This window comes from Xanthomarina arctica, from assembly GCF_014638915.1.
GTDB lineage: Bacteria > Bacteroidota > Bacteroidia > Flavobacteriales > Flavobacteriaceae > Xanthomarina > Xanthomarina arctica.
Genome location: NZ_BMFQ01000003.1, coordinates 403,700 through 461,370, shown reverse-complemented (window position 1 = coordinate 461,370; position 57,671 = coordinate 403,700). Strand labels below are relative to the sequence as shown.

At 32.7% G+C, this 57,671-nt stretch carries 57 protein-coding genes (2 of these 57 running past the window's edge); 30 read left to right on the top strand and 27 right to left on the bottom strand.

Annotation, left to right across the window (positions count from 1 at the left end; translation table 11 throughout):
• From IEV77_RS13290 to IEV77_RS13280, 3 genes are all read right to left on the bottom strand, one after another.
• On the bottom strand, positions 1-823 hold the 5' portion of the coding sequence (locus tag IEV77_RS13290; RefSeq protein WP_188465627.1) for an SPFH domain-containing protein. Its footprint begins 38 nt before the window's first position; 823 of the gene's 861 nt are visible here — the first part of the coding sequence; its start codon is at positions 821-823; its stop codon lies beyond the left edge, outside the window.
• 252 nt (positions 824-1,075) lie between these two features.
• A complete protein-coding gene (locus IEV77_RS13285; protein WP_188465625.1) occupies positions 1,076-2,002 on the bottom strand; it encodes an alpha/beta hydrolase in 927 nt (308 codons plus the stop codon).
• 463 nt (positions 2,003-2,465) lie between these two features.
• Positions 2,466-3,068: an alpha-ketoglutarate-dependent dioxygenase AlkB family protein gene (locus tag IEV77_RS13280; protein WP_188465623.1), complete on the bottom strand. Its 603-nt coding sequence runs from the start codon at positions 3,066-3,068 to the stop codon at positions 2,466-2,468.
• Positions 3,069-3,098: 30 nt separating this feature from the next.
• On the opposite strand from IEV77_RS13280, the gene IEV77_RS13275 reads away from it, so the two are divergent.
• Positions 3,099-3,779 (top strand): M15 family metallopeptidase, encoded by a 681-nt coding sequence (locus IEV77_RS13275; RefSeq protein ID WP_188465621.1) that lies wholly within the window; start codon positions 3,099-3,101, stop codon positions 3,777-3,779.
• On the opposite strand, the gene IEV77_RS13270 is transcribed toward IEV77_RS13275, so the two are convergent.
• The 5 genes from IEV77_RS13270 to IEV77_RS13250 all read right to left on the bottom strand — a co-directional run bounded on the left by IEV77_RS13270 (position 3,755) and on the right by IEV77_RS13250 (position 10,520).
• A complete protein-coding gene (locus IEV77_RS13270; RefSeq protein WP_188465619.1) occupies positions 3,755-4,450 on the bottom strand; it encodes an N-formylglutamate amidohydrolase in 696 nt (231 codons plus the stop codon). The genes IEV77_RS13275 and IEV77_RS13270 overlap by 25 nt on opposite strands.
• Complete coding sequence (locus tag IEV77_RS13265) at positions 4,447-5,673, bottom strand: glutamate-cysteine ligase family protein (RefSeq protein WP_188465617.1); 1,227 nt, start codon at positions 5,671-5,673, stop codon at positions 4,447-4,449. Before IEV77_RS13265 ends, IEV77_RS13270 begins: the two co-directional genes overlap by 4 nt.
• A gap of 1 nt (position 5,674) precedes the next feature.
• Positions 5,675-7,120 (bottom strand): RimK family ATP-grasp domain-containing protein, encoded by a 1,446-nt coding sequence (locus tag IEV77_RS13260; protein ID WP_188465615.1) that lies wholly within the window; start codon positions 7,118-7,120, stop codon positions 5,675-5,677.
• 71 nt (positions 7,121-7,191) lie between these two features.
• Positions 7,192-8,721: a carbon-nitrogen hydrolase family protein gene (locus tag IEV77_RS13255; RefSeq protein ID WP_188465613.1), complete on the bottom strand. Its 1,530-nt coding sequence runs from the start codon at positions 8,719-8,721 to the stop codon at positions 7,192-7,194.
• A 65-nt stretch (positions 8,722-8,786) separates the two neighbouring features.
• Positions 8,787-10,520: a M14 family metallopeptidase gene (locus IEV77_RS13250; protein ID WP_188465611.1), complete on the bottom strand. Its 1,734-nt coding sequence runs from the start codon at positions 10,518-10,520 to the stop codon at positions 8,787-8,789.
• Between the two features lie 97 nt (positions 10,521-10,617).
• On the opposite strand from IEV77_RS13250, the gene IEV77_RS13245 reads away from it, so the two are divergent.
• Together IEV77_RS13245 and IEV77_RS13240 are read left to right on the top strand one after the other, a co-directional pair.
• The gene (locus tag IEV77_RS13245) at positions 10,618-12,279 is read left to right on the top strand and encodes a SulP family inorganic anion transporter (protein ID WP_188465609.1); all 1,662 of its coding nucleotides are present in this window, start codon (positions 10,618-10,620) and stop codon (positions 12,277-12,279) included.
• Between the two features lie 183 nt (positions 12,280-12,462).
• Positions 12,463-14,316: a T9SS type A sorting domain-containing protein gene (locus tag IEV77_RS13240; protein ID WP_188465607.1), complete on the top strand. Its 1,854-nt coding sequence runs from the start codon at positions 12,463-12,465 to the stop codon at positions 14,314-14,316.
• A gap of 160 nt (positions 14,317-14,476) precedes the next feature.
• Here IEV77_RS13240 and coaD read toward each other — a convergent pair whose 3' ends face one another.
• Both coaD and IEV77_RS13230 read right to left on the bottom strand, forming a co-directional pair.
• Positions 14,477-14,932 carry a pantetheine-phosphate adenylyltransferase gene (coaD, locus tag IEV77_RS13235; protein ID WP_188465605.1) on the bottom strand — a complete coding sequence of 152 codons (456 nt, stop codon included), beginning with the start codon at positions 14,930-14,932 and terminating at the stop codon, positions 14,477-14,479.
• Positions 14,933-15,015: 83 nt separating this feature from the next.
• On the bottom strand, positions 15,016-15,990 hold the full coding sequence (locus IEV77_RS13230) for a D-alanine--D-alanine ligase (RefSeq protein ID WP_188465602.1): 975 nt from the start codon (positions 15,988-15,990) through the stop codon (positions 15,016-15,018).
• A gap of 150 nt (positions 15,991-16,140) precedes the next feature.
• Between IEV77_RS13230 and IEV77_RS13225 the strand changes: the two genes are divergently transcribed.
• The 6 genes from IEV77_RS13225 to IEV77_RS13200 all read left to right on the top strand — a co-directional run bounded on the left by IEV77_RS13225 (position 16,141) and on the right by IEV77_RS13200 (position 20,526).
• A complete protein-coding gene (locus IEV77_RS13225; protein ID WP_188465600.1) occupies positions 16,141-16,704 on the top strand; it encodes a PASTA domain-containing protein in 564 nt (187 codons plus the stop codon).
• A 2-nt stretch (positions 16,705-16,706) separates the two neighbouring features.
• Positions 16,707-17,741 (top strand): RluA family pseudouridine synthase, encoded by a 1,035-nt coding sequence (locus IEV77_RS13220; protein ID WP_188465598.1) that lies wholly within the window; start codon positions 16,707-16,709, stop codon positions 17,739-17,741.
• Positions 17,742-17,897: 156 nt separating this feature from the next.
• Positions 17,898-18,806 (top strand): hypothetical protein, encoded by a 909-nt coding sequence (locus IEV77_RS13215; RefSeq protein ID WP_188465596.1) that lies wholly within the window; start codon positions 17,898-17,900, stop codon positions 18,804-18,806.
• Between the two features lie 41 nt (positions 18,807-18,847).
• Positions 18,848-19,282, top strand: coding sequence for a hypothetical protein (locus tag IEV77_RS13210; protein WP_188465594.1), 435 nt, complete (start codon positions 18,848-18,850; stop codon positions 19,280-19,282).
• A 190-nt stretch (positions 19,283-19,472) separates the two neighbouring features.
• Positions 19,473-20,231 (top strand): peroxide stress protein YaaA, encoded by a 759-nt coding sequence (gene yaaA / locus IEV77_RS13205; RefSeq protein ID WP_188465592.1) that lies wholly within the window; start codon positions 19,473-19,475, stop codon positions 20,229-20,231.
• On the top strand, positions 20,188-20,526 hold the full coding sequence (locus IEV77_RS13200) for a hypothetical protein (protein ID WP_188465589.1): 339 nt from the start codon (positions 20,188-20,190) through the stop codon (positions 20,524-20,526). The genes yaaA and IEV77_RS13200 overlap by 44 nt, the downstream gene beginning before the upstream one ends.
• Here IEV77_RS13200 and IEV77_RS13195 read toward each other — a convergent pair.
• Entirely contained in the window at positions 20,516-20,653 is a 138-nt protein-coding gene (locus IEV77_RS13195; protein WP_188466248.1) for a 30S ribosomal protein THX, read from the bottom strand. The genes IEV77_RS13200 and IEV77_RS13195 overlap by 11 nt on opposite strands.
• A gap of 93 nt (positions 20,654-20,746) precedes the next feature.
• Here IEV77_RS13195 and IEV77_RS13190 point away from each other — a divergent pair, with 93 nt between their 5' ends.
• The gene (locus tag IEV77_RS13190; protein ID WP_188465588.1) at positions 20,747-21,514 is read left to right on the top strand and encodes a uracil-DNA glycosylase family protein; all 768 of its coding nucleotides are present in this window, start codon (positions 20,747-20,749) and stop codon (positions 21,512-21,514) included.
• On the opposite strand, the gene IEV77_RS13185 is transcribed toward IEV77_RS13190, so the two are convergent.
• The 4 genes from IEV77_RS13185 to IEV77_RS13170 form a co-directional block, all read right to left on the bottom strand.
• On the bottom strand, positions 21,511-23,292 hold the full coding sequence (locus IEV77_RS13185) for a Xaa-Pro dipeptidyl-peptidase (RefSeq protein WP_229736672.1): 1,782 nt from the start codon (positions 23,290-23,292) through the stop codon (positions 21,511-21,513). The genes IEV77_RS13190 and IEV77_RS13185 overlap by 4 nt on opposite strands.
• Positions 23,293-23,417: 125 nt before the next feature.
• Positions 23,418-23,771 (bottom strand): DoxX family protein, encoded by a 354-nt coding sequence (locus IEV77_RS13180; protein ID WP_188465584.1) that lies wholly within the window; start codon positions 23,769-23,771, stop codon positions 23,418-23,420.
• Complete coding sequence (locus tag IEV77_RS13175; protein WP_188465582.1) at positions 23,764-24,744, bottom strand: peptidase associated/transthyretin-like domain-containing protein; 981 nt, start codon at positions 24,742-24,744, stop codon at positions 23,764-23,766. The genes IEV77_RS13180 and IEV77_RS13175 overlap by 8 nt, the downstream gene beginning before the upstream one ends.
• A gap of 124 nt (positions 24,745-24,868) precedes the next feature.
• Positions 24,869-25,216: a DUF6249 domain-containing protein gene (locus IEV77_RS13170; RefSeq protein WP_188465580.1), complete on the bottom strand. Its 348-nt coding sequence runs from the start codon at positions 25,214-25,216 to the stop codon at positions 24,869-24,871.
• Between the two features lie 154 nt (positions 25,217-25,370).
• Between IEV77_RS13170 and IEV77_RS13165 the strand changes: the two genes are divergently transcribed.
• Positions 25,371-25,961 carry an RNA polymerase sigma factor gene (locus IEV77_RS13165; protein ID WP_188465578.1) on the top strand — a complete coding sequence of 197 codons (591 nt, stop codon included), beginning with the start codon at positions 25,371-25,373 and terminating at the stop codon, positions 25,959-25,961.
• Complete coding sequence (locus IEV77_RS13160; protein WP_188465576.1) at positions 25,942-26,352, top strand: hypothetical protein; 411 nt, start codon at positions 25,942-25,944, stop codon at positions 26,350-26,352. The genes IEV77_RS13165 and IEV77_RS13160 overlap by 20 nt, the downstream gene beginning before the upstream one ends.
• A 54-nt stretch (positions 26,353-26,406) precedes the next feature.
• Here the strand turns inward: IEV77_RS13160 and IEV77_RS13155 are convergent, their stop codons facing one another.
• Entirely contained in the window at positions 26,407-27,648 is a 1,242-nt protein-coding gene (locus IEV77_RS13155; protein ID WP_188465573.1) for a DEAD/DEAH box helicase, read from the bottom strand.
• 476 nt (positions 27,649-28,124) lie between these two features.
• Between IEV77_RS13155 and IEV77_RS13150 the strand changes: the two genes are divergently transcribed.
• Positions 28,125-28,982, top strand: a complete 858-nt coding sequence (locus IEV77_RS13150) for a YitT family protein (RefSeq protein ID WP_188465571.1) — start codon at positions 28,125-28,127, stop codon at positions 28,980-28,982.
• A gap of 142 nt (positions 28,983-29,124) precedes the next feature.
• Positions 29,125-29,532 (top strand): hypothetical protein, encoded by a 408-nt coding sequence (locus IEV77_RS13145; protein ID WP_188465569.1) that lies wholly within the window; start codon positions 29,125-29,127, stop codon positions 29,530-29,532.
• 103 nt (positions 29,533-29,635) lie between these two features.
• Here the strand turns inward: IEV77_RS13145 and IEV77_RS13140 are convergent, their stop codons facing one another.
• Positions 29,636-30,613: an endonuclease/exonuclease/phosphatase family protein gene (locus tag IEV77_RS13140; RefSeq protein ID WP_188465567.1), complete on the bottom strand. Its 978-nt coding sequence runs from the start codon at positions 30,611-30,613 to the stop codon at positions 29,636-29,638.
• A gap of 134 nt (positions 30,614-30,747) precedes the next feature.
• Positions 30,748-32,658, bottom strand: coding sequence for a molecular chaperone HtpG (htpG, locus tag IEV77_RS13135; protein WP_188465564.1), 1,911 nt, complete (start codon positions 32,656-32,658; stop codon positions 30,748-30,750).
• A 226-nt stretch (positions 32,659-32,884) separates the two neighbouring features.
• Between htpG and IEV77_RS13130 the strand changes: the two genes are divergently transcribed.
• Positions 32,885-34,456 (top strand): GMC oxidoreductase, encoded by a 1,572-nt coding sequence (locus tag IEV77_RS13130; protein WP_188465562.1) that lies wholly within the window; start codon positions 32,885-32,887, stop codon positions 34,454-34,456.
• A 244-nt stretch (positions 34,457-34,700) separates the two neighbouring features.
• On the opposite strand, the gene IEV77_RS13125 is transcribed toward IEV77_RS13130, so the two are convergent.
• On the bottom strand, positions 34,701-37,133 hold the full coding sequence (locus IEV77_RS13125; protein ID WP_188465560.1) for an alpha/beta hydrolase family protein: 2,433 nt from the start codon (positions 37,131-37,133) through the stop codon (positions 34,701-34,703).
• A 295-nt stretch (positions 37,134-37,428) separates the two neighbouring features.
• On the opposite strand from IEV77_RS13125, the gene IEV77_RS13120 reads away from it, so the two are divergent.
• From IEV77_RS13120 to IEV77_RS13110, 3 genes are all read left to right on the top strand, one after another.
• Entirely contained in the window at positions 37,429-38,031 is a 603-nt protein-coding gene (locus tag IEV77_RS13120; RefSeq protein WP_188465558.1) for an OmpA/MotB family protein, read from the top strand.
• Positions 38,032-38,219: 188 nt separating this feature from the next.
• Complete coding sequence (locus IEV77_RS13115; protein WP_188465556.1) at positions 38,220-39,230, top strand: 3-oxoacyl-ACP synthase III family protein; 1,011 nt, start codon at positions 38,220-38,222, stop codon at positions 39,228-39,230.
• Between the two features lie 419 nt (positions 39,231-39,649).
• Positions 39,650-40,012: a CoA-binding protein gene (locus IEV77_RS13110; RefSeq protein ID WP_188465554.1), complete on the top strand. Its 363-nt coding sequence runs from the start codon at positions 39,650-39,652 to the stop codon at positions 40,010-40,012.
• A gap of 89 nt (positions 40,013-40,101) precedes the next feature.
• Here the strand turns inward: IEV77_RS13110 and IEV77_RS13105 are convergent, their stop codons facing one another.
• Positions 40,102-41,541: a sodium:solute symporter gene (locus IEV77_RS13105; RefSeq protein WP_188465552.1), complete on the bottom strand. Its 1,440-nt coding sequence runs from the start codon at positions 41,539-41,541 to the stop codon at positions 40,102-40,104.
• Positions 41,542-41,675: 134 nt separating this feature from the next.
• Between IEV77_RS13105 and recR the strand changes: the two genes are divergently transcribed.
• The 3 genes from recR (at position 41,676) to IEV77_RS13090 (ending at position 44,802) form a co-directional block, all read left to right on the top strand.
• A complete protein-coding gene (gene recR, locus IEV77_RS13100; protein ID WP_188465550.1) occupies positions 41,676-42,293 on the top strand; it encodes a recombination mediator RecR in 618 nt (205 codons plus the stop codon).
• An 8-nt stretch (positions 42,294-42,301) separates the two neighbouring features.
• The gene (locus IEV77_RS13095) at positions 42,302-43,408 is read left to right on the top strand and encodes a glycosyltransferase family 2 protein (RefSeq protein ID WP_188465548.1); all 1,107 of its coding nucleotides are present in this window, start codon (positions 42,302-42,304) and stop codon (positions 43,406-43,408) included.
• An 80-nt stretch (positions 43,409-43,488) separates the two neighbouring features.
• Complete coding sequence (locus IEV77_RS13090) at positions 43,489-44,802, top strand: dihydrolipoamide acetyltransferase family protein (RefSeq protein WP_188465546.1); 1,314 nt, start codon at positions 43,489-43,491, stop codon at positions 44,800-44,802.
• 108 nt (positions 44,803-44,910) lie between these two features.
• Here the strand turns inward: IEV77_RS13090 and IEV77_RS13085 are convergent, their stop codons facing one another.
• The 3 genes from IEV77_RS13085 to IEV77_RS13075 form a co-directional block, all read right to left on the bottom strand.
• Complete coding sequence (locus IEV77_RS13085; RefSeq protein WP_188465544.1) at positions 44,911-45,522, bottom strand: class I SAM-dependent methyltransferase; 612 nt, start codon at positions 45,520-45,522, stop codon at positions 44,911-44,913.
• Between the two features lie 335 nt (positions 45,523-45,857).
• Positions 45,858-46,511 carry an SdpI family protein gene (locus IEV77_RS13080; RefSeq protein ID WP_188465542.1) on the bottom strand — a complete coding sequence of 218 codons (654 nt, stop codon included), beginning with the start codon at positions 46,509-46,511 and terminating at the stop codon, positions 45,858-45,860.
• Between the two features lie 4 nt (positions 46,512-46,515).
• Complete coding sequence (locus IEV77_RS13075; RefSeq protein ID WP_188465540.1) at positions 46,516-46,770, bottom strand: autorepressor SdpR family transcription factor; 255 nt, start codon at positions 46,768-46,770, stop codon at positions 46,516-46,518.
• A 244-nt stretch (positions 46,771-47,014) separates the two neighbouring features.
• Here IEV77_RS13075 and IEV77_RS13070 point away from each other — a divergent pair, with 244 nt between their 5' ends.
• The 8 genes from IEV77_RS13070 (at position 47,015) to ftsY (ending at position 52,053) form a co-directional block, all read left to right on the top strand.
• A complete protein-coding gene (locus IEV77_RS13070) occupies positions 47,015-47,791 on the top strand; it encodes a 3'-5' exonuclease (protein WP_188465539.1) in 777 nt (258 codons plus the stop codon).
• Between the two features lie 55 nt (positions 47,792-47,846).
• The gene (locus IEV77_RS13065; RefSeq protein WP_188465537.1) at positions 47,847-48,458 is read left to right on the top strand and encodes a fumarylacetoacetate hydrolase family protein; all 612 of its coding nucleotides are present in this window, start codon (positions 47,847-47,849) and stop codon (positions 48,456-48,458) included.
• Between the two features lies 1 nt (position 48,459).
• Complete coding sequence (locus IEV77_RS13060; protein ID WP_188465535.1) at positions 48,460-48,801, top strand: Hpt domain-containing protein; 342 nt, start codon at positions 48,460-48,462, stop codon at positions 48,799-48,801.
• Positions 48,801-50,048: a competence/damage-inducible protein A gene (locus IEV77_RS13055; RefSeq protein WP_188465533.1), complete on the top strand. Its 1,248-nt coding sequence runs from the start codon at positions 48,801-48,803 to the stop codon at positions 50,046-50,048. The genes IEV77_RS13060 and IEV77_RS13055 overlap by 1 nt, the downstream gene beginning before the upstream one ends.
• Before the next feature lie 114 nt (positions 50,049-50,162).
• Positions 50,163-50,399, top strand: coding sequence for a 50S ribosomal protein L28 (gene rpmB / locus IEV77_RS13050; RefSeq protein WP_188466246.1), 237 nt, complete (start codon positions 50,163-50,165; stop codon positions 50,397-50,399).
• A gap of 24 nt (positions 50,400-50,423) precedes the next feature.
• Positions 50,424-50,606, top strand: a complete 183-nt coding sequence (rpmG, locus tag IEV77_RS13045; RefSeq protein ID WP_109307876.1) for a 50S ribosomal protein L33 — start codon at positions 50,424-50,426, stop codon at positions 50,604-50,606.
• A gap of 108 nt (positions 50,607-50,714) precedes the next feature.
• The gene (locus IEV77_RS13040; RefSeq protein ID WP_109682495.1) at positions 50,715-50,867 is read left to right on the top strand and encodes a DUF4295 domain-containing protein; all 153 of its coding nucleotides are present in this window, start codon (positions 50,715-50,717) and stop codon (positions 50,865-50,867) included.
• A gap of 211 nt (positions 50,868-51,078) precedes the next feature.
• On the top strand, positions 51,079-52,053 hold the full coding sequence (ftsY, locus tag IEV77_RS13035; protein ID WP_188465531.1) for a signal recognition particle-docking protein FtsY: 975 nt from the start codon (positions 51,079-51,081) through the stop codon (positions 52,051-52,053).
• Positions 52,054-52,056: 3 nt separating this feature from the next.
• On the opposite strand, the gene IEV77_RS13030 is transcribed toward ftsY, so the two are convergent.
• Positions 52,057-53,022 carry a fibronectin type III domain-containing protein gene (locus IEV77_RS13030; protein WP_188465529.1) on the bottom strand — a complete coding sequence of 322 codons (966 nt, stop codon included), beginning with the start codon at positions 53,020-53,022 and terminating at the stop codon, positions 52,057-52,059.
• 172 nt (positions 53,023-53,194) lie between these two features.
• Between IEV77_RS13030 and rimO the strand changes: the two genes are divergently transcribed.
• Positions 53,195-54,502, top strand: a complete 1,308-nt coding sequence (rimO, locus tag IEV77_RS13025; RefSeq protein WP_188465527.1) for a 30S ribosomal protein S12 methylthiotransferase RimO — start codon at positions 53,195-53,197, stop codon at positions 54,500-54,502.
• Between the two features lie 258 nt (positions 54,503-54,760).
• On the opposite strand, the gene IEV77_RS13020 is transcribed toward rimO, so the two are convergent.
• The 3 genes from IEV77_RS13020 to IEV77_RS13010 form a co-directional block, all read right to left on the bottom strand.
• Entirely contained in the window at positions 54,761-55,063 is a 303-nt protein-coding gene (locus IEV77_RS13020; protein ID WP_188465525.1) for a HigA family addiction module antitoxin, read from the bottom strand.
• Positions 55,064-55,074: 11 nt separating this feature from the next.
• Positions 55,075-55,356 (bottom strand): type II toxin-antitoxin system RelE/ParE family toxin, encoded by a 282-nt coding sequence (locus tag IEV77_RS13015; RefSeq protein WP_188465523.1) that lies wholly within the window; start codon positions 55,354-55,356, stop codon positions 55,075-55,077.
• 309 nt (positions 55,357-55,665) lie between these two features.
• On the bottom strand, positions 55,666-57,671 hold the 3' portion of the coding sequence (locus IEV77_RS13010) for a M14 family metallopeptidase (protein ID WP_188465522.1). The gene runs 487 nt beyond the window's last position; the window shows 2,006 of its 2,493 coding nt (coding positions 488-2,493); its start codon lies off the right edge, out of view; it ends in the stop codon at positions 55,666-55,668.

Below are 57,671 nucleotides of genomic sequence, written 5' to 3'. Positions count from 1 at the left end.
CATCTTTATCGCTACACAAAATAACCATTAAGTTGCTTACCATAGCTGCTTTTCGTTCCTCATCTAAATCTATAATTTGTTTTTTACTTAATTCATCTAAAGCCATTTCAACCATGCTCACGGCACCTTCAACAATTTTATGTCTTGCGGCTACAATGGCAGTTGCTTGTTGACGTTTTAACATGGCATTTGCAATTTCTTGAGCATAAGCTAAATATCCAATTCTAGCTTCAAGAACTTCAATTCCTGCAATGGATAGACGCTCTTCAATTTCTTTTTCTAAAGCTTCGCTTACTTCGTTTACGCTGGAACGAAGTGTGATGTCTTCAGTAAGACCCTCGTCAGCAAAATTGTCATATGGGTACATGCTAGCTAATTTTCTAACCGCGGCATCTGTCTGGACACGCACAAAATTCTCAAAATTATCAACATCAAAAGCCGCTTTGTAAGTATCTTGAACTCTCCAAACTAGAATGGTGCTAATCATTATTGGGTTTCCTAATTTGTCATTTACTTTTAAACGCTCGCTATCAAAATTACTAGCTCTAAGTGAAATTTTCTTTTTAGTGTAAAACGGATTTGTCCAATAAAAACCATTTTTTTTGATACTTCCTACATATTTCCCAAAAAGTAAAAGGACCCTAGAATTATTTGGTTGAACCATTATAAATCCCAATGCAACGAATAAACCTGCTACAATGGCGAATATAAACCAAGGGCTTTTTGCAACTACTGCAGCTGTAATTCCTCCAAATATTAATACAAGGCATACAAATAGCATAAGGTATCCATTCGCTGGAACGATTATTTTTTCTTCTTTCATGTGAATAAATTTAGTTAGTTGGTTAAAATGATATCAATTTGATATCATAAAGATATATATAAATTAGTTAACCACAAAATTAAGTTTGGCACGATGATTGAAATAACTATAATACAAAATGATGCTACACAAAAACTTTTTACAGAGTGTGGTTACTTTATAAAAAGGTAGTATTTCATATTTTTGGTTGGTTAGTTAAGAAAAGCGTCCTTTTAGGATGCTTTTCTTTTTTTAGGTCAAAATTGGAAAGGTTTATTTTATAAATGCAACAATGGCTGTTACCAACTCAGGACTTATTTTTCTAAAGGACTCATTATAAGATTTGGAGTTTTCAAGATCATCTCCAAGAATAGGAAACATAACATGGTTCATGTCTTTAATAAGTAATAAGGTACCATTTTTTGAAGCATTACTTAAAAGTTGCGCTTCTTCGGCAGAAACTTGTAAATCTTTGGTACCATTAATAATCAATGTTGGAGCGTTAAGTTCGCTAATCATTTCTTCAGGATTATACTGTATCCAACTACTCATAAAAGCTTGATTTTCTATACTAAATATAGATTCTAGAGCAGGAGGATAGTTGGTTGTAGTTTTTCCTTCCTTTAAAATTTGAAATGCCACTTCAGATTCTTCTGTAAGTCCTGGGACAGTTAGATTAATTTGTTCTAAGATAACTTGATCAATGGATTTTCCAGATCCAGCTATAGAAATAAATCCAGCAACATGTTCTTTAGAAGCGAGCATGCCAACCAAACTACCTTGACCATGACCTATTATATAGATGTTTTTAAAAGTACCTTTTTCGTTGAAATAATTTACAATAGAGACCGCATCTGTAACAAAATTGTCGAAACTGATGTTTTTATCTACCTTACCTTTTCTAATTTGTTTCACAATGCGTTTGTCGTATCTAAAGGTTGCAACACCATTACTAGTCAAGTCTTCAGCAAGTTTTTTTAAAACATTGTTTTTTTGAAAATTCTGATTCCCATTTCTATCCGTAGGACCAGAATCTCCAATAAGGATAGCTAAAGATGGTTTTTCCGTAGCAGATGGAGTTAGTAAAGTACCATCAATGATACTATTTATAGAAATATCCTCAGCTATAACTACAATTTCTTGTGAAAAAATAGTACTAGTTAATCCAAGAAAAAGAAATGTTAGAAACTGTAGTCTCATATAATTAGATTTAATGTTTTTAGTATATCCAGGCACTTTCATAATATCAATTTCTTTAGCTCAGGAGAGAGTAATCATAAAAATCTCATGATAAGTCAATTTTAAACTTTGATAATTATGATTTAAACGAATCCTATTTAACGTAAAATTAGTCTAAAATTATATGTTATCTGACATATAATTATTGAATTTTCTGAGTTTCTATTTGTGTATTTGGACGGATATATGTGTTATTTTACCTTCAAATGTTAAATTTATGTGTATTTCATCGAAATTAATGACTTTTAAACGTTGATATTCAAATATAATTTTACATTTGAAGTGTACTAGAATATTACTTTTTAGTTCAATGGATTAATTAATTAATATTTGCATTATGTTGTTGATACTAGAGACCCTAAATCTAACTACATAATAAAGATGCAAATTAAACTAAACCGAGGTTGAGGGACCTCGGTTTTTTTTATGCAATATATCGAAAGGTGAGATTGATACGTTTTTCAGTGGGTTTTAAAGTCTTAGGGATTTGATGTAACCAGTACTTTTGCATCTCTCCTTTCATTAGTAATAAACTACCATGTTTTAATTCCAACTTGTGATTTTCCTGTTTTAAAGTACGATGTTTAAATTTAAAATTACGAGTTGCTCCAAAACTCACAGATGCAATTACGGGATTACTGCCTAATTCCTTTTCATTATCTGCATGCCAGCCATTACTATCGTTGCCATCTCTATATAAGTTGAGTAGTACCGAATTAAAAGTATGCTTTGAAATAGCTTCAACATCTTGTTTTATTTTTAATAGTATGTCATTAAAAGGATGAGGTGTCATCGTGATACCAGAATAAGAGTAAGGTCTATTGGTTTCAGCATATAAAGCTGTTAATCGTGGTTGCTTATGTGTTTTTCCAAATAATGTAATTTGGTCTTGCTGCCATAAAGTTTGCTCCATCAAGGTGTGAAAAAACGAACTAGCTTCCATCTGAGTATAAAACTGAGGAAAGTAAATAAGTTCGGCCTGTGGGAGATTAAAAATGGTTTTTTCTGTAGAAAACAAATCCATCATTTATTTTTTTTCTAAATTAGCCATAAGTCTATGAAAATAAAAATTGCCATAATAATTTCGCTTATTTTTTCTTTTGTTCTAAGCAAACAGGAGACTAAAAATCTGCCTGATGGATTTGTTTATGCAAATTCTGTTATTCCAGATTTAGAAGTAGAATTGCGTTATTATTCTACTCATAATTTTGTAGGAGATACGATCGACGGTTATTATGCTAATAAGTTAATTATAACGAAGGCAACTGCTGAAGCGTTAAAGTTGGTCCAAGAAGAACTATTGGAACAAAATCTTTGCTTAGAAATTTATGATGGCTATAGACCGCAACAAGCCGTGAACCAATTCATGAGATGGGCAAAAAACTTAAACGATACCATAAATAAACAAGAATTCTACCCAGAGGTTCAGAAAAGATATTTATTTCGTGATGGTTATATTGCGTCAAAATCTGGACACAGTAGAGGTAGTACCTTAGATTTAACCATTATTGATGCAGATACTCATAAGCCTTTAGATATGGGCAGTCCTTACGATTTTTTTGGAGAAGCATCTTGGGTTAATTATCAGGGCATTTGTAAAGAACAAAAGGCGAATAGACAGCTTTTGCAAACCGTTATGTTAAAACATGGCTTTAGAAATTATTCAAAAGAATGGTGGCATTTTACCCTAAGACATGAAGCTTTTCCTAACACTTATTTCGATTTTCCTGTAAAATAATATTTTAAAGCAGTGGAAACATCTTGTTTTAAATTTAAATCCATGACATTATCAGTTGAAAATTTTTGATTAATTTCCAGCTCAATTCCTAAATAATTTTCTGGGATTTGTTTTCTTAAATAGGTGGTGAAACCATCAGCTTTTCCAAGATATGGATAATTAAATCGGAGGCGATATCCAGATTTTAGGTTATTTAAATTCTCTTTAAAGATTTTACAAAATTGCTTTTCTAAGGTTTTTCTAGAATCAAAGAGCAAACCAATATCCGCATCTCTTACTTCATCATTTAAAACAGGCGTAAAGGAATGAACAGAAAGATGTAAAACCGTTTCTCCAGTATTTATAAATTCTTTGATTTGATTTTCTACTTTATTCCTATAAACTAAATAATAAGATTCTATAAGCTGTTTTTTTTCTTCTTTTGAAAGTGTCTTAGAAAATTCTGAAAATAATTTCGAATGATGTAAAGATCTGTTAAGCTCAATCAACAAACGACTTGTTGTGCTTGAAATTGAAAAGTCTGAAAGTGGTTTTAAATAATGAAATAAGTCCAACGCACCTAAATCGTAACCTCTATGTGTTTCTAAAATAGCTTGTTGGTTTGTAAAAAGAGGGTCATATATTTTAGGGATATCATGGCCTCCGTGTTCACATGTTAAAACAAGTTTCATGGTATAAAAAGGGTGTTCTCTTGTAAGCAATTAGCTAATTTTGAATAAACTTTTTTAATATGTCCTTCAGAATAATCATCTCCAACCGATTTTAAAATTCGGGTTGCTAAAGTGCCTTCATTCAAAATAGTTTCAAGAGTACCATGATGCGATTCATGAATGTTTTCTTTAGCCAAACTATATAGATGTTTCCATAAATCTTTTACCGAAATAGAGTCTTCTACTTGAAATAGACTTAAATATTCTATGTTAGAAATGGTATAAATTTCAGCATCTTTTATTATTGGGTTTAAAATATCAAAAAGCTCCTGTTTTAACCATTTTTTTTGCTGTTGAATAGGTGCTAATTTTTTGTAAACCAACAGTTTTAAAACCTCAATTATAAGCACACAAATAGCAATATCTGCTTTTGGGCATTCTTGAATATCCACCAATCTAATTTCTATGGCATTTCTATCAAAACGCGCAATAGCTCCACGAGAATTTAAAAAATGATGATCTAATATTTTCTTGGTGTCATGCGGCTTAATGGCTTTTTTTATAGGCTCAAAAATGGTAGCATAATAATCTACTTTCGTGAAAACCCGTTCAGGAATAACCAAGCCTGTTAATTCTGGAATTTCTTTTTGATTGGTTTTATAGTATTCTAAACGCGCATCTTTAAAGCCCGTATTTTTACCTTCTAGAATAGGGGAGCTGGCACACAAACCTGGAATTAAGGGTAAAATAATTCGTATGGCGGCATGAAGTTTTTCAAATTCTTTATCGTCGAAAAAAGGTAAATTGATGTGAGTACTTTGTACGTTGCTCCAACCATGACCTTTACAGTCAAAAATTCGGTTGTAGAGTTCGTAAACCTCACTATAACTATGTTTCCAAAGCTCAGTATCTTTCAGCGGATTTAATAATGGATGTGCAGCAGTTGGTAATAAATGGGATTCTAATGGTTTTAGAAGGGTATTTATTTCCAGTACATTTTTATGAAATAACTCTGATAAATCGTTTAAATTATTTGTTGGTCCGTTGGTTTTTAACTCCACGACATGAGCAACCAATTCATTACTCCAAGCAATCTCACCATTTTCTACATCAGCTGTAAGATTTCCAACTTTGCTAATCATCAATTTATCAACAATTGGAGCGGCTTTAAAAGATTTATTAAAAACCAGCATGTATTCCAATTCAATGCCATAAACTTCAAATAAATGATATTTTTTACCCATGTTAATCTAATCTATTTTTTAAAGCCGTAAGAATTTCGGTGTAAATAAGGTCTCCATAATATCTGTCTTCGACACCAAGATCAATGTTAGGGTTGTCGTTAATTTCAATAACCATAGGTTTGTTATCCACCACTTTTATATCGATGCCATAAAGTCCTTTCCCCATTAATCTGGCCGATTTTAAAGCCATATCTAATACTTTCTGTGGCACATCTTCTATTGGCAAACAATCGGCATTTCCATCCTGATCGTCTTTTTTCTTAGCATCCCAATTATAGATTTGCCAATGTCCTTTTGCCATGTAATACTTGCATGCAAAGAAGGGTTTGTCGTCTAAAATCCCAATGCGCCAATCGTAATCCGAAGGACAAAATTCTTGTGCTATAATTAAATCTGATTCTTTTAGCATACTTGATACCAAACTGTTGTATTCTTCTTCAGTTTTAGCTTTTTTAACACCAAAAGAAAAGGTAGAATCTGGTGCTTTTAAAACACATGGCAAACCAACTTGTTTTATAACATCGTTTCTATTGTCTTTATGTACAATAACTGTTTTTGGCGTATCTATGTTGGCATTGTTTAAGGCTTCTGCCATATAAACCTTGTTGCAACATTTTAAAATGGCATCTGGATAATCTATTATAGCAATACCATCTTGCTGCGCTTTTCTGGCAAAGGCATAGGCTTCATTATTGACTTCTGTACTCTGACGAATAAATAAAGCATCAAACGATGACAATCGCGATAAATCTTTTGGTTCTATAATTTCCGCATAGATATTCATCTTTTCAGCAACTTCGATAAACTTTTTTAAGGCTTTTTGATTGCTTGGAGGAGCTGGATCGTTAGGATTTACTAGAATAGCTAAATCGAAATCAGATTTTGTTAGCTTTGGCGTGTCATAACGTTTTTTAGAAAAATATTGATTGGCAAATACCATCACGCTTTCCATGTGTTCCACAGGGATTTCAGATTCTGATATTGCGCGAATACTTTGAACGTTCCATTTGGTGGTATGGTTAAATTTTACACGTAAAAATGGCACCTGAAAATGCTTGTAAAACAAAGCACTCAACTCTTTGTATTTGTGAGCCACATTCTGACCGAAATAAATACTTAAAGTGAATTCTTGCGACTTGATGTTTTTTAAACTTTGTTGAATGACATCGTCAAATTCGTCGGAAACAATTCGGACTAATTTTAAGGCTTTTAAATCGACAAGATTCATAACTGTAGGGATGGCCAAATGCCCTCTAGCTTCAGCTAAAAGTGACACATAATACCCCTTAGACTGATAAGAGTAGTCTTTGCATAGGTTGAAAATTCTAGCCTTTTTAAGTAAAGAATACTTCGGATTTGTAAGATATTCTTGCGAAGAAATTACGGTAATATTCTCAATCGAAAAATGCCATTTTTCAGGTTGATTGACAACAATGTATTTATTCATTTATAGCGAAATCGCGATTTATAATAATTAAAATTAAAGTATTTTTCAATAGCTTTTACACGTTATGAATATTATTTTTTACGCAGTTCAAATAAATCTTTACGTCTGTCTTTTAGGTTTCTTACACTACCAAATTGGTTTAATTCTCGAAGTAAATCGATGTCTACATCAGCAATTAAAATCATTTCCGTATTGGTAGTTGCTTCAGCCTTTATTCCGTTTGCAGGAAATGAAAAATCGCAAGGTGTAAAAACCATAGATTGCGCAAATTGAATATCCATGTTATGTACATTTGGTAAGTTTCCAACGCTTCCTGCAATTGCTACGTAACATTCGTTTTCAATGGCTCTGGCTTGTGCACAATGTCTCACTCTGGAATACCCGTTTTGAGTATCTGTTAAAAAAGGAACGAATAAAATATCCATACCTTCGTCTGCCAATAATCTGCTTAATTCTGGGAATTCAGAATCATAACAAATTAAAATTCCAATTTTCCCACAATCAGTATCGAAAGCTTTTAATTGCGTACCACCTTGCATACCCCAAATTTTGGCTTCGTCTGGAGTAACATGAAGTTTTTCGTAGCGTTCCACAGAACCGTCTCTCTTACATAAATAACCTGCATTGTAAAGTAAGCCATCTTTAATTTCTGGCATACTTCCAGTAATGATATTGATGTTATACGATATGGCAAATTCAGAAAATTTCTGAACAATAACAGGTGTGAATTTCGCTAATTCTCTAATAGCCTCAGACTCTGATAAATGATTGTTTTCTGCCATTAAAGGCGCATTAAAAAACTCTGGGAATAATGCGAAATCTGAACGATACCCAGAAACAGCATTGATAAAATATTCCGCCTGATGCATCAATTCTTCTAAGTCTTTATACAATCGCATTTGCCATTGAATTAAACCTAAACGAACAATTTTCTTTTTGGTAGCCGCTTTTTTTGAGGCTTTTTCATAATAAATATTATCCCATTCTAATAAAACGGCATATTCTCCAGAAGCCTCATCACCTTCTAAATAACCTTTTAAAATTCTTACAGGATGAAAATCGTTTGAAATTTGAAAGTTTAAAACAGGATCATGAATTTCTTTTCTTCTTACCTTGTCTATATATTCTTTTGGAGTCATTTCTTTCGAATATTTATGGAAGTTTGGTATTCTCCCACCAAAAGCAATGCCTCGTAAATTTAATTTTTCACAAACCTCTTTTCTATAATCATATAAACGTCTCCCTAAACGCAGACCACGAAATTCAGGTTTTATAAACACATCGATACCATATAATGCGTCTCCCAAGGCGGCATCGTGTGTGTCGAAGGTGTAATTGCCTGTTATGTCTTCGTATGTGTGGATATCATCAATACTATCGTAATCCACAATAATTGATAGAGCACATCCAGCAATTTGGTTATTAATTTTAATAACTACCTGGCCTTCAGGGAACTTGTCAATAAGTGTTTTTATTTGATTTTCTCTCCAATACAAATTAGGCATCGAACTATATGCTAGTTGCATGGCGCCTTTAAGCTCTTGATAATCGTCTAAAGTAAGATATTGTAATTCAATATTTTCAATGTCTTGTGGTTTCATATAATATGAGTAATTTTTATGTAAATGTAATCGAATTTATATTCCAAAATTAAAAATTATTTTAATTAATTTAAGCGATAAATGGGATATTGCATATAGGCGTTTTCTGCATGATTAGAACGTTCATACAACCAGTTTAGTTGTGCGTACCAATTGGAAGCAAAACTTTTATCGCTTGCTTTTTTCTTTTCAAATTCGGTTTTAAGTTGTACATTATTATCTAACAAATCTTTGGCAGTATCTTCAAAAACATAGGGTGAAAAACCTTCTTTTTGTTGTAAAATCGTGTCGAAGAAATTCCAGTTAAAAAAGGAATCTGGTGCTTGTGGTTCTAAAGTTTCTAATAAATAACGTTTTGCTTTTTGATTTGTTATAACATAATAATCTCCTTTTCTAAAGCTGACTTGTTCTTCAAAAATATGAACGGTTGTATTGTCATGTTTATAATGTCCTTCATAAGCACTTTTTCGGGTTTCAAATTCTGCAATTTTATAGGAAGCAACCGTTAGAGTGGTGTCATTCTTAAAACGTGTCATTTCTACCTTATTCAATTTTAGTAAGCCAATAACATCATGCCAACCTTGAGGAATAATATATGCTTTTGGAACTGAGATTTCAACACTAGGCTTAAAGTAATTCTGATAAATGACTTCTTTAGTAAACGGTTTTCTTCTGTCGTATTTTAAACGATCTAAACCCGTAACCTCACTTGTAATCATATTGGCTTCAAAGCCTTTAAAATTTAAAGTTGTTGTTTCTGTTGTGTCAATAACCCATTCTAAAGGATAGGTGTTCTTTAATTCAAACTCTTGAAACGCTTTTTTTCTTAATTCCGAAATGGTTTCACCTTGTTCTTCGGTAATTTCAATCATGCTAATCATCAATTCATAGGTGCCTTCCACACGTTGCTTATAAGGTTTTAGCATGTGTGTTTCAACCATCATGCCTAAAACATTCCATAAAGCCGCATATCCTGTGGAGTATCTTGGATAATCCATAAACTGACTGAAGCCAATTTCGGGAACTTGATTGAAGACATTGACATAAGGCGTAATATCCCAATCTTTTTTAGCAAGTTTTTCTTCCAAATCAGGCATCATTTCAGTATTTATATAGTCGCCTAAAGTGTTACCTAGTTTATTGTGTTGTGTAAATAAATGAGTTAATGCATATTGGTAATCTGCACCATTGCTTACATGATTATCAATAAAGACATCTGGTTGTACCAAGTGAAAAATCTCTGCAAAGCTTTTGGCATTGTCCGTATCACTTTTTATAAAATCCCGATTTAAATCGTAATCTCTAGCATTACCTCTAAAACCATATGCTTTTGGACCATTTTGATTGGCTCTAGATCCCGTGTTTCTGTTTAAACTACCACCAATATTGTAAATTGGAATAGTTACTAAAACGGTGTTTTTGGGAGCTTTTATTTTTCCTTGAGCTAAATCTCGATACAACATCATGGTGGCATCAATACCATCACTTTCTCCTGGATGAATTCCATTATTAATTAATAAAACCCGTTTGTTTTTTCTTATTTCTGAAAAATTAAAATCCGAATTCTTACTAAAAATAACAATATGTAAAGGTTCTCCAGAATCGGTTTTACCCATTTCCTGCATTGAAATTTCAGGATAGATTTTTGCTAAATTTTCATAAAAACGAATGACTTCTTGATAAGTTGCCGTTTCTATTCCACCACTTTTTTCAAAGGTTGTAATAAATTGTTCTGAGGTTTGAGACATTAAAAAGCTGAATGTCAAAGAGGTAATAATTAAGACAATAATTTTTTTCATAATAAGAATTTAAAGTATAAAACTAAACAATTTAAAAGAATATAACCTTGTGTTTAACCATATTAAGTCTATTTTTGCACCCTCAAAAAAAAGAATGATGACCCAGTTTTTTCGAAAATTCACAAGTAATCCTAAAAATGATATATTAAGTGGTATTACCGTATCATTAGCAATGATTCCAGAAGTGGTTGCTTTTGCTTTTGTTGCGCAAATAGATCCACTAATGGCACTATCAGGTGCGTTTATCATCGGATTAATTGCTGCGATTTTTGGTGGAAGACCAGGGCTTATTTCTGGTGCTGCTGGTGCTGTTGCTGTTATTTTTGTAACCATGATTGCAGATGGACATACCAAAGGGATGCTTTTCGATCAACCAATAGAAAACATGGGTTTCTTCTATTTAATGGCCTGTGTAATCTTAATGGGAATTATTCAAATTCTGGCGGGTGTCTTTAAATTAGGACGCTTTGTACGATTAATTCCTCACCCAGTAATGCTTGGATTTGTTAACGGACTTGCCATTGTTATTTTTTGGGCACAAGTAAAAATGTTTTCACATAAAACCCTTGAGATTTCAGGTGATGGCGTAAAACAATATGTCAACACCTTTATGCAAGGAACGGAACTTTATGTCATGTTAGGCTTGGTATTATTAACCATGGGAATTATCTGGGGTTTACCAAAAATCACTAAAAAAGTACCTGCCGCATTAACGGCAATTTTAATTACAAGCTTAATAGCTATAGGTTTTAATTTAGATGTAACTACAGTTGGGTCTTATATAATTGAAGGTGGTGGAACAGGGTTGAAAGGAGAATTTCCAACACCAAATTTAGAACTTTGGCAAAACCTTCCTTTTAATTTAGATACTTTGAAATTTATTTTACCATATGCCTTTTTAGCAGCATCTGTAGGTTTAATTGAGTCGCTAATGACTATGAATTTAGTGGATGAATTAACAGACACTAGAGGAAATGGCGATAAAGAATGTATTGCACAAGGAACTGGAAATATTATGTCTGGTCTTTTTGGCGGAACCGGTGGTTGTGGTATGATTGGTCAAACGGTTATCAATATCAATGCTGGCGGACGTGGCCGATTGTCTGGAATCATGATGGCAGTAACTCTGCTATCATTTATTTTATTTACAGATAAGTTAATCGAGCAAGTGCCAATAGCAGCTTTGGTAGGGGTTATGTTTATGATGGTTATTGAAACTTTTGCCTGGTCAAGTTTTAGAATTATCAAAAAAATTCCTTTATCTGATGCTTTTGTTTTAGTTATTGTTTCTGCAGTAACTGTTATTTTCGATTTAGCTATTGCAGTATTTGTTGGTGTTATTATATCTGCATTGTCATTTGCTTGGGAAAACGCCAAACGCATTCGCGCTCGTAGACGCATAAAAGAAGATGGTACCAAAGTGTATGAAATTTGGGGCCCATTATTCTTCGGAAGTATTACAGCATTTAATGAGAAGTTTGATGTGAAAAACGACCCTCAAAATGTTGAAATTGATTTTGTGGAATCCCGCATTAGCGATCATTCAGCTTTAGAGGCTATTTTTAATATTGTAGAAAAATATGAAGCTGAAGGTAAGGTTATTAAGCTTAAGCATTTAAGTGAAGATTGTAAAATTTTAATGTATAAAGCTAGTCCCAAATTCAAGGAGGTTATTGTTGAAGATATAGACGATCCAAGATATCATTTGGCAGCCAATCCTGAAGATTTCCCAAAACCTCTTTCTGAGTATAAGTTTTAAGCTGGTAAGAAAGTCGTAATTACTGTTTTATGTCAACTATTTTACGCGTATTTGATGACTCTCAACGTTTAATTAGACAGTAATTTCCTTTTGGTCGATTTTAAATGTGATTTACACGATTAATTTTTGTAAGACAATACAACTTTTGAATATTTGTATTCTATTAATTAATCTAAAAACCTCATGAAAAGATTTACTAAATTTATTTTTCCGAGTTTGTGTGCGATAGCCGCATCTCTTTCGGTAAATGCATCAAGCAATTTCGATGCTGTTAATTCCCCTGAAACTACTTATTTTCCAACGGAAGAATGTTATGCATCTGAAGTTGTTTCTTTCCAACAAGGAACAATGACAAATGGTAGCCCAATTGGAGCTGATCGTTCAAATCCATTAATGGCACTTTATCAACCAGATGCATCTAATGCTGCGGGAGGTTTTGTTTCTCTTGGAGTTGATGGTTACATCATTCTTGGTTTTGATGGTGTCGTTTATGACGCTGCCGGAAATGATTTTATGATTTATGAAACATCTTTTGGAGGTGATACTTGTAATTCTTCTGCAGAAAGAGCTTTAATTGAATTGTCTCAAGATGGATCTACATGGGTTACTTATGGTGAGATTTGTTTAGATGAAGCTATAGATTTTTCTGGTCTAGGACTTGAATATGTTTCTCAAATTAAAATTACAAATACAGCTACTTCTCCTGATGGTTATGATGTAGATGGTGTAATTGCTATAAATGGATGTCAAGAACTTATAGAAGAATGTTATGGAGCAGAAGTAATGGCTTATTACCCTGGTTTAAAGAATGATGGTTCAGCTATGACTAATCCATTAAGAATTGATCCTTCTAAAGCTTTAGGACAACCACAAGATGATAATACTGAAAACTTTGTGTCACTTGGTTATGGTGGGAAAGTATATATTGAATTTGATGGAGTAGTAATGAATGAAGTTGGAAATGACTTAATCGTTGTTGAAACTACTTTTGGAAATGGAACATTTAGTTCTTATCCTGAATCTGCTGATGTTTATGTATCTCAAAACGGTGTTGATTTTTACTATGTAGGTACTGCTTACACTAATGAATCTGCAATGTTTGACATTGATAATGCGTTAACACCTCATTTATTATCTTATATCACACATGTGAAAATTGAAGATACTACGCCTACAGGATCAATATCAGTAGATGGTTATGATCTAGATGGTGTTATTGCTATTAATGGATGTAGTGAGCCAGCAGATGTTGTTTTTGCTCGTTGTTCAGCTTCTCAAGTTTTAAGTTATACTGAAGGTACAACACTTTCTGGTGGAACTATTGATGCTATCAGAACTGAGAACCCAAGTAATGTTCTTGGATATCCTGAAGGAACTGATGAATATGGTGTGTTTACAACTCTTGGTTACGGTGGAAAAATAAAATTATCGTTTGATGGTGCAGTACAAAACGTTCCTGGAGATGATTTACAGTTTATCGAAACTTCATTTAATCAAAATGGTAGTTGTGGGTCTTACCCAGAATATGCCGATGTGTATGTTTCTTTTGATAGCTTTAGCTGGCATTTTGCAGGTACTGTTTGTAAAGCAGATAATACGATTGATATTTCTGACGCAGGAGACTTCGAGTATATTAATTACGTAAAAGTTGTTAATAATAACGAAATGTCAACTACAAATGACGGATATGATTTAGATGGTGTTATCATTATTGGTACTTGTGAATCTTATGTAACCTTAGAAAATCCTACTGAAAATATTGTAGAAGTTGAGCCAACTATGGAGACTAAAGTTTATCCTAATCCTGTAAGTAATTCTGCTACTGTTAATTTTGTAGCTACTCAAAATGGGAATGCAAGTATTGAATTATATAACTATTTCGGTAAAAATGTTACGACACTTTTCAGTCAACAAGTAGTTGCTGGAAATAAATATAAAGCTAACTTTAGTGTTGAGAATTTACCAGCAGGTATTTATATCTGTAAGATAACTAACAACAATGTTACTGAAACTAAGAAAATTGTAGTTTCAAACTAAGTACACTAACATTTAGTAAAATAGAAAAGCTGCCTTATAATTAAGGCAGCTTTTTTTATACATTTAATTTGCAACTAGCTATTAGATTTGATTTTAATATATTCTAAATTAGACCATAATTAGTCTCGATTTAGATCCTAGAAGTAATTTAAAATAGCAGTTATTTTATTTTTACACTTTTAGGAACCAAAACGGTATAATCACCTTGATTTCTTATAACATCACGAACAATACTAGAGCTGATATAAGATGTTCTTGCAGCAGTAAGTAGAAATACAGTTTCAATTTTAGAAAGTTTTCTGTTGGTATGTGCAATGGCTTTTTCGAATTCGAAATCGGCAGGGTTTCTTAAACCACGAAGTATAAAACCGGCTTGTATTTCTTTACAGAAATCGATAGTCATTCCTTTATAGGTAACCACCTTCACTTTAGGTTCATCTTTAAAAGCTTCTTCAATAAATTTTTGACGCTCTTCTAAGGTAAACATGTAGTTTTTATCAGCATTGATACCAATGGCAACCACAACTTCATCGAATAGGTGGACCCCACGACTAATAATATCAAAATGTCCTAATGTTAATGGATCGAAAGATCCTGGAAATAGTGCTCTTTTCATCGAAAATTCATTTTCATTCCCATGAAGATGGGAATCTCAATTCTCAAATATAATATTTATTTACTGATTACTGCCACTGTAGATTATTTTAGGCTTTCTTCAATGGCATTCTCAAACAATTCGGATAAACTTATTCCTGCAACAGCGGCTTGTTGAGGTAAAATACTGGCTTTGGTCAATCCCGGAACCGTATTAACTTCTAATAGATGAGGTTCTCCATCTTTAAAAATATATTCACTTCGGCTAAAACCTGTCATTTTTAGAATATCGTAAACCTGCTTGGCAACTTTAATAACTTTTTCTTCTTGCTCTTTTGAAATTCTAGCTGGCGTAATTTCTTTAGATTCACCTAAATACTTCGCTTTATAATCAAAAAAATCATTGTCGCTTACAATTTCAGTAATAGGTAAAACTTTGGTTTCTCCTTTGTATTTAATAACGCCAACAGATACTTCTGTACCATCTAAATAAGATTCTATAATAATTTCATCATCTTCTTTAAAGGCAAATTCTATGGCTTCATTTAAAAGTTCTTTTTTATACACTTTACTAATTCCAAAGCTACTTCCAGCTTTATTGGCTTTAACGAAGCATGGTAAACCCACCTTTTTTACAATGGCATCTTCATCAATTTTGTCTCCTAAATTCACATAAAAACTTGCAGCAGTTTTAATACCATAAGGCTTCAACACACTTAAACAATCGCGTTTGTTAAAAGTAAGTGCGGCTTGGTACATCTCGCAACTGGTTTGTGGAATGCTTAAAAGTTTTAAATAAGCTTGCATGTGGCCATCTTCGCCTGGAGTTCCATGAATGGCATTAAAAACACAATGAAAAGTGATTTTTTTATTGTCAACTATAATGGAGAAATCGTTTTTGTCTACAGGAAATTCGTCATCATTTTCATTGACATAAACCCATTTATTTTTAAAAATATGAATTCTGTAAATGTCATATTTTTTCGTGTTAAGTGTTTGGTAAACAACGTTGCCGCTATTTAATGAGATTTCATATTCGCTGGAGAAACCTCCCATGATGATGGCAATATTTTTTTTCATATGCTATGTCCCAAAACTCTGGGGATCTCTTTAATTAGTAACTAAAATTACAATAAAACAAGTGGTTTATTAGTTAAGCTAAAATATCATATTAAAAGCAAAAGAAAAAACAGTTCTGTTTTTATATCTTTGCATCACAAATAAATTTAAATGGGTCTTATAAATTTTCTTAAAAGTAAAACGTTTTTTAAACAATTGGCTTTGGCTATTGTGGCTATTATCGTTTTGGTATTCATCTTATTAAAATGGTTGAAGGTTTCTACTAACCATGGTGAGTTTGAAAACGTTCCCGAATTAAAAGGGAAATCCATACAAGTAGCAGAAATTGAATTGAGAGAAAATAACCTGGTTATGGAAATCTTAGATTCTTCAAATTATAATCCAGATTACCCAAAATTTTCGGTTATTGAACAAGATCCAATTGCGGGCGAAAAAGTAAAGGAAAGTCGTAAGATTTATTTAACACTAAATCCTTCTGGCTATAGAAAAGTTTTGGTGCCAGACTTAAAAGAACGAACTTTTAGACAAGCAAAACCAACCTTGGAAGCCTTAGGGTTTACAATTGGTAAGCTTACTTATATAGATAATATTGCTAAAGATATGGTTTTGGATATGAGCTTTGGTGGCCACCCTATAAAACCTGGCGAAATGTTGCCGAAAACCTCTAAAATCGATTTGGTTTTAGGTAATGGAACCAGACCAACTTCAGAATAAATATGACAGATTTTACTCCCGAGCAGGAAGGTGATGACGAATTATACGAGCATTACTCTTTTACTGCCGTTAAAGGACAACAACCCCTTAGAATAGACAAATATTTAATGAATTTTATTGAAAACGCAACGCGTAATAAAATTCAAGCAGCAGCAAAAAGTGGCAACATTTATGTGAATGATGTTCCTGTAAAATCCAATTATAAGGTGAAGCCAACGGACGTGATTCGTGTGCTTTTCGAACATCCACCTTATGAGAATTTACTAACGCCAGAGAATATTCCTTTAAACATTGTTTATGAGGATGATGATTTGCTTGTTGTTAATAAAGAAGCAGGCATGGTTGTGCATCCAGGACATGGAAACTACTCTGGGACTTTAATTAATGCCTTGATTTATCATTTTGATAATCTGCCTAACAATTCCAGTAATCGCCCAGGTTTGGTGCATAGAATCGATAAAGATACCAGTGGTCTTTTGGTGGTTGCAAAAAATGAAGAAGCCATGACACATTTGGCGAAACAGTTTTTCGATAAAACTAGCGAACGTGAATATGTAGCCATTGTTTGGGGAAACATGGAAGAGGAGGAAGGTACCATTGAAGGTAATATTGGCCGTCATCCAAAAAACAGATTACAGAATACCGTATTTTTTGGTGAGGATGAAGACAAAGGGAAACCAGCCGTAACTCATTATAAAGTTATGGAGCGTTTAGGCTATGTTACATTAGTGTCTTGCAAATTAGAAACAGGGCGTACACACCAAATTCGTGTACACATGAAACATATTGGGCATACCTTGTTTAACGACGAGCGTTATGGTGGCGAAAGAATCCTTAAAGGAACCACCTTTACCAAATACAAGCAGTTTGTTGACAATTGTTTTAAAGTCTTACCAAGGCAAGCACTTCACGCAAAAACTTTAGGGTTTGTGCATCCAAAAACGGGGAAATTTATGAGTTTCGATACAGAGATTCCTCAAGATATGCAATTGTGTATTGAAAAATGGCAACATTATGTGAAGCATCAGGACATGTAGAAAGTTTTGCAAAATATTCCAGAACTATATTTTTAGGAGAAGGATTGAAATAATTGTTGGTTTACTTAGAGATGAAGGAAATTCCTACCGACAAAAAGTAAAAAAATATTTATAAAATTTTGTTATATATATATTGCAATAACTTAAACCTACTAAATGATGAAAAACACCCTTTTCTACTTAGCTATATGCATCTCATTAATAACAAATTTTAGTTGTAGTAATGATGATGACTCAGGCGAGCAAGTTATTGAGCCTGTAGACAATTTTTATATAGAAAGTTACCACAAAGTTTATGCGCAATATAACACGCACTTGTTCCCAAATTCAGAGTCTAGTGATTTAATTACTTTTGACTATGATGATTCCAACAGAATAACAAAAAGACATGGAGATTTAGTGTATATGAATCCTAATAGTGGTATGGGAGCATATTTACATGATTCCCTATATACAGATTTAACCTATACTAATAATAAAATACATCTTGAAAAAAAAGCTGTTCCGTTTATTGGACTTTCAGTTCGAGAAAACGAAAGAATTATCGAGTTTGATGCTAATAATAGAATGATTCGGAAAATTAAGTATGAACAATACGATTATCCCGAAAGAGATACCACAAATTACAACTATAGCGATGGAAAATTAATGTCATTTATTAAAACCTCAAATAAAGTAGCAGATGGGGCTGGTTGGTCTGTTCGTTATTTTAAAGAATCGAATCTTTATTACACAAATGATAATTTAGATAGTATAGTTTCGATTTCATCTGCAAAAGCTACTTTTGATCCATTTCCTATTCTTGTAACAAAAGAAACACAGTATTTCAGTGGATACGATTCTGCTGAAAACCCATTTAGAAAACTTCAAATTTTTGAGGAAACATTTAATAGATCTTTATCTAAAAATAATTTTACAGAATATAGAGAAACTTCTAATGACTACGATTATCCAAATGATGATTATTATGCCACACCAACTTTAGGTCCTACCCAAGAAGGGAATTATCAAAATTGGAGTTTTGCCTATGATGAAAATGACGAATGGATTTACGATCAATATTAAAACTTAATTTTATTATCTACATTTTTTAAAAACTAAATCTTATGAAATTCCCCTTCAAATCTATTGCATTCATTACGTTTTCAGTTTTAGCAATCTTTTTAATATCATGTAAGAGTGATGATGACAGTATTGTCGATGAATGTGAAGAAGCAGTTTGCCCACATGTAGTTATTACTATTGATGTTTATATAATTGATGAAAACCAAGACCCAGTTGCTTTAGATTCTTATGAAGTGATTGATATTGAAAATGGGGAGGTTTTAACAACGCCAATGTCACCAGCAAATTTTGAGTATTATCAGCAATTAGGTGAGTATCCATTAATAACGGGTCCTATGGTAAATGGTCAAGAGAAAGACCTTCTATTTAAAGGGTTTATTAATGATATAGAAGTTATTAGTAGTAGTTATAAAGTGGGAAGAGATTGTTGTTTTGTGAATTTGATTTCTGGAGATACTAATTTAGTGCTTCAATAAATAAGTACACAACAAAACCATAAACAAGCCAAATACTTTTAGCTTCATAATAACATTTTGAATTCGTTATTTTATTGATTATTCACTAACTTTGAATAGATAATTAAAGGTCAAAAATTTTGAATATTTTCCTTTAATTGAAGTTATTTATTAATCTATAATGAGATACCCACTTTCGTGGGTAATAAATATGAAGCTTGTTTTATCACCTGCAAAATCACTCGATTTTGAAACTAAATTACCTACCAGTAAAGCAACTGAATCACTGTTTTTATCAGATTCAGAACGTATCAATAAAGTGCTAAAAAAGAAATCGGCAAAGAGTTTATCTGAACTCATGAAGATTTCACCTGCATTAAGTCAGCTTAATTACGAACGCAACCAAGATTGGCAAGTACCTTTTACAAAAGACAATGCCAGACCAGCTGTGTATGCTTTTAATGGCGATGTTTATAGAGGTTTGGATATCTATTCTCTAGATGTCAATAAACTGGATAAATTACAAGATTCCGTTAGAATTCTTTCAGGCTTGTATGGTGTTTTAAAACCCTTGGATTTGATGCAAGCATACAGATTGGAAATGGGAACGAAACTTCCTATTGGAAAAAATAAAAATCTGTATGAATTCTGGAAAAAGAAAGTTACTCAAGCTTTAAACGATGAGTTAGAAGACAACGAACTCTTTTTAAATTTAGCGAGCAATGAATATTTTAAAGCTATTGACACCAAAACCTTAAAAGTACAAGTTGTCAATATCGACTTTAAAGAACTTAAAAATGGCGATTATAAAACTATTGGGATTTTTGCAAAATTAGCAAGAGGCTTAATGACACGCTATATTATTGATACCAATGCCAAAACTTTAGACGATATTAAAGGTTTTAACCTAGAAAATTATAGATTTCATGGACAACTCTCCAAAGAAAACAGTTTGGTCTTTACAAGATAATAAGCGTACGGAAGACCAGCGAAAGGCGTTTAAACCTACTGGTAAAAAACCTAGGAATAAAACGCTTCAATATCTCTTGATATCTATTTTAGTGTTGTTTGTAATGAGTTTTTTATTACTTCAAATCTATGAAGAAACATTGGAAGCTTGCATTACAGATACTTTTTGCATCAACTCCAAAGAGGATATGTTGTTGTATACGCTTTATGTTTTTGCTAATATTTGTATTGTGGTATTATCCATTGCAGGGGCTTATGCTATTGGAAGGAAGCTAGCCCAATATATCAAGGTTTAGGAGTTGCTTTTTTATTAACATCCAATTGATCTTCTAAACGTGGACGTTTTTTAATTCGTGGACGTCTTACGCCAAAAGAACCTCTGTTAATTTTTCCTTTTCTAGTTTTTTTATCTCCTTTTCCCATAGTACTTTCCCGCAAAGGCGGGAATCTCATTTAATTAAACTTACTTTTGTTGCTATAAAGTACACATTTTAGATCTATAAAACAAGAAAAATTTTGTTTAAACATCAGCATCCATACAAACCATTTATTCCAGAAAATGCCACCAAATTAATAGTTGGAACCTTACCTCCTCCAAGATTTACTATTGGAGATTTAAAACCAGCAGATGTCGATTTTTGCTATGGAAGTAGTGACGGACAGTTATGGAAAATTTTAGATCAATTATTTCAATTAAACCTAAAATATGAAATTTCTGAGGAAGCTATAATTCAAAGAAAACAGTTTTTAATCAACAGAAATATAGGCATTTGTGATATTGTTGAAAGTGCCGAACGTGAAAAAATAGATGCTTCCGATTTAGGCATGCAAAACATAGTTTTAAGAGATTTAATTGGTTACTTACAAAAGCATCCAAAGGTAGATACTTTACTATTTACTGGAGGCAATAGTAAAAATGGTCCGGAGTATTTTTTTAGAAGACATTTAAAAGAGCATAATATGAAACTAGAATTAGTTTCTAATGAAGTTCCTAGAATTCATCAATTTGAACTATGTCATTCAGAGCAAAACGTTTGTCATTCAGAGCGTAGCGAAGAATCTCAAACAAGTAATTTAAATGATAAGATTCTTCGCTTCCTGCCTGCCGGCTGGCATGGCGCTCTGAATGACAAAAGAATCATCAAAACAGTTTCTTTAACAGCGCCTTCTGGAGCTGCAAATCGAGCCGTTGGTAGCATGCCATTATATAAACACCTCAAACAAAAAAATCCAGAATTTAATACCCTGGATTTTAGAATGATGCAATATCGTGAGTTTTTTTAATTTTCTTTTAAAGCGTTTTCTAAAGCTTTTAAGCCACCAACTACAGGTAAACTAAGAACCGTTTTATCTAAGTCTATGGTTAATTCTGTTCCTGGTTTTGGTAAAATAGTAAATTGACTGTCGCTAGAAAAAATCATCAAGCCTATTTGTTGACCTTTAGGAATAATTTGATCGTCTGGTTGTAAATCGAAGGTCATGGTATAAGATTTACCTAGTTCCATTGCCTCTCCTTCAGAGATTGATTTATAGTTTTGAGGATCTGCCCAACCACGTGTAATAATATTATCTGTAATTTTAGCATTTTCTTCAGCATTCCAAGGTAAGGATACCAACCATACAGATAGATTTGCTTCTGGTTTATTGCTAGAAAGAGTAATGGTTAATTTTGTTAAACCAGAAATATGCACATCTTCCGTAAGTGTAGGAGTTACGTATAATAAACGATGGTTTGAACTGGTTGCCTGTGCTAAATCATCACCTGAAAAATTATAATCGTCCACCAAGGTTTCCTTCCCATGATCTTTAGCTTGTTTAGGTGATAAAGTACCAACTTTTAAGCCGCTAGCATGAAGGTGCATATCTACCATAGAAGCATCCGGATTAGGATATTCTTTATAAGAAGTTGGACTGTCTGGTTTGTCATTTTCTCTTACAATCCAAGCTTTGGCATCTGTTTCAACACCATTGTCAACACCATGTAAATAATGTGTAAACCATCTGTTCATCATGGAAATTGGAGGTGGTCCACCATGTCCGTATTGATGATAATAAATTTGTGCAGGAATGCCTTGTTTTTTTGCCTGCTCATAAATTCTATAACTATGTTCTGGCATCACATTCCAATCGTTAAAGCCATGAGACATTAATAAAGCCGCTTTCATGGGTTTCATATGATTTAAATAATCACGTTGTGCCCAGAATTCGTTGTAATCTCCAGTTATTCTATCCATCCCATTTTTCATCTCGTTGTCTCTAATAACGCGATTTCCATAAGCTCTTTTAGAAACTTCTCCACTGTGAATATAATCGTATAAAACATCGACATCTTCTCCCAAATAACCTCCAGGAGATCTAACCAAGCCATTCGATCTGTAATAATGGTAATAAGAGGTATTAGGAGCAATAGGAATAATAGCTTCCAGACCTTCAACTCCAGTAGTTGCAGCTGCTAAAGGAATAGTCCCGTTATAAGACGTTCCTGTCATTCCTACTTTTCCGGTAGACCAGTAGGCAAATACTTCTTCGTTGCCTTCGCGTTCTGTATACCCTTTGGCTTTTCCATTTAACCATTGTACAACAGCTTTTGGAGCTAAAGATTCATTCTCTCCTCCAACAGTAGGAGAACCATCTGAAAAACCTGTTCCTGGAGACGAAGAATGAACTACGATATAACCCCTTGGAACCCATTTTAAAATTTGCGAATTTGAAATAATGGGTCTTTGACCAATTCTCTTTACTTCTGGATGTACCCGAGGTCCTGCAGGAACTCCCAATTCGTGTTTTACGTCCCAAAACGAACCAGGTAGATCTGGAGCAACACCAGCAAAATAAGGACTCGATTCGTAAACAATTGGTAGTTTTAAACCTTCAGTTTCTGTTTGTGGTGGTCTTGTTACATCCACATGCATACGGTCTAGTTTGCCATCTCCATCTGTGTCGAATTCTGTTTCAACCCATAAATCTGTTCTTATCCAGGTGTCTGGTTTACTGAATTCAGGGACAATTTGAGCTTCGCCATTTTCAAAAACAGGAACGGCTTTTTCCTGGGAAAAGGACATGTTATAGCATATTAGAAATAAACTACTAAGTAATAATTTGAAGGACATTTTCATATAAAATATTAATTGAATTTTTGTAAAAATTGAGGCTTACGAAGTTCGTTTTTTTTCATTTTAAAAACAAGTTATACATAGAAATAAGCCCAAGCCATGAGTACTAATTGGAGTGGAAGTCTTAAAATTAAAATCCATTTTGGGATTCCTGCACCTGCCTTTTCACTAGAAAGCATGTATACATGTACTAACAAAAACACGGCCAACATGGCTATAATACCATAAACGGCAAAAGTTCTGGTTTTTTCGAAACACAAGGCTATTCCTAATATAATTTCAGCAAAACCACTTAATGAAACTAATAATTTATGATTTGGTAAATAGTTTGGCATTATCCGCATATACATTTTGGGTTTTACAAAATGCATGATGCCAGCAAAAACGTAAATAAGTGCCATAAGATATAAATGCCAAGGATTATTCATCTTTATAAACTTTAAAAGTAATTCCCATACCATAATTATTCAGTCCAGCAGTAAGTAAGCTGGAATCTTCCACATTTCCTTCTTTAAACTGAATCCATTGATTTCTATTTACAAAAACACGTTTTATATAAGTGTTGGATGCTGGGATCTCGTCAGTAAATGGAAGTAGTGGTCTAAAATTGGTTGGAATTCTAACAATAACACCTCTAGATTTAATTTCTTTATATTTTTTATTTGGTAATAATTTCCCAGCTTCATCGGTATACCCTAATACCTGAAGAGATACGAATATTCCAGATTCTGGAATATAAATATCTTTATCTGTTACATCTAAAACATATGCATCACCATTTTTTTCTGTCACTCTAAAGACCATATTTTGAAAGGTTAAAGGTTTTCCGGGATAGCCATTTTCATTGCTATAGATATTAACTTTAAAGAGAGTTGAAAAGGGTTTCTTTTCAGCATTTGCTTTGTCTCTCTTTTCCCAATCAATAGATTCCAGGGCAATAGGGAAGTGGACTTCCGATAATTTCTTGAGTTTATTATCTGGATTTTTAAAATAAACGGCAATTTCAGATTCAATGGTAGGAAGCCAGCATTTATAATAATCGTCGTCCAGAAAAGGTTCAATAGTTTCTTCTTTATATTTTCTGTCTATTTTGGCTTTTACAACTACTTCATCTAATTGATCCACATGTGGTTCTAGTAAAAGGGTCTCTTTTAAATTTACTATAGCAATATGGACATCTTTAAATCCTAAAGCAGATACAAAAAGCGAGTCGATACCTGGATACATTTTTTCTGTAAAAAGGAATTGCCCTTCATCGTCAGCAAAAACACCTTGTCCATCTCCAAAAGAAATGGTGGCATAAGAAACAGGATAGTTTGTTTGAGAATCTATAATTGTTGTTTGCGAGTAACAATTAAAAGAAGCAAGTAAAAGGAATAAAAAGGTAATTTGTTTTAACATGTTATTAAAGGCTACAAATAATTTATAAGCTTTAAAGATACAGATTCTAAATCTAAATTAATTAAAATAAAAAAACCTGCTATTGATTAATTAGCAGGTTAAAAAGCGTGTAAAATGTAATAAATTACTCTTTGTCTAGATCTTTAGTCATTTTAAAACCTACAAATAAACCTGCTCCTGCCATAAAGAAAATGATTGAAGGATAAACAGCATCATTATCTAATGAGGTGTAATTATCTAGTAAAGAAGCGATGAATATACCTATTCCTATACCCATTAATATTAGAGCAAGATTTAAAATAAAGACTTTCCAAATAGGAGCTGTACTTTGTCTGCCTTTCATAAAAATACTGGCATCGGCACCTTTTTCAATAAGTGCTAATCGTTCTTTATTTCTTGTTGAAAAGAATAAGTAAAAAACTCCGAAAATTGCTCCAAATATAATTGGAATAATAATTAATTCTGATCCCATAACTGTTTGTTTTTAATTGATTAATTTTAATGTGTTCATAGCTTATGACGATGCGTTTTGAGTTTAGGTTACAAAAAAAGTAAAAAAATAGTTTTTTAAATATAATATGAATAAAAGTGTAACCATATATAATCAATTGGCGTCTTAATATCAAATGACCACCAACAACGACCAAATACTCATCAATCAAATTACTGAAGGCGATACGAATGCATTTGCAATTTTAGTAGATCGGTATAAAGAGTTGGTGTTTACTTTGGCGTTACGAATGTTAAAACATAGGGAAGAAGCAGAAGAAGTTTCTCAAGATACCTTTATAAAAGCCTATAAGTCGTTGTCTAAATTTAAAGGCGATTCAAAATTTTCGACTTGGATTTATAAGGTAGCTTATAATACCTGTTTAGATAGAATTAAAAAAAATAAAAGAAAATATAACGAAGTTGCTATTGATGAATATACAGAACATCAAGTAAAAACCATAGATAACGCTTTAGAAAACATGGTTGCCACTGAACGTAAACAAGCCATTCAGGATTGTTTGTATTTGTTACCAAGTGAAGAAAGTTTTTTAATTACTTTATATTATTTTGAAGATCAATCTTTAGATGAAATTGCGAAAGTTGTTGGTTTAACAGCTAATAACGTAAAAGTGAAACTCTTTAGGAGTAGAAAAAAATTAACAGCTATTTTAAAAGAGCGTTTGGAACCCGAAATTATTGAGCATTATGAAAGAGAACGTAGATAAATACATAGAAAAACTAGTGGATAAAGCCATGAAGGATTCTGTTTTAGAATCTCCTTCATTTGATTTTACATCTCTTGTCATGCAACAGGTTACTGCTAAAAGTAAAGTAACAGTTTATGAGCCTTTAATTTCCAAGAAGGTTTGGTTTGCTGTTTTTGCAAGTGTAATTGCATTGATTCTATTTGTCCTTCTTTCTGCAGATACACAACAAAATAGTTGGTTTATTACCAAAGATTTCAATCTTATTTCTAAGCTGAAGTTTTCCAATCCGTTTTCTGGATTTAAATTAGGAACAACAACCATGTATGGCATCATGCTTTTAAGTATGATGGTTTGTATACAAATACCCATGCTTAAAAGTTATTTTGATAAAAGACTAAATTCTAATTAAATAAAGCCAGAGACTCTACACCCAACAGCTAACAACTCTACAACATCCAATAAATTAATACCAACGTTTCTTTTTCTTTCTTGAAGCGGCGCTTTTACGTCCTTTTTTATGGTTACTAGTGGTTTGGCTCGATTTATGAATTTCAGCTTTTGTATTTGGATCTAACGGATAAGGATGTGCTTCTTCAACAGGAATTTGTATTTGTAGCAACTGTTGTATGCTTTGCACATAGGTTTTCTCGTCTGCAGCACAAAAAGAGTAAGACATTCCAGAATTTCCTGCACGTCCAGTTCTACCAATTCTATGGACATAAGTTTCAGGAATATTAGGTAAATCGAAATTGATTACAGCATCCAATTCATTGATATCTATCCCACGTGCCGCAACATCCGTAGCAATCAGGATATTTACGCCTCCGCTTTTAAACTTTTTTAAAGCTGTTTGTCTATCGCCTTGAGACTTATCTCCATGAAGCGTTTCTACCTGATATTCGTTTTTTAATAAAGTCTGCTCTAATTTATCAACTCCAAATTTGGTGCGTCTAAAAATTAAAATACTTCCTTTTATTTCATTTCGTAATAAGTGTAAACACAGTTCTATTTTATTTCGTTTTGGTACGTAATATAAAACTTGACCAATATTATTTGCAGAAGATAAAGTGGTATGAATCTCTATACGTTCTGGCGTATTTAAAATAGTATTTGCTAATTGCTCTACTTTATATGGCATGGTTGCCGAAAACAATAAAATTTGTTTTTCTTTCGGACATAAACTAACAATTTTCTTAACATCATCAATAAATCCCATGTCTAACATTAAATCGGCTTCGTCTAAAACCAGTATTTCAACATCATCGAGGTCAATAAATTCTTGTTTTTGTAAATCGATTAAACGTCCAGGAGTCGCTACTAAAATATCAACACCTTTAGTTAAAACATCTATTTGAGGTTCAATAGGAGTCCCACCAAAAATAACCGTGGATCTTAGATGCGTATGTCTACCGTAAGCTTTAAAATTATTCCCAATTTGAAGTGCCAATTCTCTAGTAGGACTTACAATAACCGCCTTAATTGTTTTTCCACCTCTGGAAGCTTCTGGTTTTTCAGAAAGCAACTGTAATATAGGCAAAGCAAAAGCAGCTGTTTTTCCAGTTCCTGTTTGAGCAGAAGTAATAACATCCTTCTTTGCTAAAACTAATGGAATGGTTTTTTTTTGAACTTGAGTAGGTGTTTTATAACCTTGTTCTTCAATGGCTTTTAAAAGGGGATCAATAAGTTGTAAGTCTTTAAACGACATGTATTCATATTTTCTACAAAGATAGTTGAATTTTAAAAGATTCAATTTCTAAAATTATATTTTCATTTTTATAATATTTAAATGGGAATAATGACTTCCGAAAAAAAATCATAAAAAAAAGAGAAATTTATCTTGTGCCTTAAAATTTAGTAATAACTTTGTCGCTTCAAGATGAGAAAAAATAATATACATAGTAAGTGTCAGATGATTTGGGGAAATCCCAATCCATAGAACGTACTATATATTTAAATAATAAATTTAAGCGTTCTACTAAAAAGTAAGAACGCTTTTTTTATACAAAAACATTAAAAATGAAGTCATTTAAGATGCCATCAATTTGTAGGATAAATATAATTACATGTAAAAATATGTGTAAGTACATCCCTATATATCGAAGAGAATAAAATAAATTAATTATAATTTTAAATTCCTTTGATTAACACCATAATCAAAGGAATTTTTTTTTGCATGAAATCATGAAAAACAAATTAACACTCATATTAAAAAAAGAGATTGTCCTTAAAGAACTTAAAAGCTATACATGGGTTTTTGGTGGTTCTGTGCTATTAGCCATCGCATATGTTATTTTTATTATTCCGCATAACATTGTTCCTGGAGGTGTTTTAGGCCTAAGTATTGTCGCAAATAAACTAACGGGCTTATCCATAGGGCTTCTAGCCTTGTTGGTAAATATACCGTTGCTTTTATGGGGAACTAAAGTCTTGGGTTTAAAAACGGGTATAAAAACAGCTTTCTCTATGGTTCTGGTGTCTTTTTATATAGATGTGTTTTCAGCTTTATTGAAAAATAGAATCTATGTCGAAGACGCATTGGTTTCTTCAATATTTGGTGGGGTCATTATTGGCTTGGCTGTTTCTATTGTTATGAATGCAGGAGCAACAACTGGTGGAAATGATATCCTGGTAAGAATTTTAGCTACAAAAATAAAATTACCTTACAACCAATTAATTCTTATAATTGATGGTATTGTTATCTTTTTTGGAATCCTAGTCTTTGAAGATTTTACCATGGCAGCTTACAGTATTATTGCTATTATAGCCATTAGTAAGACCATTGAATACTATATGAAGAAGTCTTTGAAAAATATGACATTATTGGTGTTTTCATCTAAAAATCTGTTGATTCAAGAATCTATTCTTGAAAACAAAAAGCATACAGATGGTATTTTAAAACTGATACACTATGAAAACAACGGCAAACTTATTTTAATAACACGAAATACTAAGAAATTGGAAACTGTTCGTGATATGATTTATAAAATTGATCCAACTGCAACTATTACAGTTTTAGAATCTAATAATGAATTGTCCTAATTTGAGCAACTTTGTTTCAAGTGGTAATTATCCAAATTCATATATAAAATAAAATGACTGTCTTTTAATTTTGATGATTAAAGACAGTCATTTCGTTTCATAGTTATTATTAAATTCCGATATTTCTAGCTTCTTAAAGCATATGAAATTCAATTTAAATACATATTTCGATTTTAAAATAGGAATTGCGGGCGCCCTGTTTATGGGAACAACTGTTTTTGCTATAAACTATTTTTCAACTAATCTAGTTTTAGAATCTCTTACTGCTGCTTTAAAGCAAGGAACTTATACCTTTTTATTTGGTGGTTTTTTAATGAAAGGTTGTGAATATATTGCCATACATATTAAAAAACGCAACTTTGCAATTGTAGCCGCTGTTCTAATTCCAACGGTAACAACACTCATTCTTACTTATGGCATGCATCTTTTAAAAGGTACTCCAAAACCATTAGCTTCTACCATTCCAACTTTAATGATTATTCCTGCAACGGCGGTTTGGGCGATTAGGAAAAGAAAGATGATGAATAAAGAAGAAGTGCCTCGAGAATAAAGAGTTTTGCTTAGTTTTTTTTCTGCTAAAGAACCATTTTGTCTGCACCAAAGTGGTTTGGGTGCTCTTATTTTTTTTTATTATGAAGAGCCTTTTATATAATCTACTTTAATTTAAAACGCATTTCTACAGGTAAATGATCTGAAGCTTGCTCAAATTGGTTTAGTACTTTTCCATCAATATATTCAATGGAGTTTTTAGAGTAAAAAATATAATCTATTCGCACATCTGGATTTATAGAATTGTAAGTCTTGTCGTATTGAGTAGCACTGTAAGCGGCATTTCCAATGGTTTCTGAATTTAAGATGTCTGTTACGGCTGCATTGGTGTATTTGGGATCGCTATTAAAATCCCCTAATAAAATGGTTGGGTAATTTGCAGCATATTTTGTAAATAATTCCAATACAGTAGCAAATTGTTTTTCTCTAGTAGCTTTATCAAAAGCTTCAAGATGTACGTTTATTAAAATAACGTTTTTGTTTTCAATCTTTATTATTGCAATTTGTGCCAAACGTTCTGGATATAGCGCATCACGATAGAATGGCGCATTATTAACACGTTCTAAAACAATACATTCCTGATTTTCAATTGGATATTTGCTTAATATGGATTGACCAGAAACCGTTTTCCCAAAGTGCACAGAAGGAGGCCAATATGGGTAAGGTACATAGGTGTCATCCCAATTTACAGCTTCAGCAACATAATTATAACCTAAAGAAGCAATTTCGGTTTGTTGATTTACATGATAAGATCTCGAAGCATCATAATCAATTTCTTGTAAGGCAATAAAATCTGGATTTAGGGTTTTAAATTCTGATATGACTTTTTCAAGGTTGTTATCAAATAATGATTTTGGTTTTGCAATAGCTAGATTATTAGTCATGCCACTTAAATAACCAATATTATAAGTTATAATACTGTAAATTGAATCGTTATTAATTGTTTGTTTAAAATTGTTGATTGTTATTTTATTATAGTTTTCTACAGATAATGTTGGCGAAGACGCCCAAAAGAAAAACAGTGCACAAAGGAGTAATAAAGATGCAAGACTAAAAATAATTATTTTAAAAACTTTTTTCATTTTTCAATTATTGCAAGGAATGATTTTAAGTAAAATTAGTTTTTTTTAACTAAAAAACCACTTCATAATTGAAGTGGTTTTTATTTATATCTCATTGCTAGTTTAATAAAGCAACCTCGTTTTGAATAAACTGATTACTTTATCATCTCGTAGCTACGTTTAATGAAGTTTGTTAATTCTTCACCTTTAAGTAGGCCTTGGGACAATCTGGCTAAATCTAAACTTTGCGTAATTAAACGTTCTTGTTTTTTCTTCGTTTTAGTAGTTAAGATCTCATTAACCAATTCCGAATTTGTATTTACAACTAAGTTGTACATGTCTGGCATGTTACCCATTCCAAACATACCGCCACCGCCAGTTTGTTGCATTTCTTTCATTCTACGCATAAATTCTGGTTGCGTAATCATAAAAGGTGTTGCAGTACTGTCCATAGATTCTAATTGCACTGAGAATTTTTCAGCAGGAATCACTTCTTTTAGAATGTCTTCCAATTCTTTTTGTTGCTCTTCAGATAATTTAGAAATCTTAGTTTCGTCTTTCTTGATTAAATTATCTACATGATCAGAATCAACACGCGTAAATGTGATGTTCTCTTTAGTAGACTCTAATTTTTGCATTAAATGACTGATAATTGGAGAGTCTAATAATAAGACTTCATAACCTTTAGCAGTTGCTGCCTCGATATAACTGTGTTGTGCATCGTGGTTAGACGCATATAGAAGCACTAATTTCCCGTCTTTATCTGTTTGATTTGCTTTTACTTTATTAAAAAGCTCGTCGTAGGTATAATATTTACCATCAACCGTTGGATACAATGCAAACGCATCTGCTTTTTCAAAGAATTTATCTTCTGAAAGCATGCCGTATTCAATCACTATTTTAATATCATTCCATTTAGCTTCAAAATCTTCTCTGTTCTCATTGAATAAAGATTTTAATTTATCTGCAACTTTTCTAGTAATGTAAGTAGAAATCTTTTTTACAGCGCCATCAGCTTGTAAATAACTTCTAGATACATTTAAAGGAATGTCTGGAGAATCGATAACACCACGTAACATGGTTAAAAATTCTGGTACAATTCCTTCCACATTATCCGTTACATAAACCTGATTTTGGTATAATTGGATTTTATCCTTCTGCATGTTTAAATCGTTCGTCATCTTAGGGAAATACAAGATTCCTGTAAGATTAAACGGATAATCAACATTTAAATGAATGTGGAATAAAGGCTCTTCAAATTGTGTAGGATACAATTCTCTGTAGAAACTTTTATAGTCTTCATCTTTTAAATCTGCTGGTTGTTTGGTCCAAGCTGGATTAGGATTGTTGATAATGTTGTCTACAGTTATTTTTTTCTGAGGCTCTTTAGTTTCTTTACCTTCAGCATCTTTTATAGTTGCAGGTGTATGATCAGGATCATTCACTTCCTTAGTTCCAAATTTAATTGGAATAGGCATAAACTTGTTATACTTAGAAAGTAGCTCGTTAATACGTGCTTCTGCTAAAAACTCAGTAGAGTCTTCTGCTATATGAAGAACGATTTCTGTTCCTCTATCAGTTTTATCGTGAGGTTCTAAAGTGAATTCTGGGCTACCATCGCAAGTCCAGATAACTGCAGGTTCGTCTTTAAAAGATTTGGTAATGATGTCTACTTTTTCAGCAACCATAAAAGCTGAATAAAAACCAAGACCAAAATGCCCAATAATTCCAGAATCTTTTCCAGAATCTTTATACTTGTCTAAAAATTCTTCAGCACCTGAAAAAGCAATCTGATTGATATACTTCTCAACTTCTTCACCTGTCATCCCTAAACCTTGATCGATAATATGAAGTTTTTTACCTTCTTTGTCGATTTTAATTTCAATTTTTGGGTTGCCATATTCTACAGTAGCTTCTCCAATACTTGTTAAATGTTTTAGTTTTAAAGTTGCATCTGTAGCATTACTTATTAACTCACGTAAAAAGATTTCGTGGTCACTGTATAAAAACTTTTTGATTAATGGGAAAATGTTTTCAACTGAAACATTAATATTTCCTTTTGCCATAAATTTATTTTATTTATATTCCTGCGAAAGCAGGAATCTGTTTAGACTTAGTTTTACTTTTAACTAATAGTCAACAAAAATGCCAAGGTTTGAAAAGTGACAAAGTGACACTTTCAGATTGGATATTTGAGATTTTTGGTTTTGGAACTTGAAATTTCTTATCCCTACTATTTGAAAATACTAAAGCTATTGTTATATCTTTAGTAGCATTAAAAAACAATCTCTTGTGAATTTAGACTACGATTATGTGATTATTGGAAGTGGTTTTGGAGGCTCTGTATCTGCATTGCGACTTTCTGAAAAAGGATATAAGGTACTTGTTATTGAAAAAGGAAAGTGGTTTAAAGACAAAGACTTCCCAAAAACCAATTGGAATTTAAAAAAATGGCTTTGGGAGCCTAGAGCAAATCTCCATGGCATTTTTAAAATGACTTTTTTAAATCACGTCACCGTGCTTTCTGGGGTTGGAGTAGGAGGTGGTTCTCTAACCTATGCGAATACTTTGCCTATTCCTAAAACAGATTTTTTTAAGACTGGAAGTTGGGCAAGTTTAAGTGATTGGGAAAGCGATTTGAAACCTTTTTATTCCACTGCTCATAAAATGTTGGGAGCAGCTACCAATCCGAAACTTTACGAATCAGATTTACTAATAAAAGATTTAGCCAAAGATATTGGAAAAGAAGCCCACTTTGAAGCAACTAAAGTGGCTGTATATTTTGGGGAAGCTGGTAAAAAAGTTCCAGATCCCTATTTTAATGGAAAAGGGCCAGATAGAACGGGTTGTGTGTTTTGTGGTGCTTGTATGACAGGTTGCAGATACAATGCCAAAAATACGTTAGATAAAAATTACCTGTATTTAGCACAACAATTGGGTGCTGAAATTATAGCCGAAAAAGAAGTTTTTGATGTCTCTGTTATAGGAAATAAAGATGGTTCTGGGGGTTATAAAATAGATTATAAATCGAGTATAGGAAGAAATAGCAAAGCAAGTGTTACAGCTAAAGGTGTCATATTTTCTGGTGGTGTTGTGGGAACTGTTCCCTTATTATTAAAACTTAAAGCATCTTCATTACCAAATTTGTCTGATGCCGTAGGTAAAAATATTAGAACCAATAACGAATCTTTGTTATTAATAACATCTACAGACAAAAACTCAAAAGATTATTCTAAAGGAATAGCTATTGGTTCTATTTTACATACAGATGAAAATAGTCATCTGGAACCAGTTCGTTATGGTGAAGGTTCTAGTTTTACGAAAGCTATGACCATGCCAACCATTCATAATAAATTTGCACTTTTCAGATTGTTAGGGATTCTAGGCTTGTTTTTTAAAGCACCTTCTAGATTCTTTAAAACTATCTTTTCTAAAAATTATGCCCAACGTACAACCATTCTTTTATTTATGCAGACCTTGGATAGTACGCTACAAATTAAATTAGGCAAGTTTACTAAAATGAAAACCGTTAAAGAATCGGGTCCTAAACCAAGTGCTTTTATTCCAGAAGCTATGGAGTTGGGAAAAAAAGTGGCAAAAAAAGTAAAAGGCATTCCGTATGCTAATTTTACAGATGCTTTGTTAGGAACTCCAACAACGGCTCATATTCTTGGAGGAGCTGTAATGGCTGAAGATACTTCAAAAGGTGTGATTGATAAACACAATAAGGTTTTTGGTTACAAAAACATGTTGGTGTGTGATGGCTCGATGATTTCGGCAAATCCAGGAGTGAACCCGTCTTTATCTATAACAGCTATTTCAGAACATGCTATGAGTTACATTGAAATTAAAAAGACTTATTGAAATATAAAGTGTCATTCAGAGTGTCTCACTGAGCAGTCGAAGTGGAAACAATCAATCTCTAAAATTTAAATTTGTCATTCCGACGTGTTCATTGAGCGAAGCTGAAATGAGGAGGAATCTTTTTAATAATCTTTTCATAAATAATAGATGTCTCACTGCATTCGAAATGACAGAAATAGTAGGAATGATTATAAAATATAAAAACCACCAAATAGGTGGTTTTTATATTTTATAAATGTTATTATTAATCTGTAATTTCAGATGTTTCAGGTCTGTTTTTTACATAGGTCTCCAGCCATTCATCTTGTTCCCATAGAAGATGCAAAATAGATTCTTTGGCAGCATAACCATGACTCTCTTTCGGTAACATCACCAATCTAACTGGCGCTCCTAAGCCTTTTAAGGCATTGAAATAACGTTCACTTTGTAAAGGATATGTTCCAGAATTATTATCTGCTTCGCCATGAATTAAAAGCAAAGGTGTTTTCATAGTATCGGCATGCATAAATGGTGACATTTCATAATAAATCTCTGGAGCTTCCCAATAGTTTCGTTCTTCACTTTGAAAACCAAAAGGCGTTAACGTTCTATTATACGCTCCACTTCTAGCAATTCCAGCGGCAAACAGGTTGGAGTGGGATAACAAGTTCGCTGTCATAAATGCGCCATAACTGTGTCCGCCAACAGCAACTTTATCTCTATCAATATATCCTAAAGTGTCAACAGCATCGATTGCGGCTTTGGCATTGGAAACCAGTTGAACAATAAAAGTATCGTTTGGTTGCTCGTCACCTTCACCAACTATAGGGAAAGAGGCGTCGTCTAAAACAACATAGCCTCTAGTTACCCAATAAATTGGAGACCCATAATAAGGATAGGTAAATTCATTGGAACTTTTTGTGTTTTGTCCCGCACTACTTTTGTCTTTGAATTCTGCAGGATAAGCCCACATAATCATGGGGTATTTTTTGCCTGCCTCATAATCGGTTGGTAAATAAAGTGTGCCTGTTAATTCCAACCCATCTGCACGGTTGTATTTAATAACTTCCTTTTGAACATTTTGAATGCTTATAAACGGATTTTCAAATTGTGTTAGAGGAATTAATCCGATGCGTTTCTTAATGTTTCGTATGTAATAATTTGGATATTCATTTTTCGATTCTATTCGAACTATATATTCGCCTTTATTAGCATTTAAAGCCATGGAAATATCTTCCACTTGCTCTGTTAATGTTGACTGATATAGTCTGGTAGTCTTTAAATTTTCCAAGTTTATTTCATCAATAAAAGGGAATTTTCCAGCATCGCTATAACCATCTCCAGTTAAAAAAGCGTTGTTTTTATCTAAGTCTAAAACATATTCGTCAAAATGGTTCTTTTTTGTAACAAAATTGCCGGGATTGCTATACACATCTTGGTAATTTCTATCGAATACCACTTTTGGCTCTTGTTTATTGTTTGAAGGATTGAACAAATAAGTTCTTGTGTTTCTGGTATTCCACCAATAGTCGTATGCTAGGGCCGTATTATCATCTCCCCATTGAATAAATCTAAAACGGTCTTTTGTTTTTAAAAGAGACCTTATTTTTCCAGTAAATGGTGCTTCTTGTTGAAATACTTCATCTCGAAAAGCAACGTCATTTTCAGGATCTCCACCATCCAAGGCTTCTGCCCAAATTAGAGTGGCTGGCTTATCATTTCTCCAGCTTATATCTCTTTTTCCAGTTCTTTCAGCCATAAAACCTTGAGGTAAATCTTCTATTAAAGGAACTTCAAGAAAGGTGTTTACAAAATCACCATTTACATTATAGATGGTTGTTGAAGAAGGAAATCTATAATAAGGCACCAAATAGGAGAAAGGTCTGTTAATTGTAGTTATCATAACATAATTGCCATCTGGGGAAAAGGATAAATCGCGATACATATCACTTTTTTTCCATAAGGTAGAAGTGCCATCTAAATTGAATTTATATAACTCAGCTTGTGCTAATAATTCAAAATTATACTCGTCATTTTCATTTTTAAGCAAATCTTGATAGGTTCTGTTTTGCGCTTTTACTCCAGCTTCGCTTACCGAAATAGTTGGTCCTGTTGGGATGGCTTCTTTGGTATCAATTAAAGCTTTTCTATTTGCGGGTAAAGTCGTTACTAAAATAGCATGACTGTCTTTAAACCAAGTAAACGGATTTCCCATATTGGCATTTAAATTTGGCTGACTTAGTTTTGAGGCTTGAGCTTTGTTTATATCCAAGACCCAAAGTTCAACTCCAGAAGTTATGGTGTTTGTAAAAGCCATGTATTCTTGGTTTGGCGACCAAGTAAAATTGGCAAAACGACCATTTTCTGGAAGTCCAGATATATTTATTTCTTTCGCATCTTTCCCATTTTTTACTTTTACATCTATATAATATCGCGTTCTGCTCCCAATGTTTGTTATTGGATTGATCCGCAAGCCACCCAAACGCATTTCTGTTTCAGAAAGTTCATCAATACTTTTAAAATTGCTTCCATATAAAAAGACAATATTATTTCCTTTACTATCCATTCTAATACTAGGTGCAAGAGGAGCTTCAGCAAGTTCTAAAATACTTTCAGGAGGGCTTTGATAAGTCAAATTATCTTGTCCGAAACCTAAAAAAGTAACAAATAAAAGTGTGTAAAATAAGGGTATTTTCATAAGGTTTTTGTTTTTGATTTTTAAAACTACTAAAACTTAAGATGAAATTATTAAAAACTTGTTGAAAAAGAGTTTATAGTTAAAATTATTTCTTTTCTAAATAAATTTCACGCACAATAAAGCTAACCATTATGCAACTTTGTTGAATTTAATTTGCCTTTAGAAAACGGTTTCAGTGTTTAAAAAAAACACACTTTTTGAAACAGAATATGCTCCTCACTTTTAATCGTTTACGACGTTTTTTATTTTGAGATAAATTGTATTTTTACATTCTAAATTTAAATTTTAAAAAAAAATGAAATTCACAAAAAAATTATTAGGCCTTTTTTTATTTTCTATTGCTTTATTAGTATCGAGTTGTGTGTCGAAAAAGACTTATACAGATCAAGTTCAGCAAACTGATGCTGCAGTTCAGACAGTAAATGTTTATGCAGCGTTAAATCAGCAATTAACTGCAGCTTTGATTGGTGATCAGGCTCAAATTGCTAGTAATGAAATTCAAATAACAGAATTAAAAGATCAATTAAAGGTGACTTTGGTTAATTCGATTGTATTCTCAGAAGGAGGTTATGAGGTTAATGCTGCAGGGAAAATAGCTTTAGCTAAAATTGCACCTTCATTATCTAAGCTTTCTGGACAGCAAATTGTTGTTCAAGGATTTACGGATAACGAGTCTATAGGTCCAGTATTAGCAAAAAAATACGCTACAAATTTAGAATTATCATCTGCACGTGCAGACAATGTTGCTGAATACTTAATTTCTAAAGGTGTTCCAAGTAGTATTATTTCAGGGCAAGGATTTGGAGAACAAAGACCAGTTGCTCCAAACGATAGTGAAGCAAATAAAGCAAAAAATAGAAGAGTAGAAATTATTGTAAAAGCTTATACTCAACAGTAATTTTTAGTTTTTTAATTCATAATAAAAACCTTTCAACTGAAAGGTTTTTTGCGTTGCACTACTAAGTGAGTTTAAAAAAACAAAATTTAAACCTTTGAGACGATATTGAATTATAATCAAATATTATAAGAATACTATTTTTAATGTTTAAATTGCCATTCATATAAAATGACTAAAAAGATTTATTTATGTATAATTCGAAAATTATTGGTTTAGGAAAGTATGTTCCTGATAATGTGGTGACCAACGATGATTTATCTAAAATGATGGACACCAACGATGCATGGATTCAGGAACGAACTGGAATCCAAGAAAGACGTTGGGTAAAAGAAGGTTCTGGAGATACTACTGCTGTTATGGGGGTAAAAGCCGCTAGAATAGCTATTGAACGCTCAGGAATTGATAAGGATGATATAGACTTTATTGTCTTTGCAACTTTAAGTCCGGATTATTATTTCCCAGGTCCAGGTGTTTTTGTTCAAAAAGAATTAGATATCAAAACTGTTGGGGCTTTAGATGTTAGAAATCAATGTTCAGGTTTCGTTTATGCTATTTCTGTAGCTGATAATTTTATTAAAACAGGTATGTATAAAAACATACTAGTTATTGGTAGTGAACTGCATTCTCACGGCTTGGATAAAACAGATAGAGGAAGAGGTGTTTCAGTAATTTTTGGAGATGGTGCTGGAGCTGCTGTATTAACTAGAGAAGAAAATAATTCTAAAGGTATTTTATCAACGCATTTACATTCTCAAGGAGAATATGCCGAAGAATTGGTAGTAAAAGCTCCAGGAATGGGAACACGTTGGGTGACAGATATTCTTGCCGAAAATAACCCTGAAGACGATAGCTATTTTCCTTATATGAATGGGCAATTTGTATTTAAAAATGCCGTAGTTCGTTTTAGTGAAGTAATTAATGAAGGTTTAGAGAAAAATAATTTGCAGGTAAGTGATATCGATATGTTGATACCACATCAAGCTAATTTAAGAATTTCACAGTTTATACAAAGAAAATTTCAGTTAACAGACGATCAAGTTTTTAATAATATCCAAAAATACGGAAATACCACTGCAGCTTCTATTCCAATTGCTTTAACCGAGGCTTGGGAAGAAGGAAAAATAAAAGAAGGAGATACCGTAGTTTTAGCCGCTTTTGGTAGTGGATTTACTTGGGGCTCTGTTATAATTAAATGGTAAATCCCTACGCCATTGTTCAGCCTAGCTTCAGCGAAGTTGAAAGGCAGGAATCTTTATAAATACAAAAAACCCGAAACATAACTGTTTCGGGTTTTTCACTACTAACCAATCTTAACTAACACTAACCATAAAAAGTTTTTTAAACTTATCACTTACTATTAAGACGTAGAAAAGTTGAATTTATTTCATCCGTTTTCGTATTTAACTATCATTTAACAATTAGAAATCAAAAACCCAAAACATGAAGTTTTGGGTTTTTTAATTTAATAGCCAGACTTAACACTAACCATCAACTATTATGAAGGCTATTAAATATAATTATAAGATTATTTTAAGAAAACTTATTTTGTATTTAATTAATAGACGTTTAAATTTGAGTAATGTTACTTTTTTTAACAATACTTAACAGACTTTAACAGATGAGCAAAAAAACATTAGTTCTTGGTGCTTCTTTAAATCCAAGTAGATATTCGAATATGGCAATTAATAGATTGAAGCAATCTGGTCATGAAGTGGTAGCCATTGGCTTGAAAGTGGGGCTTGTTGATGGAGTGCAAATTGATACAGATTTGATGCCATATAAAAACATCGATACAGTAACTCTTTATCTAAATCCTACAAATCAGAAGCCATATTACGATTATATAATTTCTTTAGAACCTAAACGGGTTATTTTTAATCCAGGTACAGAAAATTCGGAATTTTATAATATACTTAAAATGAATAAAATAGACTTTGAAGTGGCCTGTACTCTGGTATTGCTTTCTACTAGACAGTTTTAAAGTGTCTAAAGTTGCAAATGCCTAAAATTATAATTTGAAAAAACTCTCTGCGAACCACCGTGTTTTCTCAGTGGAGCTCTGTGTAATACCTAAACCTTCCTTTTTATCATTAATAATCCCATAAAGGTTAAGAAACCATTTAAGATCAAAATAAAGAATCCAAATTCGAAGCCTAGCCATTTCGAGCTGTACATGCTAATAATATAAGATAAGATAGGTGAAAGTATCGCAATTATAGGAACCAATTTATCCTTTACCTGCCATTTTGTAAACAATCCAAAAGCGTATAATCCCAATAACGGACCATAAGTATATCCGGCAAATACAAAGAGTTTAGCAATAACACTTTCATCTTTTATAAGATACTTAAACGAAATAATAACAAGAATTAAAATAAGAGAAAACAGAATGTGAATTTGTTTCCTTTTAACCACTTGTGCTTTCTCATCCAGTTTCTTTTCAATATCTAAAATATCAATACTAAACGATGTTGTTAATGCTGTTAAAGCACTGTCTGCACTACTGTAGGCAGCAGCGATTAATCCAATTAAGAAAAACACAAAAACCCCAGTTCCCAAATAGTTTTTTGCCAAGAGAGGAAATAAGTCGTCTTTATGTGCATCGATACCATTTTGCTCTGCATATACTGTTAATAATAAACCTAAACTTAGAAAGATAAAGTTGACAATGGTTAAAACAATGGTAAACCAGAACATGTTTTTTTGCGCATCTTTTAGCGTTTTGCAGGTTAGATTTTTCTGCATCATATCTTGATCTAATCCAGTCATTACTATCGCAATAAAAGCTCCAGAAATAAACTGTTTCCAAAAGTAATCGCTGGATTTGAAATCGTCGAAAAAGAAGGTTTTAGATAAATCGTTATCAAGCACAAAACTTAAAATATTGCCACTATTTAAACCTAATTCATCACTAACAAAATAAATAGAGACACCAACGGCTATCAGCATAAATAATGTTTGTAAGGTATCTGTCCATACAATGGTCTTAATTCCAGATTTAAAAGTGTATAACCAGATTAATAAAACGGTGATAACAACGGTTTGCCAAAAGGCGATACCTATTTCATCGAATAGAATTATTTGCAAAACATTTGCCACCAAAAACAACCTAAAACTAGCTCCTACAACTCTGGAGATTAAGAAAAAAGAAGCCCCGGTTTTATAGGAGTAATCTCCAAAACGTTCTTCTAAATACGTATAAATTGAGGTTAAATTTAGTTTATAATAAAGCGGAAGTAAAACGGTTCCAATCACCAAATAACCAACAATATAGCCTAAAACAACTTGCATATAACTAAACTGAGAGGCTTCAATCCAGCCAGGAACTGAAATAAAAGTAACCCCAGAAAGCGAAGCGCCAATCATTCCAAATGCAACAACAAACCAAGGGGATTCTTTATTTCCTTTAAAAAAAGCATCGTTGCTTGATTTTTTTCCAGTGAAATAAGAAATTAAAATTAATACACCAAAATAAGATAATATAAGTAAGATAATTTGAGTCGAATTCATGAGAAAAGAAATTTCTAGGGTTCAAATTACACGTATTATATAGCAAAATCCAAATAAAATAGTCACAGAAATCACAATTAAAAAGAATCAAGTAAAATTAGTGTAATTTGAGTCTAAGTAGTAAATTCGCAGCTATGGAATTTTCCTCGAAACTTTTAGAAAAAGCAGTTCATGAAATGTCGCAATTACCAGGAATAGGTAAGCGTACGGCATTACGTTTGGTGTTACATCTATTAAGACAACCTGAAGATCAGACGCTTCAATTAGTTAAAGCCTTGGAATCCATGAGAACAGAAATAAAATTCTGTAAAAGTTGTAATAATATTAGTGACCACGAGATTTGTGAAATTTGTGCTAATCCTCACAGAAGCAACGAAATAATTTGTGTGGTTGAAGATATTCGCGATGTCATGGCTATAGAGAACACCAGTTCATTTAAAGGTCTTTATCATGTTTTAGGTGGAAAAATTTCTCCTATGGATGGCATTGGTCCCAACGATTTAAATATTCAACCTTTGGTAGAAAAGGTGAAACAAGGAACAGTAAAAGAGCTTATTTTTGCTTTAGGTTCCACGATGGAAGGAGATACTACCAATTTTTATATTTATAAACAAATACAGGATTACAAAATAACAACTTCAACTATAGCTCGAGGGATTTCGGTTGGAAATGAATTAGAGTACACAGACGAAATTACCCTTGGACGAAGTATTATTAATCGCATCCCTTTTGAATTATCATTAAAATCTTAACCTAGTTTTTGAAATTATCTGTCATCATATTAAATTATAACGTACGCTATTTCTTGGAGCTTTGCCTAAGAAGTGTTGAGGCCGCGGTTTCAAATATCGATGCTGAAATTATAGTTATTGACAACAATTCTCCAGACGATAGTTGTGAAATGGTCAAGCACCTATTTCCAAAAGTTAAATTAATTGAAAACAAAACTAATGGTGGGTTTTCAACAGGAAATAATATAGGAATTAAACAAGCAAAAGGGGAGTACCTTTGCATTTTAAATCCAGATACAGTAGTAGCTGAAGATACCTTTACTACACTTTTAAGATTTGCAGACACTTTACCAGATTTAGGTCTATTAGGCTGTAAATTAATTGATGGTAAAGGCGATTTTTTACCAGAAAGTAAACGTAATATCCCAACACCAATGGTTTCCATTCAGAAACTTCTTGGATATTCAGAACCTTATTATGCCAATCATTTAAGTCCAGATCAAATTGGAAAAGTGGCTATGTTGGTTGGTGCATTTATGATTGTTAAGAAAACCGTTTACTTGGAAGTAGGAGGCTTGGACGAGGACTATTTTATGTATGGCGAAGACATCGATTTATCTTATAAAGTTTTAAAGGCAGGGTATCAAAATTATTATAATTCAGATACAACGGTTATTCATTTTAAAGGAGAAAGTACCTTAAAAGATAAAACCTATGCTAAAAGATTCAATGGAGCTATGCAGTTGTTTTTTAAGAAACATTTTAAACCCAATTGGCTTTTTAATATTTTAATATGGATTGGAATTAAAATAGTTTCCATTTTTTATCCAAAAGGAGAAGCAACTTCTAGTAATGTCAGTGAGTATGTATTTATTTCAAATGATAAAAACTTACAACTTCAACACACGCTGGACAAAAATATGGAGACTCAAGAAAGAGTTTCAAATTATGTTCCACATGTGGAATATATATTAGATTTGAATTTTCTAGGTTTTAAAAGAGCCATTAAGATCCTTTTAGGAAACCAGAAGAATTCGCCTAGTACTTTTAAATTCTTGCTAACATCATCCCAAGTTATTTTAGGAAGTAATAGCTCTAAAAGTCGCGGAGAAGTCATTCATATAAAAAATAATTAATTGAATAAACTGCAATAGAATTAATGAATTTTCATTAATTTTGCATTCATTATTTAAAAAAACATCTTTCCATTACAGATATGGCAAAATTTGAATTAAAACTCCCGAAAATGGGAGAAAGTGTAGCAGAAGCGACTATTACTTCTTGGTTAAAAGAAGTAGGGGATACTATTGAATCAGACGAAGCAGTTCTTGAAATTGCCACTGATAAAGTAGATAGCGAAGTACCTAGTGAAGTCACTGGCGTTTTAGTTGAGAAATTATTCAATGTAGACGATGTGGTTCAGGTAGGACAAGTTATTGCTATTATTGAAACAGAAGGCGAAGGATCAGTTGAAGCTCCAAAAGCAACACCTGCTAAGCAAGCGGTTACAGAACAAACATCTGTTGCTCAAGTAGCGAAAACAGTTGAGGTTGCTCAAGAAATCGTTACTTCAGTAAGTTCTTCGGAAGATAGATTCTATTCTCCTTTAGTTAAAAATATAGCTAAAAAAGAAGGTGTTTCTCAAGCGGAATTAGATACGCTTGCGGGAACTGGAAAAGATGGTCGTGTTACTAAAAATGATATTTTAGAACATTTAGAATCTAGAAGTGCCACACCACAACCGGTAAAAACTACGGAAGCTCCAAAAGCAACCCCTGTTAAAACTGAAAAACCAGTACAAGCTCCTATTATTTCTAGTGAAGGCGACGAAATTATTGAAATGTCTAGAATGGGCAAGCTAATTGCACATCACATGGTACAATCGGTTCAAACGTCTGCGCATGTGCAGAGTTTTATTGAGGCAGATGTTACTAAAATATGGAATTGGAGAAAGAAAGTTAAAGATGGCTTTTTTAAGCGTGAGGGCGAAAATTTAACCTTCACACCAATTTTTATGGAAGCTGTAGCAAAAGCATTACGCGATTTTCCAATGATGAATATTTCCTTACAAGGAGATACAATAGTTAAGAAAAAACATATCAATTTAGGAATGGCCGCCGCTTTAGGAGATGGAAACTTAATTGTTCCTGTTATTAAAGATGCAGACCAACTTAATTTGGTTGGTATGACTAAAAAAGTGAACGATTTAGCTAACAGAGCTAGATTAAACCAATTGAAACCAGACGATATTCAAGGCGGAACTTATACAGTAACCAACGTTGGAACTTTTGGTAGTATTATGGGAACTCCAATTATCAGTCAGCCACAAGTAGGTATTTTAGCTCTTGGAGCCATTAGAAAAGTACCGGCAGTTGTAGAAACACCTGAAGGTGATTTTATTGGTATCCGTTACAGAATGTTCTTATCGCATTCTTACGACCACAGAGTTGTAAATGGTGCGTTAGGAGGACAATTTGTAAAAGCTGTTAAAGATTATTTAGAGGCTTGGGATTCTAATAGAGAGATCTAAACAAATCCCTTTGAAAAAAGGGATCTTATCATATAACGCAAAAAAGCACAATCTTAAGATTGTGCTTTTTTTGTTTCCAGGTTGAATAAATACAAGTTTTAGTGGTGTTTATTTTTTATCAAAAACAGATTTTTCTGCTATAATTAAATTTTCATCTATTTTAAAGCCATGCCAGTTATTTTCAATTTCTTTAAATTCTAATAATTTTGTATTAAAGCCAACACTTTTTAATCTGTTTATTAATCCTTCAGCAGAATATATACGTAAATGATCCTTTTGTCCAAAATGTATTAGTCTTTCCTCATCTGTTTTTACGGTATCATTTTCATATATATCACCAGCTTTAAAAGGTGTTTGAATAATGCACCTTCCTTCAGGTTTAAGAATTCTTTCGAGTTCTTCCATCGCTTTTGTATCGTTTTCAACGTGCTCAAGTATGTGATAGCAGATTATTAGATCGTACGCATCATTAGGTTCGTCTATGGATTCTATATTTAATCTTTTTGTTGCATTAAATTCCCCTACGAAATCGGTAGTAATATATTCGATGTCATTAAATGATTCTATTTTTGTTTTTAAACTTTTAGAAGGAGAAAAGTGTAAAACTTTTTTTCCATGAATGTCATTTTCTAGTATGCTCCATAATCTTCTTGTTCGTGCTAAACTGCCGCATTTTGGACATAGCTTGTCATTATTATCTAATTTGATGAAATTTGACATTTTAAAAAGACAAATGTTACATTGGAATTTATTACCTATATAAGCTATTGATATCAGACTACGTAAAAATTTCTCATTGTGTTTAATTATAGTCTTTGGAATTATTCTTTTAAATTTTTCGTACATGTAAAATTTGTTTATAGCACTTCTATCTAGGTACTTGGTATGAAAGAGTTTTATTGGTTCATATCTTTTGTCATCTGCCTTCCCGCAGACAGGCACGAAGTTCGACTATTTTTTCAAAACATCAAATTCACATTCAAGGTTTGTATAATCATAAAACAGAAACTTAGGATTCTGCTTTATTACTTTTAAAACTTTTTATTTTGAAAAGTTTAAGCGGTCTGCTTTTCTTTTTTATATTCAAAATAAGAAAACAGAATAGGAATGATGGTTATGATGCCTGTAATAATAAGAAAGACAGTTCGATTAATTTGTTGGCTTAAAACCAAACTTCCTAAAATAATGACAAAACCTCCTACAAACCACATTTTACCTGCCATTTTATGGGTCTTTTTCCAAACACTTTCGCTCTCTAAAGTCCAAGGTGTTTTAATGCCTATAAAATAATTAGGTTGAATCGTTTTGAAATAATTTCCCAGGATTAAAAATAAAACTCCTATTCCTAGAATGAGGTAATTCGGATTTTCCAAAGATTCATTTTTTGCAGAATATAAAATAAATAATGCCAATAAAGACATGAAAAGAGTCAAGAGAATCTTCATGTTTTGAAGTTTGTTTCCCATCGCATTTAATTTGTTTTTAGGATCAATTTTTGGGACTATTAGAAAAATTAAATACATAAGTAAAGGCAGTAAAATAGGGATAAAAATAAGCATGCCTTTATCTCCATAGGTGTTAATGTCACCATTAATATTCCATTGAAGCGGGACTTCCTGAGGTAAGGAGTTCCAGATATAAGCCAAGTAAATAAAGGGTAGTAAAATAATAGGTATTAGCGGTAAATCTTTTTTAAGTGTTGGTTTCATCAAGTTATTTTTTCAAGGTTAGTATCCAGTTTAATAAGTCTTCAAATATGGTGGTGTTTAGTGAGTAAACTATAAATTGGCCTTTCTTTTCGCCAATAATTAAGTCTGCTCGTTTTAAAATATCAAGATGATGTGAAATACTTGGTTTAGAGATGTTGAATTCATCAGCAATTTCTCCTGCATTCATATCTCTTTCCTTTAATAAGTCAATAATCTGTCTTCGTGTTTCGTCATTTAAAGCTTTGAATAGGGAATTCATTTCATTTAGTTATTTAGACAAATATCTAAATACTTTTTGAAGTTTCCAAATATTTGTTTTTTTTATTTCATCACATACAACAGATACAAAATAAGTTAGTTTATAAATTATAATTCCTTCATGTTTTCAAGAGAGAAAAATTGGCTATTAATAAGGTGTAAAATAAAATTCTATACCTAAGGTTTATATCACTTAAAACGCCTTTTATATTTATTCTCATTATCTTTGTGCAAAATAAATGGACATGCAACTTAATCTTACAAAACCCATCTGCTTTTTCGATTTGGAAACCACAGGCATCAATATCACAAACGATAGAATTGTGGAAATATCCATCCTGAAAGTTTTTCCAGATGGCAAAGAAGAAAGCTATACACGTTTGGTAAATCCTACTATTCCTATTCCTCCTGAGGTGACATTAATTCATGGAATTTCGGATGATGATGTGGCAGATAAACCAACTTTTAACGATTTGGCTAAAGAAATTTATAACCTAATTAAAGATTCAGATTTAGGTGGTTTTAATTCGAACAGATTCGATATTCCTTTATTAGCAGAAGAAATGCTTCGTGCAGACATCGATTTTGATATGAAAAACCGATTATCTGTAGATGTACAGACCATCTTTCATAAAATGGAACAAAGAACACTTGTGGCTGCTTATAAATTTTATTGCGATAAAAGCTTAGAAGATGCACATAGTGCAAAGGCAGATACTTTAGCTACTTATGAAGTTTTAAAGGCTCAAGTAGCAAAATATGAAGAAATCGAAAACGATACCAAGTTTTTAGCAGAATTTAGTTCTAGAAAAAAGTTTGCCGATTTTGCTGGATTCCTAATCTATAATAAGGAAGATGAAGAGTGCTTTTCTTTTGGAAAACATAAAGGAAAACGTGTTCTAGATGTTTTAGAATCTGAACCTGGTTATTTTGGATGGTTGCTTAATGCAGATTTCCCACTATATACTAAAAAGGTATTGACAGCTATCAAATTAAGACAATTTAATAATAAACTCGATTAAGTAGTTTCAGTCTCAACTTAACAACAAACAACAAACGACTCAACTTTTTTTACTAATGAAAATCATTTGCATAGGAAGAAATTATACAGATCATATTAAGGAGTTGGAAAACGAAAAACCAACAGATCCTGTAATCTTTTTAAAACCAGACACTGCTGTTTTATTAAAGAAGCAACCATTTTTTATTCCAGATTTTTCTGATGATGTGCATCACGAAGTGGAAATTTTAGTGAAAATCACTAAAGTTGGAAAGCATATCGATAAAAAATTTGCTCATAAATATTATGACGAGATTGGTTTAGGAATTGATTTTACAGCAAGAGATTTACAAGCCAAACTAAAAGAAAAAGGTTTGCCATGGGAAAAAGCCAAAGCCTTTGATGGTGCAGCTGTTATTGGAAATTGGATGTCTAAGGAAGATGTTAAGGATGTAAATAATATCTCATTTACTTTAGAAAAAAATGGCGAAGTGGTGCAAACTGGAAATACCAGTTACATGCTCTGGAAAATTGATGAATTAATAGAATATATCTCAAAATATTTCACTTTAAAGATTGGAGATATTATCTTTACAGGAACTCCTGCTGGAGTTGGGAGAGTAAATGCAGAAGATAAATTAGTAGGATTTTTAGAAAACAAGCAAATGTTTTCAATAACAGTAAAATAAAATGGAACAACATTATAAGTTATTTAGAGTAAGAGAATTAGCCGATGGTGACGAAGATTTCGTAAAAGCCTTGGCTGAAGCCTTTTTAGGGGAAGTACCTGAAGATGCAGAACGTTTACGAGTAGCAGTTTCTGAAAAGGATTATTACAATACCTATCAAGCGGCTCATAAAATGAAGCCAACCATAGATATGTTTGAGCTTGGAGTGCTTCAAGAGTTAATTGAAGTCCAAGATTGGGGTAAATTCGAAAAAACAGGTTTAGATATCTCAGAAAAGTTAGAGATTGTTATTACTGCTATTAAAAATACTTCAGAAGAAATGAAGGCAGATTTCAACTTGTAATGCAAGCAGAAATTATAACTATAGGCGACGAAATTCTTATTGGCCAAATTGTAGATACTAATTCTGCATTTATAAGCAAGATTTTAAATACAATTGGTGTTTCTGTATATCAGATTACTTCTGTGCAAGACGATAAAGAACATATCTTAAAATCTTTAAAAGAAGCAGAAGAGAATGCTGATATTATAATCATTACGGGAGGTTTAGGACCAACCAAAGACGATATTACTAAAAAAACCATAGCCACATATTTTAACGATACCTTAGTTCAAAGCGATGCTGTTTTAAAAAACATCGAGCATCTTTGGGAGCAATATATCAAGCAACCCTTGAGCCAAGTGAATATCGATCAGGCACTGGTACCTTCAAAAGCTAAAGTTTTAATGAATGTCAATGGCAGTGCGCCAGGCATGTGGATGGAAAAAGATAATAAAGTATTTATTTCACTTCCAGGAGTCCCATTTGAAATGAAAGCTTTAATGGAAAACCTGGTTATTCCTAAATTAAGAGAAACCTACAAATTTCCATTTATAAAACATACCACCATTTTAACTTATGGTTTGGGAGAAAGCTCTTTAGCAGAAAGAATTGAAGCATGGGAAGATAATTTGCCAAGTTTTATAAAACTCGCTTATTTACCAGGATTAGGACGTGTGCGTTTACGTTTGTCTGCAAAAAACATGGATAAAGCATTGGTTGAAGCAGAAATGCAGCAGCAAATAGATTCCCTTTTGCCACAAATTCAAGATATTTTTGTTGGGTTTGAAGCAGATGATTCCATTGAAGCTGTTATAGGAAGTCAGTTAACTCATTTAGGGAAAACGGTTGCTACTGCAGAAAGTTGTACTGGAGGGAAAATAGCAGAATCTTTCACCAAAATTGCAGGCGCTTCAAAATATTTTAAAGGAAGTGTGGTTAGTTATGCCACTCAAGCTAAAATAGACATCTTAAATGTTCCAGAAGAACTTATTGAGCAATATTCTGTAGTTAGTTCTCAAGTAGCAGAGGCGATGGCTAAAAGTGCTTTAGCTTTATTTAAAACAGATTATGCCATTGCAACTACCGGAAATGCAGGGCCAGACAAGGGAGACTCTCCTGCAGAGGTTGGTACTGTTTTTATTGCAATAGCCACAAAAGATACCGTTTTTTCTGAAAAATTCAACTTAGGAAATCACCGAAAAAAAGTCATAATGAAAGCTGTAAACAAGGCTTTTGAAATGCTTCAAAAAGAAATTTTAAAAAAGTAACAATTTTAGTTTGCTGATATTGTAAAGTTTTACTAAATTTGCAGCCTGTTTAAAATCATTTGTAAAAGGATGATTGAAAAAATAGACCAATTAATCATAATAAAGTTAGAAGAAATGTCAAGAGTTTGTGAACTTACTGGAAAGAAAGCGATGGTTGGAAACAACGTGTCTCACGCAATGAACAAAACAAAACGTAAATTTGATGCGAATCTTATTAAAAAACGTTTTTATCTTCCAGAAGAAGATAAGTGGGTAACTTTAAAAGTTTCAACTGCGGCTTTAAAAACTATTAATAAAATAGGTATTGCAGCTGCAATGAAAGAAGCTAAATCAAAAGGGTTTTATAAATAATAACCTCAATTAAAAGTTAAGAAAATGGCAAAGAAAGGTAATAGAATACAAGTAATTTTAGAGTGCACTGAGCATAAAGAGTCTGGTCAACCAGGAACTTCTAGATACATTACTACCAAAAATAAAAAGAACACTCCTGATAGAATGGAAATTAAAAAATTCAATCCTATCTTAAAGAAAATGACTGTTCATAAAGAAATTAAATAATTAGTTATTTACATTAGTAAAAATCTAATTTGAAGTTTTTATCAGTTGAAATCGTCAAAGAACATTAATTAAGAACTTTAGTTATTAAAGTTTCAAAAAATATAAAACATGGCAAAGAAATCAGTTGCATCGTTACAAACAGGATCTAAAAGATTAACAAAAGCAATAAAAATGGTTAAGTCTCCAAAAACAGGAGCTTACATGTTTGTTGAATCTATTATGGCTCCGGATCAAGTTAACGAGTGGTTATCTAAACAATAATCCTTACTTGTAAAACATATTTTAAGCTGCTTTCTAATTTAGAGAGCAGCTTTTATTTTATTTATTCCCTCGAAAGAGGGAATCTTTTTATGTATACTAAAGGTGTTTTAAAAAATATTCATTTTCTTTACAAATGATTTATATGACAAATGTTCAGCCAATTCACTTAGGCAGGATTTTTGATTTATGAACGTAATAGAATCGATATAGAATGAGTTTTTTCAAAAAAATATTTTCTTCAGAAAAAAAGGAAACACTAGATAAAGGTTTAGAGAAATCCAAAACCAATTTCCTTAATAAGTTAAGCAAAGCAGTTGCCGGTAAGTCTAAGGTAGATGATGATGTTCTAGATAATCTAGAAGAAATCTTGGTATCCAGTGATGTTGGTGTTAATACAACTCTTAAAATTATTAAACGTATTGAAGCTCGCGTTCTAGAAGATAAATATCTTGGTACAGACGAACTTAATAAAATTCTTCGTGAAGAAATCGCTGGTTTACTAAGTGAAACAAATTCTGGAGAAGAAACAGAATACACCATTCCAAAACTTCCTTTAGATGCTGAAGGTAATAAAACGCCTTACGTTTTAATGGTTGTAGGTGTAAATGGAGTTGGGAAAACAACGACTATCGGAAAATTAGCTTATCAATTTAAAAAACAAGGCCTTAATGTGGTTCTTGGAGCTGCAGATACTTTTAGAGCGGCTGCCATAGAGCAATTACAGGTTTGGGCAGATAGAGTAGATGTGCCAATGGTTAGACAAGATATGGGTAGCGATCCTGCTTCTGTAGCATTTGATGCTATGCAATCTGGAGTGAATCGAAATGCCGATGTGATTATTATCGATACAGCTGGACGTTTACATAATAAAGTGAATTTAATGAACGAGCTTACCAAGGTAAAACGTGTCATGCAAAAAGTGATTGTAGATGCACCTCACGATGTTTTATTGGTATTAGATGGTTCTACAGGACAAAATGCCTTTGAGCAAGCAAAGCAGTTTACAGCAGCAACCGAAGTAACCTCACTTGCGGTCACTAAATTAGATGGTACAGCCAAAGGTGGTGTTGTTATTGGTATTTCAGATCAGTTTCAAATACCAGTTAAATATATTGGAGTAGGTGAAGGCCTAGAAGATTTACAAGTATTTAATAAATACGAATTTGTAGATTCTTTCTTCAAGTAAAAATTATTGCTTAGTGTAAAATGCAGAGTACAATAAATCATCGTAGGCTTCTACGATATACTCTACTACAAAATTGCCATTAGGAAAGACATGACCACTTGTGCTAAAAACCATTTCACTATAAGTACCTTGAAATAATTGTTGATCAGGAATTATAATTTCTCCACATGAATTTTCAAAATTATAACCTTGGTCGGTGTTATAGTATCCAATGGGCCAATGTCCGGTTGTTTGGGTCTTGTAATAATTAGGAGAAATTAATGTAATGGTTTCAATACCTAGATCAACCACAAATCCGTCATGTCTGGTTACCGTAACTTGATAAGACCCAGTTAAATCTTGAGAGATTGTAGTTATTGTTAAAGCTTCAGAATATTCGCTATAACTATCCGAGCCACAATTGGCTCGAACATAAATATCATAAGTAATTCCTTGACTAATATTTGAATCTATTATAATATTATTTTCTGTGGTGGTCTTAACTCTTCCTGTACCTAATGCAAACCCAGACACACCATATTCTACTTTAAAGGAAGATTCGCCATTAGTTTCCCAATTTAAAGAGATACTGCATATATCAACATTTTCTAAATTAAGTGAAGTTGGTTGCTGACAAGCTATTTCTGTATTAAATGAATTAGGGCCTATGGCATCACTATAATTAATATCACTACAAATAGTCGTGATATAGAAATCATATGCAGTAGCTGGAGTAAGTCCAATTAAATTATAACTAGAATCAGAAGTCATAATATTAGTTCCTTGTCCTTGAGTAAAACCTGAAAATCCGTATTCAATTTGATAAGAATTGGAGTTGTTGGTTGTCCAATTTATTAAAGCAGAATGTGCTGTAATCGAATTTGTTGTAATATTAACTGGAGAATGACATGTGTTTGAATCGTCTGTATTGTCACTTGAACAGCTAAATACAAATAATAAGAGGGAAAGAAAAAGAATAGTATGTTTCAAAGTAGTTTTTATTAGAATTAGGACAAGCTAATATAGAAATTGTTGCCTTATAATGGAAGATTATACTTCAATTTTTAAAATGTGTAATAAACTCTAAAAAGAAGACTATATTTGCAGTCTGTAAAAATGGTGTTATTAATAAAAAAAATCTCCACTTTCGTAGTAAAAATATATGAGAACAAAATCGCTTAAAAAGAACAAAATCAATGTGATAACTCTTGGCTGTAGTAAAAATGTTTACGATAGCGAAGTGTTAATGGGACAACTTAAAGCCAGTGGTAAAGATGTTGTACATGAAGAGGAAGGAAATATTGTGGTTATAAATACTTGTGGTTTTATTAATAATGCCAAAGAAGAAAGTATTAATACCATTCTTGATTTTATGCAGAAAAAAGAAGATGGTGAAGTGGATAAAGTTTTTGTGACTGGATGTTTAAGCGAACGTTATAAGCCAGACTTACAAAAAGAAATTCCAAATGTGGATCAGTATTTTGGGACAACCGAATTGCCAGCTTTATTAAAGGCTTTAGGGGCAGATTATAAACACGAATTGATTGGTGAACGTTTAACTACGACTCCTAAAAACTATGCTTATTTAAAAATAGCTGAAGGTTGCGACAGACCTTGTAGTTTTTGTGCCATTCCAATTATGCGTGGAAAACACAGATCGACACCTATTGAAGAGATTGTTATTGAAGCTGAAAAATTAGCAGCTAATGGTGTTAAAGAATTGATTCTTATCGCACAAGATTTAACTTATTACGGCCTAGATTTATACAAAAAGAGAAACCTTGCTGAGCTACTTGAGGCTCTTGTAAAAGTAGAAGGTATTGAGTGGATTAGATTGCATTACGCATTTCCTACAGGATTCCCTATGGATGTGTTGGATGTTATGAATCGTGAGCCTAAAGTTTGTAATTATATAGATATTCCCTTACAACATATATCAGATCATATTTTAAAAAGTATGCGTCGTGGTACAACCAAAGAGAAAACAACTAAGTTACTTAAGGAGTTTAGAAAAGAGGTTCCAGAAATGACTATTAGAACGACTCTTATTGTTGGATATCCTGGAGAAACTGAAGAAGATTTCCAAGAATTAAAACAGTGGGTTACAGACATGCGTTTTGAGCGTTTGGGTTGTTTCACTTATAGTCATGAAGAAAACACACATGCTTATAACTTGGAAGATAATGTGCCAGAAGATGTAAAACAAGATCGCGCGAATCAGATTATGGAAGTACAGTCTCAAATTTCTTGGGAGTTAAACCAAGCTAGAATCGGACAAACATTTAAAGTGGTTATCGATAGAAAAGAAGGTGAATATTTTGTTGGACGTACGGAGTTTGATTCTCCAGACGTAGATAACGAAGTTCTTATAGATGCAACTAAAACCTACTTAAAAACAGGGGAGTTTGCTAATGTTATTATAACGGAAGCGGCAGATTTTGATCTTTATGCTGAAGTAGCTGTTGTTTAGAGTGTCACACTAATCGCTGATTACTGAACCAAGTTGAAGTGAGTCGAAGTGCATGCAAAGCAACTAATCTGCAAAGCAACTAATACATAAAATAAATACAGAACCCTGTCGTGAAAATGACAGGGTTCTGTGTTTAGAATATATAAATTCCTCATTTCTTCAGAATGACAAGGTTGTTTTTGAACTAATCTAATTTAACGGCAGACTAAAGATGTATGTTAAGAGTTTCACTTCTTTTCTTAAACATTAATTAAGGTATTAGGCTACATTTTTATCAGCGAACTTTTTTATATCGTTTAGTTCTTCTTTTTTATTTTCTTTTTCTTCTTCAATATCATAATCATCTTGGATTCCGAGCCAGAATTTGGCAGAATTCCCAAAATATTTACTTAAACGTAAAGCTGTGTCTGCTGTAATTCGGCGATTTCCTTTTATGATTTCTGAAATTCTGGTCTGCGGAATTTTCAAATCCTTTGAAAGACGGTATGCTGTAATTTCAAAAGGCTCAAGAAATTCGTGATTTAAGATTTCTCCAGGATGTATATTTGCTAATTTCTCCATTTTTTCATCATTTAATGATAATCTATTATTTCCACTTCACTAGCGTTTCTTTTGTCCCAAATAAAGATAATCCTCCATTGTTTATTAATCCGAATGCTGTAAAATTCACTTAATCTTCCAGTCAGTTTTTCTAGTCGGTTTGATGGTGGAATTCGCAAATCGGCAATGTCCTCTGAATTATTCAACATTCTTAATTTTCGACGTCCCACGTTCTGAATTTCAATCGGCATTTTCTTAACCCGAATACCGTTCCAAATTTGTTCTGTTTCTTTTGAGCCAAAGGATAATATCATATCTTTAACGTTACTAACGTCAAAGGTAGGTAAAATAATTGAATGTTATCTGGATTTCTTAAGTATTGATTAAGACTAGTTTAAACACATTTTAAACCTCCACTAGGTTCACAATAAGTTAATTTACTCGGCTGTTAAACCAAGGTCGACTTTTACGGAGATGTTTCTGTCATTTATAGGGTCACACTGAGCCCACATGTCCACTGAAGTACAAATGAAAAAGGAGTCAAAGTACAAAAAGAAGAATCTGTCACTTAAACTCATAGATTCCTCCTGGCTTCGGAATGACATGTTGTTTACAAATATTTATTATAATTCAAATGCATTGTTATTAACAAAGAAAATGGCATTTACAAAAAAGAGCTTCCCATTTTGCCAGAAATTTCTAAATAAGGTATTATCTACCATATAAATCATACTCCCATTTCCTAAGCGCTCTTCTCCAAACACCAAAGAATTATCTAGTTTTTTCAGAGCTTCTTTTCCGGCAAAACCTGCAACATTTTTAGGTTGATCTCCTAAATAGGCAATATTATAATCTGCTTCCAATAAGCTGTAAGATTCACTTCCTTGTTTTAATGTAAAATATTCCTTCCCATATCCAAAGGCCATAGGATGTGTGTTATCTACCGTAGTTCTAAAAATAGCTCCTGTAATTAAGTCGTTAGTATCATTTCGTTCTCTTTCAGCATATGGGATGATGTTGGTTTTTGTAGAATCTTTAGGAAATGTATTCATTTTCAAACTAAACCCGTCCTTATCGGCAAAACTTTTTAAAGCTCCATCTATCGCAATCACTTTTCCTCCTTTACGAACCCAATCTTGAAGTTTTTCTATATTGGCTTCATCAAAAAGATCTTTGTAATTCCCATTAGCAAGAATTAAGATGGTGTATTTGTTTAAGTTAACACCGTCAAAACTATTTGTATTTATGGAAGTTACGGGATATTGTAATTCTTGCTCAAAAAAGTACCACAATTCTCCATAACTTAAGGAATAGGTGCTATTACCAGAAAGCATAGCGATTTTTGGGGGTCTTATCAATTTAACGTCTGGCGAGCCAAAATCAGGTCCTGATTTTGAAAAACCACTGGTGGCTGCAAAAGCATGTCTATTAAATTTGTTAGCAGCTTCAATTACTTTAGCGTCAAAATCCGTAACATTTTTATTATCGCCTCTAGTAATAATTAGAGAGCCTCTATCAAAAAACTGCTCTGGGTTTCTAGTGGTAAAAGGTTTTTCACTAAAACGAACTTTTATGTTTTGCTTTAATATGTCGGCTAAAAACGTAGCATCTTCCATGCTATTCCATTTCAGAATATATGCAACAGCTTGGGTATTTATAGAGTTCTTGATTGGAGTAATTTCTGCAACGCTAGTAGAAGCCAAACTTTTACTAGCCACAGCCTGCAAGCCATAAGCATACGGCAGACTCCAAGCAGTAATATCGTAGGTTATCGAGTCTGATAATTTAGACTGAGGTTCAAATAAAGCAGTCACCATTTTTCCTTTGGGCTGCTTGGTACTTACTACCAAATCCATGGTTGATGTGTTTAAAGAGCCGTCTTTTGATGTATTATAATTGTAACCAGAAACCTTTCCTTTTGTCGCATTGCCATATGAAATTTCGTGAGTGTCTAGTAAGGTTTTTAGCGCATTGATGTTATCTTGATTGCCTTGCATCACATAACTTTTGTATTTTAATTGGCTGTTGTCAAAATATTTTTTGAATTCACTATTTAGTATTTTTGCATTTTTAGAAGCCATTTCTACGGTTGATAAACCAGAGACATTATGGTGTGCAACGCGATCTACTAAAGTAAGCTCGATCCCTTCATCGTTAATAATTCCTAAACCAGATTGTCCTCCTTGTTCGTAGGTCATTCCAATGGCACCTAAATAAGTTGGATACGTATCTCCATAACTTGGATATAACAAATCGAAACGTTCTCGAGTAAAGTATAACCAGCCGTTTCTATCAAAATAAGAGGCATTATTTTGTCCTATTTGCGTTTGAAAATCACGTTGCCAATCGGTAATTATTTCATGGAAAGGTTCTGCTGCAGGTGCAAAATAGTAAGGTTCATTAATGCCTTGTTCATGAAAATCTACATGTATTTGTGGTAGCCATTTGTTATAAACTTTAATGCGCGCTTGGGTTTCTGTTTGCGAGGCCCAAACCCAATCTCTGTTCAAATCAAACAGATAATGGTTGGCTCTTCCTCTTGGCCAAGGCTCATCATATTCACTGGCTTGTTGGTCGGAATCATATGGCGTACTTGCAGTTTCATTATACCAATTAACATATCTATCAC

Coding starts and splice junctions, on each gene's coding strand:
- IEV77_RS13285 (WP_188465625.1), bottom strand. CDS start 2,002: ATGAGACTACAGTTTCTAACATTTCTTTTTCTTGGATTAACTAGTACT.
- IEV77_RS13280 (WP_188465623.1), bottom strand. CDS start 3,068: ATGATGGATTTGTTTTCTACAGAAAAAACCATTTTTAATCTCCCACAG.
- IEV77_RS13275 (WP_188465621.1), top strand. CDS start 3,099: ATGAAAATAAAAATTGCCATAATAATTTCGCTTATTTTTTCTTTTGTT.
- IEV77_RS13270 (WP_188465619.1), bottom strand. CDS start 4,450: ATGAAACTTGTTTTAACATGTGAACACGGAGGCCATGATATCCCTAAA.
- IEV77_RS13265 (WP_188465617.1), bottom strand. CDS start 5,673: ATGGGTAAAAAATATCATTTATTTGAAGTTTATGGCATTGAATTGGAA.
- IEV77_RS13260 (WP_188465615.1), bottom strand. CDS start 7,120: ATGAATAAATACATTGTTGTCAATCAACCTGAAAAATGGCATTTTTCG.
- IEV77_RS13255 (WP_188465613.1), bottom strand. CDS start 8,721: ATGAAACCACAAGACATTGAAAATATTGAATTACAATATCTTACTTTA.
- IEV77_RS13250 (WP_188465611.1), bottom strand. CDS start 10,520: ATGAAAAAAATTATTGTCTTAATTATTACCTCTTTGACATTCAGCTTT.
- IEV77_RS13245 (WP_188465609.1), top strand. CDS start 10,618: ATGACCCAGTTTTTTCGAAAATTCACAAGTAATCCTAAAAATGATATA.
- IEV77_RS13240 (WP_188465607.1), top strand. CDS start 12,463: ATGAAAAGATTTACTAAATTTATTTTTCCGAGTTTGTGTGCGATAGCC.
- coaD (WP_188465605.1), bottom strand. CDS start 14,932: ATGAAAAGAGCACTATTTCCAGGATCTTTCGATCCATTAACATTAGGA.
- IEV77_RS13230 (WP_188465602.1), bottom strand. CDS start 15,990: ATGAAAAAAAATATTGCCATCATCATGGGAGGTTTCTCCAGCGAATAT.
- IEV77_RS13225 (WP_188465600.1), top strand. CDS start 16,141: ATGGGTCTTATAAATTTTCTTAAAAGTAAAACGTTTTTTAAACAATTG.
- IEV77_RS13220 (WP_188465598.1), top strand. CDS start 16,707: ATGACAGATTTTACTCCCGAGCAGGAAGGTGATGACGAATTATACGAG.
- IEV77_RS13215 (WP_188465596.1), top strand. CDS start 17,898: ATGATGAAAAACACCCTTTTCTACTTAGCTATATGCATCTCATTAATA.
- IEV77_RS13210 (WP_188465594.1), top strand. CDS start 18,848: ATGAAATTCCCCTTCAAATCTATTGCATTCATTACGTTTTCAGTTTTA.
- yaaA (WP_188465592.1), top strand. CDS start 19,473: ATGAAGCTTGTTTTATCACCTGCAAAATCACTCGATTTTGAAACTAAA.
- IEV77_RS13200 (WP_188465589.1), top strand. CDS start 20,188: ATGGACAACTCTCCAAAGAAAACAGTTTGGTCTTTACAAGATAATAAG.
- IEV77_RS13195 (WP_188466248.1), bottom strand. CDS start 20,653: ATGGGAAAAGGAGATAAAAAAACTAGAAAAGGAAAAATTAACAGAGGT.
- IEV77_RS13185 (WP_229736672.1), bottom strand. CDS start 23,292: ATGTCCTTTTCCCAGGAAAAAGCCGTTCCTGTTTTTGAAAATGGCGAA.
- IEV77_RS13180 (WP_188465584.1), bottom strand. CDS start 23,771: ATGAATAATCCTTGGCATTTATATCTTATGGCACTTATTTACGTTTTT.
- IEV77_RS13175 (WP_188465582.1), bottom strand. CDS start 24,744: ATGTTAAAACAAATTACCTTTTTATTCCTTTTACTTGCTTCTTTTAAT.
- IEV77_RS13170 (WP_188465580.1), bottom strand. CDS start 25,216: ATGGGATCAGAATTAATTATTATTCCAATTATATTTGGAGCAATTTTC.
- IEV77_RS13165 (WP_188465578.1), top strand. CDS start 25,371: ATGACCACCAACAACGACCAAATACTCATCAATCAAATTACTGAAGGC.
- IEV77_RS13160 (WP_188465576.1), top strand. CDS start 25,942: ATGAAAGAGAACGTAGATAAATACATAGAAAAACTAGTGGATAAAGCC.
- IEV77_RS13155 (WP_188465573.1), bottom strand. CDS start 27,648: ATGTCGTTTAAAGACTTACAACTTATTGATCCCCTTTTAAAAGCCATT.
- IEV77_RS13150 (WP_188465571.1), top strand. CDS start 28,125: ATGAAAAACAAATTAACACTCATATTAAAAAAAGAGATTGTCCTTAAA.
- IEV77_RS13145 (WP_188465569.1), top strand. CDS start 29,125: ATGAAATTCAATTTAAATACATATTTCGATTTTAAAATAGGAATTGCG.
- IEV77_RS13140 (WP_188465567.1), bottom strand. CDS start 30,613: ATGAAAAAAGTTTTTAAAATAATTATTTTTAGTCTTGCATCTTTATTA.
- htpG (WP_188465564.1), bottom strand. CDS start 32,658: ATGGCAAAAGGAAATATTAATGTTTCAGTTGAAAACATTTTCCCATTA.
- IEV77_RS13125 (WP_188465560.1), bottom strand. CDS start 37,133: ATGAAAATACCCTTATTTTACACACTTTTATTTGTTACTTTTTTAGGT.
- IEV77_RS13120 (WP_188465558.1), top strand. CDS start 37,429: ATGAAATTCACAAAAAAATTATTAGGCCTTTTTTTATTTTCTATTGCT.
- IEV77_RS13115 (WP_188465556.1), top strand. CDS start 38,220: ATGTATAATTCGAAAATTATTGGTTTAGGAAAGTATGTTCCTGATAAT.
- IEV77_RS13110 (WP_188465554.1), top strand. CDS start 39,650: ATGAGCAAAAAAACATTAGTTCTTGGTGCTTCTTTAAATCCAAGTAGA.
- IEV77_RS13105 (WP_188465552.1), bottom strand. CDS start 41,541: ATGAATTCGACTCAAATTATCTTACTTATATTATCTTATTTTGGTGTA.
- recR (WP_188465550.1), top strand. CDS start 41,676: ATGGAATTTTCCTCGAAACTTTTAGAAAAAGCAGTTCATGAAATGTCG.
- IEV77_RS13090 (WP_188465546.1), top strand. CDS start 43,489: ATGGCAAAATTTGAATTAAAACTCCCGAAAATGGGAGAAAGTGTAGCA.
- IEV77_RS13085 (WP_188465544.1), bottom strand. CDS start 45,522: ATGTCAAATTTCATCAAATTAGATAATAATGACAAGCTATGTCCAAAA.
- IEV77_RS13080 (WP_188465542.1), bottom strand. CDS start 46,511: ATGAAACCAACACTTAAAAAAGATTTACCGCTAATACCTATTATTTTA.
- IEV77_RS13075 (WP_188465540.1), bottom strand. CDS start 46,770: ATGAATTCCCTATTCAAAGCTTTAAATGACGAAACACGAAGACAGATT.
- IEV77_RS13070 (WP_188465539.1), top strand. CDS start 47,015: ATGCAACTTAATCTTACAAAACCCATCTGCTTTTTCGATTTGGAAACC.
- IEV77_RS13065 (WP_188465537.1), top strand. CDS start 47,847: ATGAAAATCATTTGCATAGGAAGAAATTATACAGATCATATTAAGGAG.
- IEV77_RS13060 (WP_188465535.1), top strand. CDS start 48,460: ATGGAACAACATTATAAGTTATTTAGAGTAAGAGAATTAGCCGATGGT.
- IEV77_RS13055 (WP_188465533.1), top strand. CDS start 48,801: ATGCAAGCAGAAATTATAACTATAGGCGACGAAATTCTTATTGGCCAA.
- rpmB (WP_188466246.1), top strand. CDS start 50,163: ATGTCAAGAGTTTGTGAACTTACTGGAAAGAAAGCGATGGTTGGAAAC.
- rpmG (WP_109307876.1), top strand. CDS start 50,424: ATGGCAAAGAAAGGTAATAGAATACAAGTAATTTTAGAGTGCACTGAG.
- IEV77_RS13040 (WP_109682495.1), top strand. CDS start 50,715: ATGGCAAAGAAATCAGTTGCATCGTTACAAACAGGATCTAAAAGATTA.
- ftsY (WP_188465531.1), top strand. CDS start 51,079: ATGAGTTTTTTCAAAAAAATATTTTCTTCAGAAAAAAAGGAAACACTA.
- rimO (WP_188465527.1), top strand. CDS start 53,195: ATGAGAACAAAATCGCTTAAAAAGAACAAAATCAATGTGATAACTCTT.
- IEV77_RS13020 (WP_188465525.1), bottom strand. CDS start 55,063: ATGGAGAAATTAGCAAATATACATCCTGGAGAAATCTTAAATCACGAA.
- IEV77_RS13015 (WP_188465523.1), bottom strand. CDS start 55,356: ATGATATTATCCTTTGGCTCAAAAGAAACAGAACAAATTTGGAACGGT.